This is a genomic window from Nonomuraea terrae (assembly GCF_044465245.1).
In the GTDB taxonomy this organism is placed as follows: domain Bacteria; phylum Actinomycetota; class Actinomycetes; order Streptosporangiales; family Streptosporangiaceae; genus Nonomuraea; species Nonomuraea terrae.
This window is the reverse complement of the sequence record NZ_JBITLL010000005.1, coordinates 281,424-337,586: the sequence shown is the minus strand read 5'-3', so window position 1 is coordinate 337,586 and position 56,163 is coordinate 281,424. Positions and strand designations below refer to the sequence as shown.

Below are 56,163 nucleotides of genomic sequence, written 5' to 3'. Positions count from 1 at the left end.
ACACCTGGTGGGCGGCCGCCCTGGGCATCTGCGGCCCCGACCCGGCCGACCCCGGCCACTGGGACGCGGTCGAAGCGGCCGTCGACATCGGAGCGGAGTGCATGCGCCTGGCCAACGACATCAGGACGTTCGAGCGGGAGAAGCACGAAGGCAAGCCCAACGCGGTGCTCATCCTGGAGCGCTCCGGGATGAGCACCGCGGCGGCCGTCGAACGCGTCTCCGCGCACATCGCCGAGCTCAACGCCGCCTTCGCCGCCGAGCTCGCCGGCCTGCCGCCCGAGCTGGCCGGCGTCGCCGAGGGACAACACAGGAGCGTGTCGTTCAACGGCGCCTGGTACATGGCCAGGGATACCCATGCCTACACCGTCCGGGAGCTGGCCGGCGACGTAGAGCGGCACACCGGGGGTTAGGCGGGGCCGGCCACCCGTGCCCGGGTGGCGAGGTACGTCGAAGCGAGCACCGCCGCCCTGGTGATCGCCAACGGCGCGTACAGGTCCTTGTCCATCCAGAGAGGCGGCGGGGAAGCGTCCGTCGGGCACGTCAGGTAGCTCAGGCCGCGGTCCGCGGCGGCCGTCCGCCGGAGGTCGGCCCGCCCTTCGGTCAGGAGCAGGATCTGCATCGCGTACGCGGTCTCCTCCGCGGTGCCCTCCCAGCGGCCCCACGAGCCGTCCGGCCGCTGGGTCGCCAGGACCCACTCGGCGGCGGCGCGCACGGCCTCGCGGGCCGGCTCCCCGCCGAACTCGTCCAGCGCGAGCGCGCAGCTCACCGTGGCGTAGTAGGGCGAGACGTGCCAGCGGTCGGTCCAGCTCCCGTCCGGCTGCTGCTGATCGGCGATCCAGCGCGAGAGCTCGGCGACGGCCTGCGCGTAGCGGGGCGCGGCGGCGGGCCGGCGGGCGGCGTACTGGCCGAAGGCGTCCAGGACATGGGCGTTGACGCTGACCGACGTCCCCTGCTCGCCGGGCCAGGTCGAGAAGTGCACCCCGGAACGGAACGACCACAGGCACTCCGGCTCGCACGGTGACCCCAGCAGCGCCAGCGTGTACAGCGCCACGGACGTGGTGTCGGCGTCCGGCGGGAGCCCGTACCCGGCGGGCGTGCCGTCGGGGGAGATGGCCGCCCTGATGTCGGCGAGCATCTCCGGCGGCACCGTGACGGGCACGCCGGCGCGTACCAGCAAGCTGAGCACCCAGCCGCGCTCGAACACGGTGATGGGCAGCCCGACGGGCACCGGCCCGCCGTGCAGCCGGACGACGGCCTCCAGGTGCGCGCGGGCCGGCTCGTCGGCCTCGCGCTCGCCCCGCTCACCCACCCAGGCCGCGGTCGCCGCGGGGGACGCGCCGATCGTCCCGATCGGCGTGGGCCGGATCCCCGGAGCGCCGGCCGCCTCCTCCCCGGCGATCTCCAGGGCGTGCAGCAGCTTCTCCGGGACCTCCGCCCCCGACTTGATCCACTGCTTGACGAGCTGAAGGGTGTCGTACGTCATCCCGGCCGGCAGCGGCAGAGGCTCGTAGCCCTCAAGCTCCTCGCCCCGCTGGTTGATGAGCGCGACCAGTGACGGCACGATGTGCTCGATCGCCGGCATGTCGGGCAGTTCAAGCGGGCCGCCGAGCCAGCCGCGCAGCACGCGCAGGCCGCGTTCGACCGCTTCCAGCAGGCGCCGGGGGTCCGTGCCGGCGTCGCCCCGGGTCGCCGCGGCCAGGATGGCCTCGCTGGCGCTCAGAGTCGGCACCAGGCCGTAGCCGTCGGGGGCGCCCCACGCGCCGTCCGGCCGCTGGGTGTCGATCAGGTAGTCGATGCGTTGCGGATGCCCGGTGAGCCACGGGGCGAGCGAGACGAGCCGTCCGGTCTCATAGACCGACGGCGACACCTGTCCCCAGGGCCGCAGCATGAGGCTTTTCAGCAGCAGGGCCGCGTCCGCCGCGATGTCGGTGCCGGTGCCGGTGCCGGTGTCGGTGTCGACGTGGCTCATGCCGCACGCTTCCGTTCGACGGGGAGCAGGCGCAGCATGAGTTTCTCCTTGGGCCGTACGGACGCGCCGGGCATGGGGGTGAGCCGCTGCGGGTTGGTCAGCTCGGGCCGGTACCTGCTCAGCACGTTGGCGATCACGAGCGGCGCCTCGACGTAGAACAGGTGCTGGCCGAGGCATACGTGCGGCCCGGCGCCGAAGGGGATGAACGAGTAGCGGTGCCGGCGGGCGACCTTCTCGTCCGCCCAGCGGTCCGGGAGGAAGTCCATCGGCCGGTCCCAGAACTTCGCCAGCCGGTGCGTCGTGTAAGGGCTCACGAGCACCTGCGAACCCGCCTTGATCGGGATGCCGCCGATCTCCGTGTCCTCCGTGGCCTGCCGCGGGATGATCCAGGCCGACGGGTAGAGGCGCAGCAGCTCCTGCAGCACCATGCGCAGGTACGGCAGCTGCGGGATGTGCTCGGGCCGCACGGGCTGGTCGCCCACCGCCTGGTCGATCTCCTCGCACAGCCGGGCGTTCACGTCGGGGTGGTCGTGCAGCACCGACCACAGCCAGGTCAGCGACATCGCGGTCGTCTCGGAGGCGGCGCCGTAGATGCTCACCAGGTCGTCGCGCACCTGCCGCACGTCCGCCTTGCCCTCCTGCTCCAGCCGGGCGCTCAGCAGTGCCGAGACGACCTCCTTGCTACGCGAGTTCTCGTGCTGAGCCTGCTGGATGAGGGGGTAGACGATTTCGTCGATCTTCTTCGCGGACCGCAGGAAGGCCCGGTCGCCGGGCACCTTGATCGAGTACGGGGCGAAGGGGAAGAGCAACCGGAAGCCGATCGACGTGGCACACGTGGCGAACTCCGGCGCCAGCCGTTCGGCGGTGTCACGGGAGATCCGGCCGCCGAACAACACCTTGATGACGGCTTGGTTGACGATCGTGGTCATCTGGTGCCCGCCGTCCACCGGCCGGCCGGTGGCCGCGAAGTCCTCCAGCTCGACGATGGACTCGGCGATGATGTCGGCCATGTCCTCGGCTAACGAGGCGACGTAGCGCGAGGTGAAAAGGGGCGCGAGAATTTTCCGGGCGGAAGCCCAGGCGTCGCCTTCGCCGAGAATGCTCTGACCGGTCACGCGGTGCAGCGGTCGCCAGAACATGCCCTCGCGGGCGTATTTCGTCCACTCCGTCTTGAGCACCTGCTCGACGTGGTCCGGGTGGGAGACCAGATAGGGACGGAAGGGGCCGAGATCGAGGCGGACGACCCGGCCGTCCGCCTCGGTTCCCATGCGGGCCAGCTCGGTGACCGGGTCCTTCACCAGCCGGGGGAAGGCCCGGTAGAAGGGGATGACGTGGGGGTGGGTCACATGGGTCACGGAGTCTCTCCCGTGGGGTGCGGCATGGCGTGGAGTCCCGATTCGAAATTAGCTAAGAGTTATGCATGTCAGCATTTGTCTGCTTTGCGGAGATTATCGTATGGACCTCTTGTATGATCAATATTGGGCTGGCCACATGTAGCCCTCTCGCTACCTTTTGGGGAATGCCGGGCGTCCGTTTTGACCCTTCTTCTCCCGGCAGTTGTCCCCATGTCGGCCCGCCGGTCGATCGCATCCATCGATGCCGCACCTCTGAGCGCTTGCAGCCGGGTGGTGCACCGGCTCGGGCGAGCCCCGCCTTCGGCTTCTGCCTCGCAATAACGGACATATCGTGACTGGTGTCAGAACCTAGGGTGGAGTATCACATGCTTCTGCATGTATCTTCAAGATCGATCGGAGGTGGGAGCGCCTGATGGACGGCAACATCCCTGGCGCGTTCCCGTCGGGTGTCGCGGTGGTGACCCGCTGTCGTCGGCTGCTCGAACCCGCTCTGCGTGACGCGATCTCGACGCTCCATCCCTGGGCGGCCAGAATGGCCGCGTTCTCCATGGGATGGTCCGACGTCGACGGTCGGCCACGGGAAGGCGGAGTCGGCAAGTCCCTGCGGCCCGCGATCGTCATGCTGAGCGCGGAGGCCGTCGGCGCCACCGCCGACTCGGCTCTGCCGGGGGCCGTGGCGGTGGAGCTCGTGCACGCCTTCTCGCTGGCGCACGACGACATCATCGACCGCGACGAGTTGCGCCGCCACCGCGCTGCCCTGTGGAAGGCGTACGGCGTCGGGCCCGCGCTACTGGCCGGCGACGCGCTGCTCGCCCTGGCCGTCGGGCAGCTCGCCGGGCGGCCCGCTGCCATGCCGTACCTGTCGGCCGCCCTGCTGGAGCTCGTCCAGGGGCAGACCGCCGACATGGCCTTCGAGCAGCGTCCCTGGCGCGGCCCCGACGAGGTCACGATCGACGAGTACGCCGAGATGGCAGCCGGCAAGACCGGAAGCCTGATCGGCGCCGCCGCGGCGATAGGCGTGGCGCTCGGCGGCGCCCCCGAGATCGCCGACCGCATGTGGCAGATGGGCCGCGACCTGGGCGTGGCCTTCCAGATCGTGGACGACGTGCTCGGCATCTGGGGCGACCCGCAGATCACCGGTAAGCCGGTCTACAGCGATCTGTGGCGCGAGAAGAAGACGCTTCCCGTGCTCGCCGCCCTCGCCTCGGACGGAACCGCCGCGCGCGAGCTGTCCGCCCTCCTCGCGGCAGGAGACATGGACGAGGACTCTGTACGGCACGCCGCCCGGCTGGTGGAGGAGGCCGGCGGGCGCGCTGGGGCCGAAGCGCTGGCCGCTCGCTACATGTCATCGGCGCTCGGCGTCATTGACGAGTGCCTGCCGGACGGGGGGCAGCTGCGCGAGCTGTGCACCTGGTTGGTGAACCGGGTCAGCTGACCTCCACGCCGGGTGGCGTCGAACCGTCCATGGGGGTGTGCCGATAATGACGACATGAGATCACTAGGCACCACGGACCTCACGGTCTTCCCGCTGGTGCTCGGTACGAACGTCTTCGGCTGGACGGCCGACGAGGAGACCTCCTTCGCCGTCCTGGACGCGTACGTCGAGGCCGGCGGCAACCTCATCGACACGGCGGACGTGTACCCGTCCTGGGCGACCGGCGAGTCCACCTCCGAGATCATCATCGGCGAGTGGCTGGCCTCCCGCGGCAACCGCGACTCCGTCATGATCGCCACCAAGGTCGGCATGCTCCAGGGCCTGGAGGGGCTGGCCCCGGCGACCATCCGCACGGCGGTGGAGAACTCACTACGGCGGCTGCGTACCGACTACATCGATCTCTACTGGGCGCATGTGGACGACCGGGACACGCCGCTGACGGAGTCGCTGGCCACGTTCGATGCGTTGGTCCGCGAAGGCAAGGTTCGTTACGTCGGGGCGTCCAACTACGCCGCCGGGCGGCTGACCGAGGCGCTCAAGGTCTCCGACGAGGAGGGGCTGGTTCGTTACGTCGCACTGCAGCAGCCGTACAACCTGATGGAGCGCCGCTACGAGGGCGAACTGCGCGACGTGGTGGCCCGGGAGGGGCTGGGCAGCACGCCGTACTTCGGGCTGGCCCGCGGCTTCCTGACCGGGAAGTACCGGCCAGGCGTGACCGTGGACAGCCCGCGGGCGAGCCTTGCCGGCGAATACCTGGACACCGAGCGTGGTCCGCGGACGTTGGAGGCCCTGGACCGGATCGCCAAGGAACGGCAGGTCGCACCGGCCGCGGTGGCGCTGGCCTGGCTCGCCGCCCAGCCGACGATCACGGCGCCACTCGCCGGCGCCCGCAACGTGGAGCAGTTGCGGCCACTCCTGACCGCCGCCACCCTGACCCTGACGGCCGAGGAACTCACCCTCCTCGACGAGGCTTCCCGCCCTTGACCCGGACGGCCCGTTTCGCTATGGCGGTTGTGGCCGCTCTTGACCGCTGCCGTTCTGGCCTTGGTGGCGGAGGAACTCGCCTTTCTCGATGAGGCTTCCCGCCCTTGACCCGGCGCCCTTTCGCTACGGCGGTTGTGGCCGGGGAGGACCTTCACCGAGCCTGGCCGTGACCGGCGACGAGATCGTCCTCCGAGACGAGGACACGCGGCTGCTCGTGAGCGGCGAGGAATCCGTTCCCAGGCGAGGCGTCTCGCGCCTCATCCTGACCGGCCGGCGAGGGGTCCGCTCTCCTTGACAAGGTCTCTCGGCGCCGGTTGGTCTCGCAGGTCACGGTGTGGCCTGCGAGACCAACCGGCACCACGTAGTGGCGTGGCTCAGGCCAGGGTGTGGCGGCGGCACCACTCCTCGACGCCGCCCGCATCACGCTCGACCGCCCGCGCCCAGTGCGGGTCGGTGGCGATCGCCTCGGCGACCGACGTGTGGGTCGGGAACACGGCCGTCAGGCCGGTGATCTTGAAGATGCGCATGACCCGGTCGGTGGTCAGGACGAGCTGCAGCGACCCCTCGACCGCACGCAACCGCTTGAGCCCGCCGACGAGCACCCCGAGCCCGGTCGAGTCGAGGAACTCGACCTCACCAAGGTCGGCGACGAGGTGCACGACGCCTTTGCCGGCGAGGTCGACGATCTGCTCGCGCAGCTTGGGAGCGGTGTAGACGTCCACCTCGCCGCCCACCTTGAGCACAGCACAGTTGCCGACGGGTCCGATCACTTCCAGGACGATCCCTTGCATCGCATGCCTCACCATGTCATCGGCTACGTTGACGGGGAATTCTGGAGCATTACAGTAGGGCCGAACACGGCGATCTGTCAATAGTATGCTTTCGGCGTCATCGTGGAGAATGACAGGAGTGGTCGGATGCGAGTGGAAGAAGCCATCGGTCGGCAGATCGCGCGCCTGCGCGCGGAGCGCCGGATGTCGCTGACCGAGCTGGGCGAGGCCCTCGGCCGCCATCTCGACAAGCCGTGGAGCCGCCAGGCCGTCCACCAGGCCGAACGCGGCCAGCGCTCGTTCACCGCCGCGGAGCTGACCGCCCTCGCCCTGGCCCTCGACACCTCGATCCCGGTGCTGTTCCGCGCCGAGGACGCCCGTATCGAGCTGCCCGCCGGCGCCGTCTCACCAGAGGACTACCGCGGCATCCTGCTGAACCGCGAGCCCGACATGCCACTGGACGGCGTAGAAGAATTGATCATCGCCCTGCACGACATCGGCGAAGTCCTCTCCCGCCCCACCCTGGCCCGCCTGGCCCGCATCGGCCGCGTAGCCGACCAGGTGGCCGGCCCCGAATCCTGACCCACCCCCGACCCGACCGGCACCTGAGCCTCAGGCCCCAGCCCACACGGGAACCGGCACCCGTGGTCCGGAGTCGTGCGGAGCCGGTGGCCGGAGCCGCCGGGCCAACCGGCAGGAGGTCTAGACGAATAATTCCTAAATCGGGTCAGTGGTCGTAGGCGATCACTGATCGGGTGATGGGCTGGCCGGTGTTGCGGTTGTGCCAGATGGCGGCGGTCAGCGCCAGGATGCGCTGGGCGATGCGGGCCCCGACCCCTGTCACGATGCGTGCGCCATGGAGTTCGAGGTCGAGCTGGCCTTTGAGGGTGTCGTTGATCGATGAGATGAGCTGGCGGATCGGTTTGAGCAGGTGCTCGCCGGGGTGGAATGTGCGGTTGCGGTAGGACGGGCGCAGCAGCCGCACGCCGCGTTCGGCCAGGAAGGCGTCCAGCTCGGCGGAGACGTATCCCTTGTCGGCGATGATGAGCAGGCCGGGCGTTCGGCGAGTAGGTGCGGGTCGTGTTCGCAGATGGCCATGAGCACCTGGCGTTCGTCGATGTTCGGGTGGTCAGGGCCCAGGTGATCGGTAAGCCTGCGGGGGGTGCAGATGAGGTGCAGGCGCAGGCCCCAGAAGTAGCGGGAGTGGGAACGGCAGTAGCCGTAGCCGGTCCAGCCGGCCAGCTCTGAACGCTGGACCGTGGGACGGGAGCGGCCTCGACCGGCGTGGAGTCCACCGCCCACAGCGGGTCATTCCGCAGGTCGGTGTCGCGCCAGGGTCCGGATGGCGTCCTTGAGCAGGGGCAGGGCCTGCGTAGGCGTTTGTTGTAGCCGGACTGTCCGGGCAGGTGAGGGAACGCGCCGGGCAGGTGCGTGGGTACGAAGCGGAGCCAGCGCGCCTCGGAACGTACGCCGAGCAGGACGTGGGCCACTGCCAGGGTCAGTGATTCGGCATCGCTGAGCTTGGGCGGGCGTCGAGGGCGAGGTGAGTCACCTAGCCAGTCGTCGATCGTCACGTACAGTGGTGAGAAGGGTGTTGAGGTCTTTCGTCACACATTGATCCTCGACACCCTTCGTGGTTTCCGCACTCCGTACCGCAGGGATTTAGGGCTTACTCGTCTAGGCCGCGTAGGAAGTGGGGATCGCGCTGCGCGAGGCCGAAGCCGCGCGGCAGTCATGATGGAGGCCTGAAGATTGACTTCGCCCGACACGGAAGTCGCTCACCACCGCACGCGCCCGCATGATCGCCGCTCTGGCCCTTCTGTTCAGCCCTGCCGAGGTCCCGCACCCCGAGTCACCTACCTGCATGATCGCCGCCTGACCCCTGGCCGAGATGGCCCTGGCGGCGAATTACTTCCCTCGCTCCGCGCCGGGAACGGTCCCGGCCGCCCCGACGCTGCCTCCGAGGCATACCGAGGACCTCCAGCCCTTCTTGCAGCCGCTTTTGATCGCGGGGATGCCTGACCTCGCGGGCGGAAGAGCGACGCGGCGGAGGGCTGTCGCGTCGTGGTCTGGCGATGAAGTCGCAGGTGGCGCTATGGTTCGAGCCGTGGTGATCGCTGACGCGCGCACGCGCATCCTGGACGCGGCGGAGGAGCTTTTCGCCGGCCGCGGCTTCGAGGCCACCCCGACCGCGGTCATCGCCAAGCTGGCGAAGGTCCGTAATGACCTGATCTCCGACTATTTCCCGCGCAAGACCGACCTCCTGGTGGCCCTGGTCAACGAACGCACGCATGTCGAGGAGGACCGCGAGGTCGATGCGGTGCCCGGTGACCCGCGCGGCACGCTGCGCCGGCTGGCGCACGGGCTGCCGCTGCGGGCCTCACCGGCGATGCGGCGCATCCTGTTCCGTGAGGCGGACACGCACGGCTCCGTGAAGGAACGACTCACGCGGCTCAACAGCGAGCTGGTCAGGAGGGCCCGTCTCGCGCTCGGTCTGGCCCTGCCCGGTGCGCGCGGCGACGCGGCCAGGCTGGAGGTGGCGGCGGCCACGTTCGCGGCCATCCTGCTCTACCAGGAGAACCTCTGCCAGCTAACCGGCCACCAGATCGATCCCGAGGCCGTCGCGGAACTCGTCGCCCACTCGCTCGTCTAGCAGTTCGTCGAGCGCCGTACGCAGGTGGTCGACCAGGCTCCACACGTCGTCCACCCGCTCGGGGCAGGCGACGAGCCCGAAGTCGATCATGCCGTCGTACGAGAAGCAGGTGATGCTCAGGCCGCCGCTCAGGTCGGTCAGCACCGACAGCGGGTAGTACGACAGCAGCCTGCCCCCGCACAGGTACAGCGGGAACTGCGGCCCGGGCACGTTGCTGATGATCAGGTTGATGGGCGGGAACGCCACTCCCGCCAGCCGGAAGATCGCCGGGGTCGCCAGGCTCGTGACGAGGGCGGGCAGCATGGAGCACAGCTCGCTCGGCCACGTCGCCGGAGAGAGGGCGAAGCGCCGTTTCGCCCTGGCCATGGCGTCACCGACCGCCTGCAGGCGCTCACCGGGATCGTCGACGTTGGTAGGCAGCGGGGCCACCATGGCCGAGATCTGGTTGCCGACCACGTCCTTGGCCGCGCCCGTACGCACCGCGACCGGGACCGCCACGACCAGCGGCGCCTCGGGCAGAGCGTCGCGCTCACGCAGCCACGAGCGCAGCGCCGAGGTGCACAGCGTCATGACGACGTCGTTCACGCTGATGCCGTTGGCCTTGGCGATCTTCTTGACGTCCTTCAGCGACAGGGACCCGAACGACAGGTGCCGCCGGCCGCTGATCGGCCCGTTGAACGGGGTGCGAGGCGCGGTGAGACGGGGCATCTCCGGACGGTCGAGGCGCTCGCCGGACACCATCCGGACCGCCTTGGCGATCAGCTTCGCGCCCGGCACGCCGCCGAACAGCGGGATGGCATCCAGGTCACCGGCCGCCCTGACGACAGACCGTACCGCCGTGACGGGGTGCGTCACCGTCCGCGCTGCCGCCCCGGCCAGCATTCCCAGCCATCCAGGCCCGCCATCACCGCCGCCGTCCCCACGCCTCTCCCGCCGCCGGTCCACGGGAACGACCTCCCCCTCGCCGCCCCGCCCCTCGCCGCCCAGCCCACCGTCCGCGCCCGACTCGACGGCGGCCACGCGACCCTCGGCAACACCACCAACGTCAGCACCACCATCGTCAGCACAGCACGTCCCCGCCCCCTCCGTCAGGGGAGGAGCGCCAACGTCGGCCATCCCGCCGCCCGCCGGAACGGGCACGGCGGTGTCACCAGCCGTGCGGGCGTCGGCCAGGACAGGCGCGGCGGTGTCATCGGCCGTGCGGGCGTCGGCCGGGACGGGCGCGGCGGTGTCATCGGCCGTGCGGGCGTCGGCCAGGACGGAACCGGTGGTGGCGTCGTTCAATGGGGCGTCGGTGGAGGTGTGGGTGGCGGCGGCGCCGCTCCTCCGAAAGGCGGTCGACACGGTCGCGCTGTCGATCGTCCGGGGATCGGCTGACCTGGCAGCGGCGGCGGTGCCGTTCGGTGGGACGTCGGTGCGGACCGGAAGGACAGAGATGTCGGCCGTGTGTGCGCCGGCTGGTAGGGACGCGGTGGTGGTGTGCGACGCCTCGGCGTCAACCGGGACAAATGAGGTTGTGTCCGTCCTGCTGGCGTCGGCCGGAACGGGTGCGGCGAAGCGAGTCGATGGAGCAGAGGCGGAAGCCCGCGGGCTTCGGGCGACGGACATGGTGGCCGTCGCCCGGGAGCCGGGAGAAGCGGCATCTGCTGGGGAGTCGTAGGAACTGACATCGGCCCCTGCAACGGTGGAAGAAACCCCCGCCTCCGAAACAAGGGACGGCGTGCTTGCCTGCGAAGCGGCGACAGAGACATCCGTCTGCGAAGCAGCGGGAGAGACGCCCGCCTGGGAAACGGGGGTGGCGGCGTCCGGTCGCCGGACCGGGGGAGGTGCCGGCGTTCGGGCGGAGGTGGAGACGGGCGTGGTGAGCGAGGTCGCGGAGGTGGTCGGCTGGGAGGCCGGGGGAGGGGTGGTGTCGCGGAGGGCGGTGGTGGTGCGGGACGAGGGACGCGTACGCGAGGTCGAGACGGCGCGGTCGCGAGAGCGGAGATGGCCGTCCGGCGTGAGGTCGAGCAGCGCGGCGAGGGTCTCCGCGCCCGAGACGCCGTCGATCGCGGCGTGATGCACCTTGGTGTAGACGGCGACCCGCCCGTTCTCCAGGCCGTTGATCAGGTGCATCTCCCACAGGGGATGCGCCCGGTCGAGCCGGCGGGCGTGGATCTCCGCCACGGCCTCGGCCAGCTGCCAGTCATCGCCGGGCAGCGGCAAGGTCGTCTCGAACAGGTGGTGGTCGATGTCGAAGTCGAGGTCGGACACCCAGTACGGGTGGTCCAGCCCGAGCGGCACCTCGGCCACCCGCAGGCTGAGTGCGGGAGACAGGTGCAGCCGGGCCAGCAGGAGGTCTGCGAGCGCGTCTCTGGTGACCGAGCCGTCCGCCGAGTCGAGGATCGCCAAACCGGCCACGTGGGCGGCGGTCGTCGCCGTCTCCACATGGAGGAACTGCGCGTCGAGTGCGGTCAGCTGGCGCATCGGCTCTCCTTTTCCCTGGGTATGAGAAGCATCACATCGAGGGATTTCGAGAAGGTTTCTGCGCGAGTCTTCCAGATGAATTCAGATGCATCGGACCTCCATTTAGAGAATCTCCAGTTCAGCCGGTGTCGGTGACATTTATCTATCCACTCACGACATCAACGGGATGCCGTACGACCGCGTCGAAGTGATAACCGAGCGGGTGGCGGGGGGTGACCAGCGGTTGTGTGGCGCCGGTCTCGTCGGTCGCCCTGGCCATCAGCACGTGAGGCCCGGTGTGGCGGGGTGACCAGGTGATGTGCCACGGCAACCAGGCCCTGACCAGGTGCGGCCCGTGGTGGTCGGCCTCGTGCCAGCTGGTCCCGCCGTCGAAGCTGACCTCGACCCGGACGATCCTGCCGCGCCCCGACCAGGAGCGCCCGCGCAGCACGTACGGGCCGGGGAGAGGCAGGCGCGCATTCCAGGGGAGTTCGAAAGCGCTCTTCACCGGCAGCGTGGTGACGTCCGGGTAGAAAACCGTGTTCCACGGGGTGAACAGCTTGGTCGTTGAAACTTCTATGTCGCCGAGCCATTTGATGGACGCTATTCCCACCCATCCCGGCACCACCAGGCGCACCGGAAAACCATGGTCGGGAGGAAGCGGGGCGTCGTTCATTTCATAGGCGACGAGCACATCCTCCATGGCCTTCTCGACGGGCAGTGGCCTGCGTACGTGGCCGTAGCCCTCGAACGGCGCGTCGAGCCCGGTGGGCAGGACGTCCACGGCCTCCGGAAGCACGCCGGCCTCCGCGAGGACGTCTCTCAGCGGCACGCCGCGCCACCGCGCCACCCCGATCGCGCCGAGACCCCATTGGGTACCGGGCGTGCCGTCGTGCTGTTGCGTCCGGTAGAACCGGCGGCCGTTGCCGGCACACTCGATCGCCGCGTCGTAGGTGCGTGAAGGCATGGCCCGCAGTTCGTCGTAACCGAACTCGCGTGGACTCCGAACGCCGTCACCATGGACCCGCAGTCGCCAGGTGGTGACGTCGATGACCGGGGTGGAGGTGTGGTTGCGCACGAAGAAGCGGTCGTTGGGGGTGTGGTAACCCATCCCCGACATGGCCTCCCACCGCATCTCGGTGCTGTTGCCGTGGATCTTGAACAGGTGGTCGGGAAGCGGCTTCACCATCGCCGCTCTGGCCTTCTGTTTCATGGGCGTCACCTCTCTGCCGATGCCTACTACACATTTCCTACCTGCAAACCATCCAATCTCGCCACATCGCCACGCCCCCCTTCCTTCACGACCCCGACATGGGCGCGGATCGGTACGGGTTGGGGAACGTTCCATTGAGCCACCCGAGGGCATACCCGACAGCGCACAGGAAACAACCGCCCCAGAAACCACCACTCAACCGGCCTTCCACCCGTTTTGCCCAAAGTTCAGTCCACCGGCCGGACCTCAGCCCCGCCCTCAGCTCGCCCGATCACTCGCCAACAGCTCTTGGCCACCCCCGCAACGGCCTGAGCAAGCCGCTTCTCTGGGCACTGCGGGCGAATCGCGGATCCGTGGACCAGGACGGCGTCGTTGACGCTGTGACGGAGCCGCCGGCACGCGGGTTCGGCGTCAACCCGCCGCCCTGTAGGACGGGCCTTCGGCGAAGGGAACGCCGAGAGGGCCGGCCGCCGGTGGTGACGCTGGTGGCGAGAAGGCGTGGCAGGCGGCGAACAGCATCCCCGGCAGCAGCGCCCCTGTACAGGCACGACGAGCGGGCCGAGCTCGACGGCCGAGCCTTGGTGAGCGTCTCCAGCGCGGCCTTAGACGTGCAGATGAATCCTCAGCCGTCCGACCGCCGGCCCCGCGTACTCGATGAGGGGTCTGAGCTGGGCACCTCACCGGCACTCTCGCGGTTGCCACCACAAGCGCAGCGATCAGGGCGGCGGTACGAGGGAGGGGAACGGCTCGCCGGCGTTGAGGCGGGAGATCAGGGATGCGAGGGCCGTACGGCCGCCGCTCGCGTGGAGCCAGCGGCTCACGGCGCAGGCGGACTTCGCGTAGGTGCCGGCGTCTTTGCTTGCCGCGGTGAGCCACTGATCGAGCGTGACGGGGAGTGAGCCGGTAGGGGCCGTGAGGCAGCGGTCTGCCGGATTCCCGGTGAGACGCCCGTCCGTTGCCGGCTTCGGGGCCAGGTAGCGGGCATCGTCGGAGACCACCACGGCCAAACCCTCGTCGAACCACTGCGGGATCTCGACCCCGGACTCCAGCCGGGTGTGCAACTCGACGTGGGACATCTCGTGAGAGGCGATCACCGGATCGATGCCCCTGGGTGACAACATCACCGAGCGGTTGAGCACCGCCACGCCGCGCTCCTTGCCGCCGCCGATGCGTTCGTAGCAGGCCTCGGTCACGCAGGCGAGCAGGGTGGGAGAGCTCACCCGGCCGCCGTAGAAGTCGGCGACTCGTTCGCGGGCCCCCTTCACCGCCTGTCTCACCTGCGCCCGCTGCTGGTCGGACATGCCGGCTTCGCCGTACACGCCTTCCTCCAGCTCTGTCAGGCCGTAGCAGCCGGGGCAGGTGGCAGCGGCGACGGAAGGGTAGGCCAAGGAGACTCCGGCGACGGCGGCGACGAGCAGTGCCGTCACAACGGCGAGAACGCGCGCCCATCGTCTGCGCGACTTCTTCCGCACGGGCTGCATCCTCGGACCTCCTCCGGTCGGACGGCGTGGCGGGAACACTCTTTCGTATTCTTCGCCGCTCCACATCCACCCACGGTCTGTCATCCCCAGGGTTGAGGCCGGTCCCGAGACCGCGTGCTCTCAAGGGTCTAGGTCGCGTCGCCTTGAGGGTCGACAAGGTCATCCAAAAGGTGAGCCGCCGTAAGGCCACCCTCGTCCGGCGGACCCCTCGACCGTGGAGGAACGGGGGACCAAAACCGTCAGATTGGCTCTGGTGGATGGGTGGCGCTGCTCGAAGGATGTGTCCCATGACGACGACACATGACATGGAGCCGGTTTCGATCCAGAAGGTCATCGCCTCCTTGCCCGGCCCCTTCCAGCAGCGCGACCTGGCCACGGCCAATGACACCGTGGTGCGGATCGCCATGCTCGACGGCGAATTCCCCTGGCATGAGCATGACGAGGATGAATTGTTCCTGTGCTGGGACGGGAGTTTCCGCATCGAGATGGACGGACGGACGCCGGTCACGCTCAACGCCGGTGAGTTGTTCGTCGTCCCCGCGGGCATCCGGCATCGGCCCGTGGCGGAGCACGCAGCACACGTCTTGATGATCGAACGCCCGGAGACCGAACAGTACGGAAGCCGGCCCATCGATGCACAGCCGAGCTGAAGAAAGGCTTGCCTCGTTGAACGGCCTCGATGCCGCGTCGGCGCAGGCAGGCGCGGTCGTCCCCGAGGCCACCGCCCTGCGCTCCCCGCTGCGGGCGGTGCCGGATTCGCCGCTGCCCACGGGATGATCGAGAGAACGGTCTGTCGATGAATGGGCGGAAGCGGGCGATGATGGTGTCTGTGCTGCCCGGTCTGATCGCCTCCGCTCCGGCCGACACGCCCGGCCGCTGGGTGGACATCGGCATCGACATCGTTCACCGGAACTGCGTCCTGTTCCGGGAGTGCCTCGACGCCGGCGCCGCGGGCGTGGTGGCCTTCCCGCAGGGGGCACCCGTCTCACCTGGACACGCGCAGGGAGCGGCTTCCCCGCGTGTCTGGTCAAGCCCTGTGTGCCCGCTACGTGCCGGCGGGGATGAGGGAACGTGCCCGGGTCGTGGTGGTAGGGGTGGTGAGGGGACGTGACCGGGTCGTGGTGGTGGGATCTGGTGATCGCCATCGTGGTGGCCGTGGTGGTGGCGTGGGCCGGGTTGTTGGGGGCGCTTCTTGTCGTGCGTCCGCGGGGTGGGCTGTTGCAGGAGTCGTTGCGGCTGTTGCCGGACATGCTGCGGCTCGTCCGGAGGCTGGCGGCCGACCGGAGCCTGCACCGTGGCGTACGGATCCGGCTGGTGTTGCTTCTCGCCTACCTCGTGTTCCCGATCGACCTCGTTCCGGACTTCATCCCCGTCCTCGGGTACGCCGACGACGCGATCATCGTCGCGGCCGTGCTCCGATCGGTGGTGCGGCGGGCCGGGCTGCCCGCGGTGGAACGCCACTGGCCGGGGAGCCCGGACGGCTTCGCGGCGCTCACCCGCCTCACCGGCCTCGACAAGCAGAAGAACCAACACAACGGCGAGCAGGACCACCGCCAAGAGGAGCCGGACCGCTGACCGTCACGGACATGCCAACTAACGTCTAATAAAAGCCCAAATATCCCCATTTGCGGCGTTAAGTACCCTTTTGTTGAGCATGGTGCAGCCGGACGCACGCAAAGCCTGAAAGGGAACCCATGGGAGGCGTAACCCGCATCCTCGCCGGCGTCGGCCTGGGAACGGCCGCCGCACTCGCCGTCACCACCTTCACCCCGGAAAGCACCCCCACCTCCATCTTCGCCCCCGCCAACGCACTCCTCACCCCAGCCTCGACCGCGCACGCCGACCGCGCCGACCTGCTGGGCGCCGCCGACGTCGCCCTCTGGACGCCCACCCCGACGCACGACCCGACCTGCCAGTACGTCGTCAACACCGACCACCCGGTGCCCCTGAGGTCGGGCCCGGGCGAGAGCTACCCGGCACGCGCCCGACTGGCCCCGTCGGACGAGCCGCTGACGGCCACCTGCGCCGCCCCCGGCCAAGGCGCCGAACACTGGGTACGCCTCAAGAGCGGCGACCACAAGGGCCTGTGGCTCTGGCGCGACCGGGTGCGGCCCTGGACCGGATGATCAGACGCGGCCCGCCTCACGCCCGAAGAAGGCCAGGAGCCGCTCCAGGGGCCAGGTGTTGATCACATCGTCGGTCGTCAGCCAGGCCCGCTGCGCGATCCCCACCCCGAACCGTTGGTGCGCCAGGTGGGGGATCGCGTGGGAGTCGCTGTCGATGGAGAACTTCACCCCGTGGTGCTTGGCCAGCCGTACGAGATCGGCGGGCAGGTCGGAGCGGTCCGGGAAGGAGTCGATCTCCATGGCGGTGCCGGTGCGGGCCGCCGCCCGGAAGACGGCGTCCCAGTCGGCGTCGACACCGTCCCGCTTGCCGATCTTGCGGGTCGTGGGGTGGCCGATGATGTCGACGTACGGGTTTTCGCAGGCGGCGATGAAGCGGCGGGTCATCTCGTCGCGTGACATGCCGAAGTGGGAGTGGACTGAGGCCACGCACACGTCGAACTCCCGCAGGATCTCGCCCGGCCAGTCGACCGACCCGTCGGGTGCGATGTTGAGCTCGGTGCCGTGCAGCAGCCGCATGTCAGGATATTTCTCCTGCAACCGAGCGACCAGGCCGCGCTGCTCCAGTGCCTTGTCCAGGGTCATGCGCTGCATCGCCAGGTCGGGCGCGTGGTCGGTGACCGCGTAGTAGGCGTAGCCGCGGGCGTGGGCGGCGGCCACCATGTCGTCGAGCGAGGCGATGCCGTCGGTCAGGTCGGTGTGGGTGTGCAGGTCGCCCTTGAGATCGGCCGGCTCCACCAGGACGGGCAGCTCGCCCTGCAGCGCCGCCTTGACCTCACCGCCGTCCTCGCGCAGCGGCGGTGGGACGTACTGCATGCCCAGGGCCGCGTAGATGTCCTCCTCGGACTCGGCGGCGATCACCCGGTCGCCCTCGAACAGCCCGTATTCGGACAACTTCCAGCCGCGCTTGACGGCCATCTCCCTGATGGCGACGTTGTGCTCCTTGGAGCCCGTGAAGTACTGCATCGCCGCGCCCCACGAACCGGCCGGCACCACTCGCAGGTCGACCTGGACGCCGGACGTGGTGCGGATCGACGTCTTCTTGTCGCCGGCGGCGATGACCTCCGCGACGTACGGCTGGGCGCGGAAGTCGTCCATGATCGACTCGGGCGCCACCGCGAGGATGTCGATGTCGCCGATCGTGTCCTTCATCCGTCGCAGCGAGCCCGCGTAGGCGATGCGCTCGGCCCGCAGCGAGGCCATCACCTGCTCGGCCAGCGCCGTAGCGATGCCGATGTGGACCCGACGCCCCGACTGCTCCAGCTGCTCGACGCCCTTGAGCAGGTTGGCCAGGGTCTTCGGGCCGAGGCCCTTGACGCCGTCGAGGCGGCCGGAGGTGATCGCCTCGGTCAGCGCGGCGGTGGAGTCGATGCCGAACTCCTCGTACAGCATGATCGCCGTCTTGGGCCCCAGCGAGGGCACCCGGGTCAGCCGGCGCACGCCCTCGGGGACGCGCCCCCGCAGGTCGTCGAGCTGCCGGAAGCTCCCGCGCCGCAGGAACTCCTCCATCTTCCTGGCGATCGCCTCGCCCACCCCGGGGACCGAGCGCACGTCGGCCACCGAGATGTCCTCCGGGAACCCGGCTATCGCCTTGGCCGCCTTCTGGTAGCTCCGCACCCGGAACGCGTCGCCGCCGCAGAGCGCGAACAGCTCCGCGTATTCCTGCAGCGCCGCCGCCGCCTCATCGTTCGCCCGCATGCCCCTACCTTAGGAGGCGGCCCCGACAATCCCGGACCGTCAGAAACGCACCTCGCGCGCCCGGTACGGCGCCGCCAGGAACGCCAGCTCCTCCGCCGACAGCGACACCGACACGGCGGCCACCGCGTCGTCCACGTGCCGGTCCTTCGTCGCCCCGACGATCGGCGCGGTGACAGTGGGCTGGTGCAGCAGCCAGGCCAGCGCGATCTGCGCGGCCGGCACGTCACGGTCGCGGGCCACCTGGGCCACCCGGTCGAGCACGGCCTTGTCGTTCTCGGGGTCGTACAGGGCGCCGATCCGCGCGTCGGTGCCCGTCCTGGCCGTCGTGGCGGACGAGCCCGCGCGGGCCAGCACGCCGCGGGCGAGCGGGCTCCACGGGATCACGCCCACGCCCTGGTCCGCGCAGAGCGGGAGCATCTCGCGCTCCTCCTCGCGATAGAGGAGGTTGTAGTGGTTCTGCATGGAGACGAACTTCGTCCACCCGTTGACCTCGGCGAGGTGCTGGGCCTTGGCGAACTGCCAGGCCCACATGCTGGACGCGCCGATGTAGCGGGCCTTGCCGGCCTTGACCACGTCGTGCAGCGCCTCCATCGTCTCCTCGATCGGCGTCTCGTCGTCCCACCGGTGGATCTGGTAGAGGTCGACGTAGTCGGTGCCGAGGCGCTGGAGCGAGGCGTCGATGGCGGCGTGGATGTGCTTGCGCGACAGGCCGCGGTCGTTGAGGCCCTTGCCCATCGGGAAGAAGACCTTCGTGGCCAGCACGTAGTCCTCCCGTCGCGGGAAGACGGCGCGCAGCAGGTTGCCGGTCACGACCTCGCTCTGGCCGTGGCTGTAGACGTCGGCGGTGTCGAAGAAGGTCACGCCCGCGTCGACCGCCCTGCGGACGATCGGCTCGGCCTGGTCCTGCGGCAGCGCCCACTCCTGCCGGGCGGGGTCGCCGTAGCTCATCATGCCGAGACACACCCGCGAGACCTTCAAACCTGTGCGACCAAGGCGCATGTAATCCATACAAGTCACCATATGACTCGAATATCGGGATAAGAGGGGTGGCCCTCAGGACTGCGGGTCGATCATCGTGACGCCCGGCACGGACCCGATCGCCGCCAGCGCCTTGCCGGCCTCGGCCAGCCCGATCGTGCGCGTGACGAGCTGGTCGGGGTGGAGAATCCCACCCCTGATCATCTCCAGCATCGGCGGGTACGCGTGCGCGGCCATGCCGTGACTGCCCAGCAGCCGCAGCTCCTGACCGATCACGCGGTCCATCGGCACCGGCGTCGCGCCCCCCGGCAGCAGCCCCACCTGTACGTGGCGGCCCTTGCGGCGCAGGCTCTCGACGGAGGCGGCGCACGTCTGCGCGCTGCCCAGCGCGTCGATCGACACGTGGGCGCCGCCCCTGGTCAACTCCCTGACCTGGGCGGCGGCGTCGCCGTCGCCGCCGTTGACGAAGTGGGTGGCTCCGGCCAGCTCGGCCAGGTGCAGGGCCTCGCCGCTGACGTCGATCGCCACCACCCGGGCCCCGGCCGCCGTCGCGATCATCACGGCCGACAGGCCGACGCCGCCGCACCCGTGCACGGCCACCCACTCGCCGGGACGCACCTCGCCCACCTGTGCCACGGCGCGGAACGCGGTGGCGAACCGGCAGCCGAGCCCCGCCGCCGTCGAGAACGCCATGTCCTCGGGGACGTCGATGAGGTTGACGTCGGCGTGGTCGATGGCGACGTACTCGGCGAAGGACCCCCAGTGGGTGAAGCCGGGCTGGGTCTGCCGCTCGCAGATCTGGTGGTCGCCGGTGGTGCAGGACGGGCACGTGCCGCACGCGCAGACGAACGGGACGGTCACCCGCGCCCCCGCGCGCCAGCCGCGCACGTCGGAGCCGACCGCCTCCACGACGCCCGCCAGCTCGTGGCCCGGCACGTGGGGCAGGACCGAGATGTCGGGATCGTGCCCCTGCCAGCCGTGCCAGTCGGACCGGCACAGCCCCGTCGCCTCGACTCTGATCACCGCCCCATGGGGCGCGGGGGACGGGTCGGGCAGCTCGCGTACGTCGAGCTCTCCACCGAAGATGTCAAAGGCAACCGCTCGCATCTCACGAGCTTAGAACCAGTCGCCGCAGGTCGCGCAAGGCCTGGGGCCGGCATCTCGGCGGGGCCCCGGTGCGCGGGCTCGGGCGGGTCCGCGAACGGATGAGGGCCACCCCACCGGCGCCTACCTGCGCGATGCCGGAGCACTTCCCTGGTGAGGTGTCAAATCTGGTGACGCGGACAGAGGGGGGTGATGGGACGAGACTTGGACAAGGAGCGCTTTACCGAAGAGGAGTACGTCCGCTTCGGTGAGCGTATGGAGGAGCAGCTCGCCGTGCTGCGCGAGCTGCTCGACACCCCCGGCTTCGGCCAGGGGCCCGCCACGGTCGGGGCGGAGCTGGAGCTGTTCCTGATCGACGGGGACGGCCGCCCCCTGCCGCGCAACAGCCAGGTCCAGGAGTCGCTCGACGACTCCCGCGTGGTGCTGGAGCTCGGCCGCTACAACATCGAGGTGAACCTCACCCCGACGCCGCTGGCCGGCACCCCGTTCGAGGTGCTGGCCGCGGAGGTCCAGGAGACGATGACCAAGGTGGACGAGGCCGTGGAGCACGGGGGAGCGGTGCCCATCGGCATCCTGCCCACCCTCGACACCGAGGACTTCACGCTGGGCGCGATGAGCGACCAGAACCGCTACCGGGCCATGAGCAGGGGCATCAGGCGGCTGCGGCTGGAGCCGTTCCTGGTGAAGATCGACGATCTGGAGCTGTCGGTCGAGGACGTGATCCTGGAGAGCGCCAACACCTCCTGGCAGGTGCACATCCGCACGCCGCCGGAGCGTTTCGCGCGGTTGTTCAACGCCGCCCAGCTGGCCATCGGGCCGGTGCTGGCGGTGTGCGGCAACTCGCCGTTCTTCGTGGGCAGGCAGTTGTGGGAGGAGACGCGGATCGCGCTGATGGAGGAGGCCGCCGACGACCGGGACGTGCAGCGGGGCGAGCGCAGGGACGGGCGTGTCACGTTCGGCTCCGACTGGGTGCGGGAGGGCGCGTACGAGTTGTTCGAGCGGTATGTGCGCGACTACGACCCGATCCTCCCGGACCTGACGGACGACGCCGGCCGCTACGACGTGCCCGAGCTGCGGCTGCACCAGGGCACGGTCTGGCAGTGGAACCGCCCCGTCTACGACCCCGCCGACGGCGGCCATCTGCGCATCGAGATGCGGGCGCTGCCCGCCGGGCCGTCGTGCGCGGACATGGCCGCGAACACCGCCTTCCTGCTGGGGCTGACGTTGTCGCAGGCGGAGCGCGACCTGACGGGCTACCGGTTCGCGCAGGCGTACCAGAACTTCTACCGCGCGGCCATGAGCGGGCTGGACGCCAAGTTGTCCTGGCCGGGCGACGAGGGCGAGTTCGAGGCCGCCGACCTGGTGCTGCGGCTGCTGCCCGAAGCGCGGCAGGGCCTGCTGGCCGCCGGGGTGAAGCCGCACGACGCCGACCGGGCACTCGGGGTGATCGAGCAGCGGACCCGGCTGCGGCGCACCGGATCGGTGTGGCAGCGGGAGGCGCTGGAGCGGTTCGGCGGCGACCGGCGGCGGATGGTCCGGCGCTACCGTGAGCTGGCGCTTTCCGGGCTGCCCGTGCATTTGTGGCCCTGAGTCGCCCCGGTCGCCGCCTTTCCGCCAGACTGGTGAAGAGACGGGAAAGGTGAGGAGATTATGGCGGCATCGGGGATGGTTTCCACGGAAACAGCGCCATTTGCCCTGGAACGTGCGACAGACGACCTGGCGGAAGGGGCGGCCAAACTGGCCGGCGAGCTCGGCAGCGTGCCGGTCGCGACGGTGCTGGAGGATGCCAACAGGACCGCGGGGACGAAGGCCGGCACCGCGGCGATCGGATCCATGAAACCCAAGCCCACCCATTGGTACGCCTTCGACGAGGGCGACCAGGACACCGCCGACTGGTACCCGCAGGGCCTGACCGGCAGCGACGACTCGGGGACGCTCGGCGTGCCGGTGTTCCTGGCGAGCTGGTACTACAAACCCGAGGCCGGCGAGCGGGGCATCAGGGTCACGTTCCTCAGCCCCGAGACGCTGAAGTACCGGCACGCCCTGCTGGTCCTGGCCCGGCCCGACGGCTCGTACGGGCCGATCGACATCCACGCCGGCGGCATCGCCTGCCACGGCGGCCTGCTCTACGTCGCCGACACCGTCAGGGGCCTGCGGGTCTTCGACCTGGCCAACGTGCTCGACCTGCGCACCGCCCAGGACGACCTCGGCGACGGCAAGCGGGCCGGCCGCCACGGCCGCAAGTTCCACGCCTTCGGCTACCGCTACGTGATCCCCCAGACGGACTTCTGGCGGGTGGTGAAGCCGGGGCCGCGGTTCTCGTTCGTCTCGATCGACCGCAGCACCACGACGCCGCAGCTCGTCACGGGCGAGTTCCGGGGCGACGACCCGGACGGCTGGGTGGCGCGCTGGGGTCTCGACCTGGCCGGCGGCGAGCCCGACGACGCCTTCGTCATGGGACACCCCAAGATCCAGGGCGCCACGTCGCGCGACGGCCGGTGGTACCTGAGCCAGGGCGGCGAGACCTCCTCCCACAACGGCAAGCTGCTGGTGTACGCGGACGGCGAGCTGGAGACCCGGCCGTTCCCGATCGGCCCGGAGGACCTGACGGTGCAGGACGGCGCGTTGTGGAGCCTCACCGAGTTCCGCAACAAGCGGGGGATCTTCGCCGTCCCGCTCTGAACCGGGCTGTGCCACACTCGCGGATATGGGCCGGTATCTCATCGAACCGTTCGACCGCGGAGACCGCAGCGACCGCTACGCCACCGAGCGTTACCAGGGCGCCGCCGGGCGCAACTGGTGGCGCTGCGACCCGGCACTGCGCCTGCTCATGCGCCGCCACCTCGGCGCCGGATACGCCTGGGCCGAGCCGCGCCTCGACCGGCTGGGCGAGTTGATGGGCGGCCTCGTCGCCGAGTGCGCCGAGGAGACCGACCGCAACCCGCCCCGGCTGGAGAAGTACGACAAGTGGGGCAGGGACCTCAGCCAGGTCGTCATGCCGCCCTCGTTCCACACCGCCCGGCAGGCGCTCATGGAGGACAACTTCACCTCACCGTCGTTCGCCGGCGAGGCGCGGGACCACGGGGCGGATCCTGCCGCGCTCGCCGCCGCGTGGACGTACCTGCTCGACCAGGCCGACATCGGCATGGGCTGCGCGCTCGGCACGGGCGGGGACATGGTGGTCTCCCTGGCCGAGAAGCACGCGCCCGAGGACGTACGCGAACGCGTCCGGGAGATCTTCGCGAACGGCTTCTACTCCGGCGAGGCCGCTCAGATGTTCACCGAACGGACCGGTGGCTCCGACCTGGCCGCGCTCGAGACCGAGGCGGCACCCGACGGCGACGCCTGGCGGGTGACGGGGTTCAAGTGGTTCGCCTCCAACGCGAACGGCTCGGCGTTCGTGGTGCTGGCCCGGCTGCCCGAGGGCGCGGTGGCGCCGTTCCTCGTGCTGTGGGAGCGGCGTGACGGCAGCCGCAACGGCGTGCGCATCCGCCGCCTCAAGGACAAGCTCGGCACCAGGTCCGTCGCCTCCGCCGAGGTCGAGTTCACCGGCGCCGAGGCGTTCCTGCTGGCGGGGGAGGGCTCCGGCTCGGGGCTCGGCACGATGATGAAGCTCACCAACGGCTCCCGGCTGGGCGTGGCCATGATGGGCCTCGGCGTGGCCAGGCGCGCGCTGGTCGAGGCGATCTGCTACGCCCGGGCGCGCGAGGCGTTCGGCCGGCCGCTGATCGAGCAGCCGCTGATGCGCCGCAAGCTGGCCGAGCTGATCGTGGAGGTGGAGGCCGCGCAGGCGATGGTGTTCGACGGGCACGTCGGCCCGCGGCTGCGCCTGGCGCCCGCGCTGATCAAGCTCCGCGCCGCCCGGCTCGGTGTGACCGCGGCCAGCGACGCGATCGAGGTGCACGGCGGCAACGGCTACATCGAGCAGTGGCCGGTGGCCCGGCTGCTGCGCGACGCCCAGGTCAACCCGATCTGGGAGGGCGGCGACCACATCCTCTGCCTCGACGTGCGCCGCGCCATGCTGCGCGAGAACGCCCACGAGCCCTTCCTCGACCGCCTGACGGCCGCCGCCGTCCAGGCGCCGCGGGGGGACGACGCCACCGCCGACCTCGTCCGCGGCCGTATCGACGACCTGCGCAAGGCCGTCACCGCCTGGACGTCGCTCGACCCCGCGGTGGCCGAGGCCCGCTTGTATCCGCTGGCCCAGCTCATGGCCGACGTGTACGCCGCCGCCCTGCTGCTGGAGCAGGCCGGCTGGGAGCAGCGCGAGCTCGGCTCCCGGCGCAAGGCCCTGGTCGCCCGGCTCTACGCCACCGCCCACCTGGCCGACCCCGGCCCGCTGCGCGGCCTCGACCGCCCCGCCGAGGACCTGGAGCGCTTCGACGAGCTGCTCGCCGGAGCGGTCACGCTCGAATCTGCCGGGTGATCGTCGGGTCGTCGATCGCGGTGTCGGCGGCCAGCAGGAACGCCTTGGACAGGATGACCGACAGCAGGCCGCCGTCCTCCTCGAAGGGCAGGAAGACCCGGTCGCGGGAGGGACCGGCGACGATGCAGAGGTAGGCGTCGTTGGGCTCCATGAGGATGTTGCCCGACCCCAGGTGGATCTTGTACGTGCGCAGGTCGCCGCGGACGACGAGGAACCGGTCGGTCAGCGTGCAGCGGCCCGCGACGGTCAGGCGGGGCAGCAGCCGGGCCAGCGCGTCGCGGCGCACCTCGGCCGACGGCGCCAGCGCTCCGAACGACGTCGTGCGCCAGTGGCCGTGCAGTCGGCCGGGGCCCCGGTCGAGCCACGCGGGATCGGTCGCGATCGACGTGACGGCCACGAACAGGTCGACGTCGCGCATCGCCTCGCTGAACACCAGCGGCGGCACCTCCGTCAGCCGCGCCGGCTCCCACCGGTCGCCGGTCAGCCGGTGGAAGCGCACCTCGCCGGTCAACGCGTAACCCTCGTCGGCGTAGCCGTGCGAGAACGACGCCCGCCACCGCCCGCCCGCCACGACGCGCCGCGCCTCCCCGTCGCCGCCGCCGTCCCACGGCCCGACGTACGCGGCCTGCCAGCCGCGCTGCTTGAACAGGGCGTAGAGCTTGTGGTATTCGACCATATGGTCGGCGAACCGGTTGGAGTGGGCCTCCGTCGCCTCCTCGGCCGGCGTCAGCAGGTAGATCTCCCTGAACGCCTGCTTGAACGGCTGGCGTAACTCCTTCTCCTGCACGGCCTCCCGCCAGGACGCGACCTCCTCCAGCGAGGCGCGGGCCGGATGCCACAACCGCACCGGCACGTCGGGCACGCCCAGCCCCAGCCGGCTGTGCCACTGCCCGGGGGAGGCCTCGAACTCCCAGATCAGCCGGTCGGCGATCGGCTGGCCGGCCAACTGGTGGTAGGGCGGCGCGACCTCGCCGGCGTAGCCTGCCTCCAGTGCCCTGGAGAGGGTCGCCTGCTGCTGCTTGACCTGTTTGACCAGCGCGCGCAGCCGCGCGACCTCCTCACCGTGCTCGCGCCTGACCGCCGCCGGGACCGTCTTCAGCTTCCTGTCGCCGTGCCACCACGACAGCTCGACCGCGCCGTCGGTCGAGATCACCGCGGTGTGCTCACCCAGCTGCCGCCGCACCCGCCCGTCGGGCAGCCGGAACGCCACCTCCAGCCGGTTGCCCAAGGCCGCCTCGACTCGCTTGAGCATGCGGTCGAGCTGCTTGGGCACCCCCGCGTGCCGGGTCTCCCGCCGGGCCGCGTGCAACGACGCGACGGCCTCCGGCGTGGGGTATTCCTCCGCCGCGTGGGCGATCGCGAACAGCACGCCCTGCGACGGCAGCGTCTTCGCCTGGGTCGGGGCCACCGCGACCTTGCGCACCAGCGAGTCGAGCAGCTCGGGCAGCCAGGGCTCGTCGTGCCGGAGCGCCACCCTGGCGGCCCGGCCGATGGTCGCCTTCTCGGCGTGGTCGAACGCCTTCTCGGCCCGGTAGGGAACCTCCCCGGCGTGGATCGCGGCCACGCGCGCCTCGGCGGCCTCCATGGTCGCCCGGGCGAACTCCACGTGACCGGGCAGGTGGCAGACCCTTTCCCGGGCGTCGGGCAGTGGCGCGAACCCCCTGGTGAACCGGTAGTCCGCGGGCACGACGGACTCCATGAACAGCGCCCGCTGGGTCGCGTTCCAGCCGAGCAGCAGCTCCACCTCGGCGGCGGCGAGCGGCCCGCCGCCCTCGGCGACCCGCTCGGCCACCTCGGCGTCGGGCCCGGCGGGCCCGACGAGCCCGGCCGCGGCCAACAGCGCGAACGGCTCGCCGATCCGATCCTGGCCCATGATGAACCGCACCAGCGCGCGGGCGGGATCCGCCAACTGATCCAGCGGCGCTCCCTCGGGGCACCGCACCAGCGCGCCGACCCCCAGGGACAGGCGCGGCTCCCGCCGCTTGTCCAGGTCCTCCACCAGCGCGTGGAACAGGTCGGCGCAGGCCGCCGGCGTGAACAGCGGCTGCCGCTCCAGGAGCTGGCTCCTGACCTCCCACCTCGCCAGAACGGCGGCTTCGTGGCCGGAGTCGACGCGGTGGGCGGCCGGCAGCAGCGCACCGAGGTCGTACGCGCTCAGACGGGAGGCGTCGAGCCGCTCAGGGAAACGCTCCACCGCGCCGGTCAACACTTCGAGCAGGCTCCGCGCCTGGGAGGACAGCTGCATGCGCGAGATCATGCCGGACGCCGCCGACAGAACCGCCGCGCCGCCGGCCGCGCCAGGCGGGCGAATGTACGCTCGGCACACTTGCCGAGGAGGCCGGATGAGCATACGCGTGGAGCGCGAGGGACCCGTCACGACCGTGGTGATCAGCAGGCCGGAGGCGCGCAACGCGATCGACCGCAAGACGGCCGAGGCGCTCGCCGACGCCTTCCGCGACTTCGAGGCGTCCGACGCCGCCGTGGCGGTGCTGTGGGGCGAGGGCGGCACGTTCTGCGCGGGAGCCGACCTCAAGGCGCTCGACAACCACGTCGGCGAGGAAGGCGACGGCCCGATGGGACCGACCCGGATGCGCCTGAGCAAACCGGTCATCGCCGCCGTCGCCGGGCACGCCGTCGCGGGCGGTCTGGAGCTGGCCCTCTGGTGCGACCTGCGGGTGGCCGAGGAGGGGGCGGTGTTCGGGGTCTTCTGCCGCAGGTGGGGCGTGCCGCTCATCGACGGCGGCACCGTAAGGCTGCCGCGGCTCGTCGGCACGTCGCGGGCGATGGACATGATCCTCACCGGCCGTCCCGTCGAAGGCCCCGAGGCGTACGCGTGGGGGCTGGCCAACCGGCTCGTCCCCACCGGCGCCGCGCGGCGGCACGCGGAGGAGCTGGCGCGCGAGATCGCCCGCTTCCCGCAGGCGTGCCTGCGCGGCGACCGCAGGTCGGCGATGGAGCAGGAAGGGCTGAGCGAGGCCGAGGCGATGCGGAACGAGCTGCGCCACGGCCTGCTGTCGCTGCCCGACGCCATGGACGGCGCCGCCCGCTTCACCCGAGGAGCCGGCCGCCACGGTCGCTTCGACCGGTAGCCCGCCGGCTGCCGGGGCTTGTCGGTCCCGCCACGTATCGTGACCGTATGCCTGACATCGAGGTCGCCGGCCGCGAGGTCCGCATCACCAGCCCCGACAAGGTCGTCTTCCCGCAGACCGGCCACACCAAGCTCGACCTGGTCCGCTTCTACCAGGCCGTCGGCGAGGCGGTGCTGCGGGGCGTCCACGGGCGGCCGATGGTGCTCAAGCGGTTCCCGCACGGCATCGACGACGAGCCGTTCTTCCAGAAGCGGGCCCCGGCCAAGCGGCCCGGCTGGATCGAGGTGGCCGAGCTCAAATACCGCTCGGGCCTCAGCGCGCAGGAGGTCGTCTGCACCGACCTGGCCCAGCTGCTGTGGGTGATCAACCTCAACTGCGTCGACCTCAACCCCCACCCCGTGCGCGCCGACGACCTCGGCCGGCCCGACGAGCTGCGCATCGACCTCGACCCGGTGCCGGGCGTCCCGTGGGCGGACGTGCTCGCCACGGCCCAGGTCGCCCGCGAGGTGCTCGCCGACCACGGCCTGGTCGCCTGGCCCAAGACGTCCGGCTCACGCGGTTTCCACGTCTACGCCCGCATCGAGCGGCGCTGGCCGTACGCGAAGGTGCGCAAGGCGGCCGAGACCGTGGCGCGCGAGGTCGAGCGGCGCGCGCCCGGCCTGGCCACCAGCCGGTGGTGGAAGGAGGAGCGCCACGGCGTCTTCGTCGACTTCAACCAGAACGCCTACGACCGCACCGTCGCCTCCGCCTACTCCGTGCGCGCCGTGCCCGACGCCCGCGTGTCCACCCCGCTGACCTGGGACGAAGTGCCCGGGTGCCGGCCCGAGGCGTTCACCGTCGAGACCGTGCCCGAGCGCCTGGCCGAGGCCGGCGACCCGTGGGAGGACATGGACCTCCACCCGGGCGGCCTCGACGGCCTGCTGGCGCTGGCCGAGGAGCTCGGCCCCGCCCCCAAGGCGCCCAAGGGCGCCGGGCGCAGGCAGCAGACCAAGCCGGTCATCGAGATCGCCAGGGCCGAGCACAAGGACGAGGCGATGGCCGGGTTCGAGCGGTGGAAGGCCCGCCATCCCGAGGTCGCCGCCCGCCTGGAGCCCGCCGACGTGCTGGTCGACGGCATGCGCGGGCGCAGCAGCCTGTGGTATCGCATCCGCGTCAACCTCCAGCACGTGCCGGAGGCGGAAAGGCCCGCGCAGGAGCCGCTCGAGGTCGACTACGACCCCTGGCGGGGCTGACTCACCGGCCGGAGATCAGGTCGGCCAGGTGCGCGTACGCCGAGGTCCTGGTGCCGTGCTCGTTCTCGCGCCGGTCCGCGGCCCGGTACAACGCGTAGATCAGCTGCACGCCCGTCCAGCGCAGCGGCTCGGGCTCCCACTGCCGCACCTGCCGTCCCACCCACGGCAGCCCGGTCAGCGGGGTGTCGCGGCGCAGCACGAGGTCGCGCAGCGTGCGCCCGGCCAGGTTCGTCGTGGTGACGCCGCTGCCCACGTAGCCGCCCGCCCAGCCGAGCCCGCTCGCGTGGTCGAGGTGCACGGTCGAGCACCAGTCGCGCGGCACTCCGAGCACCCCGCACCAGGCGTGCTGCACCCGCGCGTCGGCCGCCGCGGGGAAGAGCTTGACGAGCATCCGCCACAGCAGCGCCACCGTCTGCCGCTGCGTGGCCCCCCGCCGGTCCGTACGCGACCCGAACCGGTACGGCACCCCCCGGCCGCCGATCGCGATCCGGTCGTCGGCCGTCCGCTGCGCGTAGACGTACGCGTGCGCGTTGTCCTCCAGCAGTTCGTTGCCCTGCCAGCCGATGTGCTTCCACACCTCGGCGGGCAGCGGCTCGGTGACGATCATCGAGCTGTTCATCGGCAGCCACTGCCGGTGCTGCCCGGCCAGGCCCGCGGTGAAGCCCTCGGTGGCGCGGATGACGTAGTCGGCCAGGACGGCGCCGCGCGGGGTGACCGCCGTGGCCTTGCGGGTGCCCTCGCGCGGCAGGATCGCGGTCACGGTGGTGTCCTCGAAGATGTCGACGCCCATCCCGGCCACCACCCGCGCCAGCCCGACGGCCAGCTTGGCCGGCTGGATGCGGGCGCCGTGCGGTGAGTACGACGCCTCCAGCGCCCCGGCCACCTGCAGGCGTTCGTGCTGCTCGTCGCGGTCGAGCAGGCGCATGTCGTCCTCGCCGTACCCCCAGGAGCGCAGGTCGGCCACGCCCGCGCGCAGCCGGCGCCGCTGGGCGGGGTTCGTCGCGACGTGCAGCAGGCCACCCTTGTGGATGTCGGCGTCGATGCCCTCGGCCTGGGCCACCGCGATGACCTCGTCCACCGAACGGAACATCGCGTGCTGCAGGTCGATCATGGCCTGCCGGCCGCGCGCCTTGGCGTGCCGCCTGCGCGACCCGGCGAACTCGGCGGACAGCCAGCCCCCGTTGCGCCCCGACGCGCCGTACCCGGCGAACTCCTTCTCCAGGATGGCGACGCGCAGCCCGGGGTCGGCCTGCTTGAGGTAGTACGCGGTCCACAGGCCGGTGTAGCCGCCGCCGACGATGGCGACGTCGTAGTCACGCGGCCCGGGCAGGGACGGCCGCCGCGCGGGCAGGCCGATCTGGCGGTACCAGAAGGAGACGTCGCCGTTGGCGAAGTCGGAGGTCAGCGGGATGCCTTTGTTCACCGAACACATTGTCTAGTAGCGCCTGGGGCTCCAACAAGTGGACGAAGTGTAACAAAACGGGACACCGGCCTAGCTTCGTGTCGGACGCTCGTACCCTTCGTCGCCGCCGTATACGTGCAGGTCAGGATCGTTCTCCGGCTGCGTCGCGGGACTGGTCGGCGAGGCGGTGTGCTCGGAGGCGAAGTCGTCGTCGAGCGCGGGGGCGGGGCGCGGGAGCAGGTAGTCGTACCAGGTGATCCCGCCCTTGGGCATGGCGTCGGTGAGCAGGGCGCCCTCGCGCTGGGCGGCGTACAGCCGGCCGGGGTAGCGGACGGACGGACACGGGCGGCGCAGGCCCTCGGCCCGCAGCCAGGTCGTGACCAGCTCGCCGGTGTCGATCACCTGCGGTCCGCCGAAGTCGATCGCCGTGCCGGTCGGGCCGGCGGCGCACAGCTCGGCCACGCGCGCGGCGACCTCTCCGGTGTGCACCGGTTGCCAGCGCAGCGAGCGGTCCACCGGCAGCACCGGCAACGAGCGGAAGCCGCGCAGCCTGCGGTGCAGCCACTGGTGGAACGGGGTCGACCGCAGGACCGTCCAGCCCAGGCCGCTCGCGGCGACCACGCCCTCGGCCTCCAGCTTGTGCTTCAGGTAGCCGTGGGGCGCCCGGTCGGCGCCGACGACCGAGGTCAGCAGCAGGTGCGGCACCCCCGCCTCGCGGGCCAGGATCGCCAGCGTGCGGGTGCCCGGGATGTCCACGGCGCCGCGTCCCTTGCGGCCGCTCGTGGCCAGGTGGGCGATGGCGTCCACCTCCCGTACGGCGTCCGCTACGCCGTCGCCCGAGATGAGGTCGCCCCACCTCCAGTCGACGTTGCCGCTGCTGGCGCGTCGCGAACGGCTCAGCGCCCGCACCTCGTGACCCGCCCGCAGCAGCGCCGGGACCAGAGCCGAGCCCAGCGTGCCGGTGGCTCCCGTGACCAAAATGCGCATGAAGGCCCCCTACCCGTCAATTTCCGGAAATGTCAACGAATCTCGGCCTAGCGTCTGAGCGCCGCTCTCAGGGGTAGGGCGGCACGCATGGCTCGCATCGCATCGGAATCCCTGATCGAACGGCTTGCGGCGTGGGGGGTCGACACCGTCTTCGGCCTGCCGGGCGACGGCATCAACGGCATCATGGAGGGCCTGCGGCGCCACCGTGACCGGGTGCGTTTCGTCCTGGTCCACCACGAGGAGGCCGCCGCCTTCATGGCCACCGGCTACGCCAAGGCCACCGGCCGCGTCGGCGTCTGCCTGGCCACCTCGGGCCCCGGCGGCATCCACCTGCTCAACGGCCTCTACGACGCCAAGCTCGACCACGTGCCCGTGCTGGCCATCACCGGCATGCAGGAGACGTCCGTGCTGGGCACCGGCTACCAGCAGGAGGTCCACCTGGACAAGCTGTTCGCCGACGTGGCCGAGTACAACATGATGATCAGCAACCCGGGACAGCTGCCTTCCCTGGTGGACCTGGCGATCAGGACGTCGTACGCCCGGCGCGGGGTCTCCCACCTGACGTTGCCGAACGACATCCAGGTGGCCGAGGCGGGAGCCGACCCGTACGAGCACGTGGCCCCGGCCCGGGTGCCGCAGACGTCGCCGGTGTTCCTGCAGCCGTCCGGCATCCCGCGGCCCGAGGACCTGGAGTGGGCGGCCGAGGTGCTCAACAAGGCCGAGCGGCCGGCCATGCTGGTCGGGCAGGGCGCGCTGCACGCCCGTGACGAGGTGCTGGCGGTGGCTGAGGCGCTCGGGGCGCCTGTGGTCAAGACGCTGCCCGGCAAGGCGGTCATCCCGGACGACTCGCCGTACACGACCGGCGGGATCGGGCTGCTCGGCACGCGGCCGAGCGAGGAATTGATGGACGAGACCGACGTGCTGTTCATGGTGGGCACGAACTTCCCGTACTCGAAGTTCCTCCCGGATCCGGACAAGACGCGGGTGGTGCAGTTCGAGGCGGACCCGACGAGGGCCGGGGTTCGCGTGCCGACCGACGTGCCGGTGGTGTGCGACGCCAGGGAGGGGCTGCGGGCGCTGCTGCCGCTGCTGAAGCGACGCAACGGAAACGCCCATCTGGCGAAATATCAGAAGATGATGGCCAAGTGGCGGGCCGACATGGACTCCCTGGAGAACCCCGACCGCGACCCCATCGCCCCCCAGTACGCCGCGTCCGTCCTCGACGACCTCGCCGCCGACGACGCCATCCTGACCTGCGACAGCGGCACCATCGCCACCTGGGCCGCGCGCCACTGGACGATCCGCGGCGACCGCCGCTTCTACCTGTCGGGAACGCTCGCCTCGATGGCCAACGGCCTGCCGTACGCCATCGCCATCCAGCACGCCTTCCCGGGCCGCCAGGTCATCGCCTACGTCGGCGACGGCGGCTTCTCGATGCTCATGGCCGAGTTCCTCACCGCCGTCCAGCAGCGGCTGCCGGTCAAGGTGGTGATCAACAACAACAACTCGCTCGGCCAGATCCTGTGGGAGCAGATGGTGCTCGGCTACCCCGAGCACGGCGTCCGGTACGCCGAGCCCGAGGCCGACTTCTCGGCCTGGGCGCGGTCGTGCGGGGGATTCGGGGCGAAGGTCACCAAGGCCGGCGACGTGACCACGGCGATCCGCGAGGCCCTGGCCCACGACGGCCCCGCGCTGGTGGACATCGACGTCAACCCGAACGAGCCGCCCATGCCCGGCAAGGTCTCCTACGACCAGGCCAAGAGTTTCGCCCAGGCGTTCCTGAAGGGCCAGCCGCACCAGGCCGCCATCGCGACCACGCTGTTCAAGGACCGTATCCAGAAGCTGGGGGACTGACGTACGCCGCCGCGATGCCCGCGGCGGCGCTGAGCAGCGGCTCCACCAGGCGCGGCAGCTCGCGGGCACGCCGCGAGGAGACCACGATGCCGAGCGCCGCCACCGCCCGCCCGCCGGCCAGGACCGGCGCCGCCGCCGAGCACGACCCGAGCGTCATCTCCTCGTACGTCAGCGCGTATCCCTGCGCCCGCACCGCCGCCAGCTCCCTGGCCAGCCGCCCGGGCTCGGTGATCGTGTGCGGGGTGGGGCGTTCGAGCTTGCGGGCCAGATACGACGTGACGAACCACTCCGGCTCGTACGCCAGCAGCGCCTTGCCCACGCCCGTCGGATGCATCGGCAGCCGCGCGCCGATCCGCGACACGATCGGCACCGCCCGCCTGCCGTACACCTTGTCGACGTAGAGCACCTCCAGGCCGTCCCTGACCGCGAGGTGCACGTTCTCGCCCGTGGAGGCGAACAGCTCCTGCAGCCACGGGTGGCCGAACTCCCGCAGCCGGTTGGGCGCGAGCTGCCCCAGCTCCCACAGTCGCAGCCCGACCCGCAGCCGCCCGTCGGGGCCGCGGCTGAGCGCCTGCCACCGCTCCAGCTCGCCGACCAGCCGGTGCGCCGTGCTCAGCGGCACCCCGCTGCGCCGGGCCAGCTCGGTCAGCGTCAGCCGGGGGTGCGCCGCGTCGAACGCCCCCAGCAGCGCCAGCACCTTGGACGTCACCGACCGCCCCGGCTCCCGCGATCCGCCCGCCATGAGCCCATCCTTCCATTCAGTGGAAGCGCCGTCTCGGCGAGATCCCGCTCGAAGCAGGATGCTTCCTTCATGCGAACTCAGGTTGCGATCATCGGGGCGGGTCCCGCGGGCCTGCTCCTCTCCCATCTGCTCCACCTGCGCGGCATCTCCTCCGTGGTGCTGGAGAAACGCAGCCGCGACTACGTCGAGCGGCGCGTGCGCGCCGGCGTGCTGGAGCAGGGCACGGTGGACACGCTGATCGAGGCCGGCGTCGGTGAGCGCATGCTGCGCGAAGGGCTGCCGCACCACGGCATCGAGCTGCGGTACGGCGGCGCGGGCCACCGCATCCCGTTCGAGAAGCTCGTCCCGGGCAGGTCCATCACCGTGTACGGCCAGCAGGAGGTGGTCAAGGACCTGATCGCCGCCAGGCTGGCGGCGGGCGGCGACATCCGCTTCGAGGTCGAGGACGTGGCCCTGCACTCGCTGGAGTCCGAGCCGTACGTGACGTTCGGCGGCGAGCGGCTCGACTGCGACGTGATCGCCGGCTGCGACGGGTTCCACGGCGTGTCCAGACCGGCGATCCCCGAGGGCGTGCTGACCGTCTTCGAGAAGGACTATCCGTTTGCCTGGCTCGGCATCCTGGCCGAGGTCGCGCCGTCCTCCGAGGAGCTGATCTACACCAGGACCGAGCGCGGCTTCGCCCTGCACAGCATGCGCTCGCCCACGGTCAGCCGCTTCTACCTGCAGGTCCCGGCCGACGCCCAGCTGGAGGAGTGGCCGGACGAGCGCATCTGGGGCGAGCTGAAGGCCCGGCTGGAGAGCGTACCCGGCTTCACCCTGGCCACCGGCGATATCGTGGAGCGCGGCATCACGCCCATGCGGGCCTTCGTGGCCGAGCCGATGCAGTACGGCCGGCTCCACCTGGCCGGTGACGCCGCCCACATCGTGCCGCCGACCGGCGCCAAGGGGCTCAACCTGGCCGTCGCCGACGTGCGGGTGCTCACCGACGCGCTCGCCGCCTACTTCGAGGACGGCTCGACGGAGCCGCTCGACGGCTACTCGCGGGCCTGCCTCAAGCGGGTGTGGCGGGCGCAGCACTTCTCGTGGTGGATGACGACGCTGCTGCACACGTTCGACGAGGACGACGCGTACGCCCGCCGGCTCCAGCTGTCCTACCTGGACTACGTCACCTCCTCGGAAGCGGCCGCCACCACCCTCGCCGAGAACTACGTCGGGTTGCCCTACTGATCCGGAAAAGGCTGCTGACCTTGGGCGATGCTTTAGAGTTGTTTGGTGCTCTTTGAGGAGGGATGGGCGACTTCGCCCCTGCGCTGGCTGATGAACGCCCTGGGCGACGCCCAGCTCCAGCGGATGGTCGGTGACCCGGGTCTGGTGGCCGCGGTGGACCAGCACGCGGCCTGGCTCCGTGACGCGATCCCGCTCGACCGCGAGACCCTGGGCGACTATCTGCTGGGTTTCCTGGACGAGCTGCGGCACCTCGGCTGGTCCTTCACCGGAGAGTCCGACGCGCCGTCGCTACGCCTGACCGCCGTCTGCTACCTGACCCGCGAGCTCGGCCTCCTCGACGACGGCCTAACCGCCTGACGAACCCCCCCCGCGAACCCCAGCGGTCCCGCCCCGTGCCGGGCGCGCGGAACGTGGGGACATGGCGGCACGCAGTGCTTGGCGCGGTGCTGGACACGACGGCGCCCCGGCCGGTCCCGCCTGGTGTGCGGGCCGTGGGCCGGGGCGCCGGTCCTTCCTGTCGTGCCCTCGGAGTCAGCCCGGAGGCATGTCCGAACGGTGGGAGCCGCCGGTCGTCGGACCGGGCGTGCCGGTGGTGGGGCCGGACGTACCCGCGGTGGGAGTCGTCCGGATGGGAGTCGTCTCCTCCGCCGCCATCGCGCGGGCGTCCTCACGCCCCCGCTGGTACGCCTCCGCGTGTGCCCGCGCCTGCGGAGCCTCCTGCTCCATCCGCCCCAGCCAGCGTTCCCAGCGCTGCTGCATCGGGCGGATGAGCCCGCCCCCGACGCCGATCGCCGCGATCGCGCCGACGGTGGCGAGCACCGTGACGAGCACCGGCGTCGTGACCGTCGTGGCCACGCCGATCTGGTTCAGCGCGGCGATGATGCCGAGCGCCCAGATGAACACCGAGGCCGCGGCAGCCAGCCAGCGCCCGTACGACAGGCCGCCGAGCATGCCGCTCACGATGTCGTGCACGGCCTTGGCCACGGCGCCGGCCACCACGATGATCACGATGGCGACGATGGCCCTGGGCAGCCAGGCCACCACGCCCGTGAGCAGCGCGGAGATCGGGTTGGGTCCGAAGACGCTGAACGCTATCTGCAGGGTGACCAGCAGAATGGCGTAGTAAACGATCTTGGCGAGCAGGTCGCTGGCGTCGTACTTGCTCCGTTCCAGCATCCGCCGCACGCCACTGCGCTCCACGGCCCGGTCGAAGCCGACCCGTTCGAGCACCTTGTCGACGAGCTTGGCCAGCAGTTTGGCCACGATCCACCCGATGACGAGAATCACCAGGAACGCGACCAGTCTTGGAACGAACGTTGCTATTTGCCGGAGTACGTCCGTTAGTGCTTGGCCGATGTTGATGTCCACGGTTTCCTCCTCCGAGGAGCCAATGCCTCGGCGCTACCCGTACCGAAACCGTGTATGCACAGAGAGCCACCAAAACTTCTCACAAGGCGACATTTCGCCGGAAGTCATCATTAGGTAGGTAGCAAGCGGAAAGTCACCCGGTTAGGGTGATCGTCGTGCAGCGCAGCCGCCTGTACGCCCTCCTCGTCGACACCCCGGCGGCCGGGGCCGGGGAAAGCGTCGGCCTTTGCGCTCGGCGCGACCGCCCACTCGCTACCCGGTTACGAGCAGTTCATCTCCCTGCACGGGGCCGTCCCCGGCCTCGCCGTGGCCGTGCAGGCGGTCGGTGACGACGCCCCGCGCTTCCACGTGGACATCGAGACCGACGACGTCGAGGTCGAGACCCGCCGCCTGCTCGCGCTGGGCGCGCGCGAGGTGACGCGCCGGCAGGAGTGCCGCATTCTGCGCGCACCCGGCGGTCACCTGATGTGCGTGCTCCCCGTCGAGAAGCGACCGCGAGCTCTTCGAGGCGGAGTCCACAACCTGGCCCTGACGCCGGGCCCCTGTCAGGCACGCCGCTGCCGTGCCTCCACCCGGTCCCGCTCAGCCGTGCCGCCGGCCGCGACCGGCATTCCAGCCACCGCTGCGCGGTGATCGAGAACGGCGCCGACGATCGACAAGGTCGTCCAGCAGCTTGAGGAGCTGGTCCGACCAGGGGTTGCAGGAACAGGCGCTCCACCGCTTCCAGCGGCTCCCGGGGGACCGCTTCCGCCCGGCCGGCACGCGGAAGGCGAGGAGCATGGGGCTACCCGCGCGCCGCCAGTCCGTACATCGCCGTGGAGAGCAGGCGCTCCATCAGGTCTGACGGCCCTCCTGGCTGCTGCGCCGCCCAGGCCAGGCCGATGGCGAGCGCGATCACCTCGTAGACCGTGAGGTCGGGGCGCACCTGCCCGGCCTCCTGGGCGCGCCCCAGCAGCCGTGCACCGGAGGCTCGCATGGCGGCGCAGGACACGTGCAGCTCGGAGCTCTCGTCGGTCAGTGCCGCCATGATCGATTGCGGTAGTCCCTGATAGGTGCGCGTGCTGGCGGCCAGGTCGTTCAGCCACGTCAGCAGCGCGTCGTGCGGCGTGTGCGACGGCGAGGCGAGTAGCTGCTCGGCCCGCTCGCGCAACGTGTCGAAGTTGCTGTCGAGGATGGCCTCAAGGAGAGCCTCACGCGTGGGGAAGTGCCGGTAGAGCGTGCCGATCCCGACTCCCGCTCGCCGGGCGACCTCGCGCAACGACGCGTCTCGCCCGCGCCGGCGCCCACCTGGTCGTCGGGGACATGGACGACCGGGACAGCATCGACGCCGCCATCCGCGGCGCGTACGGCGTGTTCAGCGTCCAGCCCGCCTTCATCGCACCCGACTACGCCGAGAACGAGCTGCGACGCGGTCTGAACGTCGTCGACGCCGCGATGGCCGCAGGCGTCCGGCACCTCGTCTACGCGTCCGTGGCCAATGCCGACCGGGCCACCGGCATTCCCCACTGGGAGATCAAAGGGAAGATCGAGCAGTACATCCGAGCGCACGACGTACCCGCCACGGTGCTGCGCCCGGTGACGTTCATGGAGAACTTCGCCGACCCGACGTACGGCGTCCGCGGTGCGGCCTCCCTCATCCGGACGTTCCCAGCCGACGTGACGGTCCAGCTCATCGCCCTCGAGGACATCGGCGCGTTCGCCGCGTCAGCCTTCGCCGCCCCCGACCGGTTCCTCGGCCGGACGCTGGAACTGGCCGGCGACGAGCTGACGCCGCACCGGATCGCCGCGGCGATCGGCCGGGCGACCGGACATGACGTGGCCCTACCAGCTCCCCCTCCCGGCGGACCCGGAGGGACGACGTCGTTCTGTGACTGGCAGGCCGACATCCCCGCGCTGCGGAAGCTGCACCCGGGTCTGCTGGATTTCGGCAGCTGGCTCTCAAGAGAAGGAAAGCCACTGCTGGAGAAGCACTTCCGGCGCCACGGCCACCGCTGACGAGCCGGCCCGCCGGACTGGGCGTGCGGCCGAACCGCCCTACGAGAAAGAGAGTCACCGACATGCGCGCGATCGTCACCGCTCACCCAGGTTCGGACGACGAGGTAGAAACGGTGGACCTGCCCGATCCGCGGCCCGCGGCGGGGCAGATCCGGATCAGGATGGCCGGAGCCGCGATCAACGCGGCCGATCTTCACATCATCGACGACGCCGGCGGTGCGGCCAGAGGAGGCGGCCCCGCGCCGCGCGCCGGCCTGGGGCTGGACGTGGCGGGCGTCGTCGACATGGTGGGTCCCGGCGTCCACGACCTCGCCGTCGGCACGCCGGTCGCGGCACTCCACCTCCCGCACGCTCCGCACGCCACCGCGGGAACGGCCGCCGAGTACGTGATCGTCCCAGCCGCCGATGCGGCGCCGGTCCCGGACGGGGTCGACCTACTGGACGCGGCCACCGTTCCACTCAACTCACTGACCGCCGCGCAGCTCCTTGCCCTGCTCGGCCCGTACAGCGGCAGGCGACTGCTGGTCACCGGCGCCGCCGGCGGGGTCGGTGGTCACGCGGTGGCACTCGCCGCCCGCGCCGGCTGGAGAGTCACCGGGCTCGCCCGCGCGACGGATGAGGGCTTTTTGACCAGGGCCGGAGCAGCGGACGCGATCACAACCCTCGACAGGGCGATCGGCTTCGACGCGGTGCTGGACACCGCCCTGCTGAAGGAGGCGGCGCTGCGGCCGGTCCGCGATCACGGCGGCTACGTGGGCGTCTTCCCCGGCCTCGAACCCGCGTCCGTACGCGGCATCACCGTCACCTCGGCGGGGTGGTCCCCGACGGCACCCTCCTACGGGAGATGCTGGCGCTGACCGCGCAGGGAATCCTGGAACCGCGGCGGGCGGGAACAGTGCCGCTGGACAAGGCCGCGTTCGCGTACCGCGCTTTCCGCGCCGGCGGACACCGCGGCCGATGGGTACTCACGAGCTGACGCCGGCCACTGCGGTCGATCGGCAACCGGACGAGCATCACGTAGCGCGTGGTCCGCTCGACCAGGGTGCCGATGGCCGAGTTGCCGTTACGACGACCACAAGAAGAGAAGCTTCGAGCACGGAGCCTTCCAGCCCTTCGCCTTCTTCGTAGAGCTTGCCGGGACGCTCATCCTCGTCACGCGGCGCCCAGAGGCGGCAGCGGAATACGTGGCGGGAGAGGTGAGGCACGCTTCGTCTCGACGGGGGAGTGGCCCCGGAGCCGTCGTCGCCGCCCACGATCAAGCCCTCACCGGATCACCGGTGAGGGCTGCTGGCGTTTTCGGGTGGGGAGTTTCGGATATCGGTCATATTCGCTCTACGGCCATCGCTTTCGCCATGTCGAGGGTCAGGCCCTCTTGCGCAGGATGGTGAGGATGGAGAGGCCGACGACGGCCAGACCGCAGAAGGCCACTCCACCCGTCTTGAAGGCGTCCAGCGGATTGGCGCCCATCACGCCGATCGCGAGTCCACAGACCACGCCCGCGATCGCCGCGACGCATAGCGTCACCAGGACGTAGACCACGTCATTCACTGTTGCTCCCTCCCCGCGAAGATCTACGGATTGATAGGGGAGCAATGTAAGCGACCAGAAGTCTCAGGCGCCACGGCAACCGCCCTGGCGTCGTTTCATAACTTCCTAAAATCTCTTCTTGGGGTCTGCGTGACCATCCCGGCCCGTCGCCTAAGAAGCCGCAAAATCCCAGCCGCTCGAAGAACCTTCGTGTACACGACGCCCTTGGCCGGAACGACAAGAAGCCCCAGCCGGTCGGCGTACGCCAAGGCTGGGGCTCTGTCTGGTGGTGGACGATACTGGGATTGAACCAGTGACCTCTTCCGTGTCAGGGAAGCGCTCTCCCGCTGAGCTAATCGTCCGTATTGAGTTGTCACTCAGAGCGGAAGACGGGATTCGAACCCGCGACCCTCACCTTGGCAAGGTGATGCTCTACCCCTGAGCCACTTCCGCATGGCGCTGTCGTTACTTTACCGGATCCCGGAGGGTCCGATGGTCGCCGAGGTGGAGACGGGATTTGAACCCGTGTAGACGGCTTTGCAGGCCGCTGCCTCGCCTCTCGGCCACTCCACCAGGAGTCGTGCTCCGAGCGGAAGACGGGATTCGAACCCGCGACCCTCACCTTGGCAAGGTGATGCTCTACCCCTGAGCCACTTCCGCGTGACGCCTCGGCCGCTCGCGCGCCGGGCCACGGGAAAACCATATCGTCTCCCGGGAGTGCCCGTGCGCACGGAGCGTCCGGCGGCGGCCAAATTCAGCGGATCAATCGCACATCCTTCGCCATGACGAACATCACCCGGTGGCCCAGCTGGATCTGGTGGTAGCGCGTGGTGCCTGTGGTGGTGACGTGTCGGGCGGGGTTGAACGCGTTCGCGGCGTAGTAGGAGCCGGTGACGGTGTCGCCCACGGTGTACCGCTGCCCGGGCGCGATCCGGTACTTCAGCGGCGCCAGCCGCTGGTAGGCGGCGCTGGTGTACGCCGATCGCTCCGGATACGCGCGCCCGTACACCTTCACGTCCGCCGACAGCGGCGTGACCACCGGGCCCCTGGCCGGGACGGCGGTCGGCCTGCCCGCCGGGTTGTGGAACCACGCCTTCTGGCCGAGGTACCAGATGGCCGTCCAGTCGCCCCGCCGCTCGGCGACCGCGAAGCGCTGGCCGGTGGAGGCGCGGGCGCTGTGGTCGTACACGCTGTACGTGCTCGGTCTTCCCCCGCGCTTGCCGATGTCGAGCACCAGGGGAGCCCGGTGGCTGGGCGACTTGTGCAGCCACACCGTGGAGGCCCCGTGCGGGGGGCAGCGCTTCGACGCGTCGCCGCTCACGCAGCCGGTGAAACGCGGCCGGTGGGAGTTGTACGACGGCCGGATGAGGACGGAGTCGCCGCCCCTGGCCGCCCGGAACGGCTTGTCCATGAGGTCGAAGTAGTGAGCCCAGTCCCAGTACGGCCCCGGGTCCTCGTGCATGCCGGCGACGGTGCCCGGCGTCGTGCCGGGCACGTTGTCGTGGCCGAGGATGTGGGCCCGGTCGAGCGGGATGTCGTGCTTGGCGGCCAGGTGCTTCACCAGCCTGGCCGACGACCGGTACATCGCCTCGGTGTACCAGGTGCCGCCCTTGGCCAGATAGCCCTCGTGCTCGATGCCGATCGAGCGGGTGTTGACATCCCAGTTGCCCGCGTGCCAGGCGATGTCCTTCGTCGGCACGTGCTGGGCGACATGTCCGTCACGGGAGCGGATCGTGTAGTGCCAGCTCACGTACTTCGGGTTGCGCACCATCGACGGGATGCCCTGGTAGGTGCCCTCGGTGTCGTGGATGACGATGTAGTCGATCCTGCGCTCGCGGGTCAGGCGGTCGTGGTTGCCGTAGTCACGATCGCCCTTCTTGCCCCACTGCTTGTACGCGGCCGGCATCCACTCGCAGCGCAGCGACGATGGGCACTCCGCCCTCCCGCCCGCCGCCTTGGTCCCCGCGGCCGACCGCGGGGCGTCGGCGCCGGGCGCCCAGCCGCGGTCGGTGTTCTCCTCCCCGGCCCACCAGTCCTCCTCGGCGGATTCACCGCCGGGCAGGTCCGGCACGGGGTCGAGCCGGACGAGGTGGCCGTCGTCGGTACGGCGCTCCACCCCCTCCCGCATGACGGAGAAGACCTCGTCGGCGAAGGCCCGGGAGGCGTCCGGGTCGTCGGTGCCCGCGTACTTCGCCACGGCGTCGTACCAGTCCGACGGGTCGGAGCTGGGGCGCCGCTGGTAGGAGGCGAGCAGGGCGGCGCCGGCGCGGATGTTCGCGGACGGGTCCTCGCGCAGGCGGGTGGGCGCCACGCCGATCAGCCGGCCCGCCTCGGGCAGCGTCGTGCGGTGCGCCGGCGTCGCGGTGCGCAGCGCGGAGGAGGCCGGCGGGCCGCCGGGTGCGATCGCCATCGGGCGGGCCTCGTCGCCGCGCGGGTCGCCGAGGGCGTCGCCGATCCCGTCAGTCGCCTCGGCGGGGAACGCGTCCACCAGGTGCATCGGGCCGTAGCCGCCGGCCGTGCTGGGCCGCCCGCCGTTGGCGTCCCACCGCGACTCCAGGTACGCGACGCCGAGCAGCACGCTTTCCGGCACGCCGTACTCGCGGGCCGCGGCGGCGAAGTCGGCCTGCCGCCCTTCGGCGCGCGCGGCGCCCGCGGGGGACCGCGCGCCGGAGTCCCGCCGTTCGACGTCGGCGGGTGCGGTGAGTACGCCGGCCGCCAGGACGGCGGCGAGCCAGAGCTGCATGAACATCTCCCCCAGGAACGTCACGATATGACTACGCTCCGTAACCGTTCCCCGGAAACCGATGTGTCAGACGGGGCGGATGTTACAGATGCGACTCGGGGCTACTGGGTGCTTTGCCCTGATTTGTAGGGGTATGTAGCAGAGTGACGCTCGTAACCCCGTCAGGCGTCGTTCAGCGTTAATCCTGCCCGATTTCGGGCAGAATGTTGCTGTGTCTCATTCCAGAGCCGTAGGGTCCTCGTCTGTGTCAGCGGCCCGGCATCCGTACGAAGATCTCATCGACCACCTCACGAGCACGACGCCGCTCGGCCAGGGGGAGGCGGCCCGTGTGGTGGCAGACGTGCTGGCGTACTTCTCCGAGACCACCGAAGAGTTCGTCCGCCGCCGTCACGGGGAGTTGAAGCGGCACGGCTTCACCAACGACGAGATCTTCCCGAGGATCGCCGCCGAATTAGGCGCTCGCCGGGTGGCCGCCCCCAAGCTGTCGCTCAGACAACTACGCCGGATCATCTACGGATAGAGGAGACCTTGATGTGCGGAATCGTGGCCTATGTCGGCCCCAAGGACGCCGCGCCCATCCTGCTGGAGGGACTGCAGCGGCTCGAATACCGGGGCTACGACTCGGCCGGTGTCGTGGTGTCCAACAAGGGCCTGAAGCTGCGCAAGGTCAAGGGCAGGGTGGCCGACCTGGCCAAGGTGGTCCCGGCCCGGTTCAAGGGCAACCTCGGCATCGGCCACACCCGATGGGCCACGCACGGCGTCCCGAGTGACGTCAACGCCCACCCTCACCTGTCCGCCGACGAGCGCATCGCGGTGGTGCACAACGGCATCATCGAGAACGCCGCCGAGCTGCGCGCCAAGCTGGAGGCCGACGGCGTGGTGTTCGCCTCCGAGACCGACACCGAGGTGCTCGCCCACCTGATCGCGCACGCGGCCGACGAGAACGACACGCTGGAGGAGGCGGTCAGGAAGACCCTCAAGAGCGTCGTGGGCACGTACGGCATCGCCGTCATCGACTCCGAGCGGCCCGGCGAGGTGGTCGTGGCGCGCAACGGCAGCCCGATCGTGGTCGGCATCGGCGAGAAGGAGATGTTCGCCGCCTCCGACGTGGCCGCGCTCGTCCGCTACACCCGCCAGGTCGTGCACCTGGAGGACGGCGAGCTGGCCGTGCTCAAGGCCGACGGCTTCCACACCTTCGCCAGCGACGCCCGCGAGACGGCCAAGGAGCCGCTGACCGTCGACTGGGACGCCGGCCACTACGACACCGGCGGCTACGAGCACTACCTGCTCAAGGAGATCTCCGAGCAGCCCGAGACGGTCACCCGCACCATGAGCGGCCGGCTCGACGAGCGTTTCCACGTCGCCCACCTCGGCGGGCTCAACATGGACGCCCGCGAGACCCGCTCGTTCCGCCGGGTGAAGATCATCGGCTGCGGGTCGGCGTACTACTCGGGGCAGATCGGCGCGCAGCTCATCGAGGAGCTGGCGCGCATCCCGTCCGACGCCGAGCCGGCCAGCGAGTTCCGCTACCGCAACCCGGTCGTCGACCCCGACACGCTCTACGTCGCCATCAGCCAGTCGGGGGAGACCTACGACACGCTCGCCGCCGTGCAGGAGCTCAAGCGCAAGGGCGGCCGGGTCATCGGCATCGTCAACGCGGTCGGCAGCGCCATCGCCCGCGAGGTCGACGGCGGCATCTACCTGCACGCCGGCCCCGAGGTCTCGGTGGCCTCGACCAAGGCGTTCACCTCGACGGCGGTGGCGTTCGCGCTGCTCGCGCTGCACCTCGGACGGGTGCGTGACCTCTCGCCCGCCGACGGGCGGCGCATCGTGGAGGGCCTGCGCCGGCTGCCCGGGCAGATCGGGGAGATCCTCGCCCAGAGCGACAAGATCGCCGAACTGGCCAAGAAGTACGCCGGTCACCCGAGCATGATGTTCGTCGGCCGCGTGCGCGGCTACCCGGTCGCCCGCGAGGGCGCGCAGAAGCTCAAGGAGATCTCGTACGTCCACGCCGAGGCGTACCCGGCGAGCGAGCTCAAGCACGGCCCGCTCGCGCTGATCGGCCCGGACATGCCGACGGTCGCCATCGTCCCCGATGACGAGCTGCTCGACAAGAACCTCACGACGCTCGGCGAGATCCGCGCCAGGGGCGGCCAGGTGCTCATGGTCGGTCACCGCGAGCCCTCCGCCAAGCTGGCCGACGACGTGATCGTGATCCCGAGGAACGAGATCGAGCTCGACCCGATCCTGCTGGCGATCCCGCTGCAGCTCTTCGCGTACTACGCTGCTGTGGCGCTGGGCCGCGACGTGGACAAGCCGCGCAACCTAGCCAAGAGCGTGACAGTTGAGTAATTAACTCTATTTCAGCAACAATCATCCCAGGGTAGTGTTATTCCGCTGCTGACGACATAAATTCGATATGTGCGGCAGCAGTTCGATCAGCAGCGGCCTCATCCCGCCCGCATGTACGACTACATGCTCGGCGGGAAGGACAACTACGCGGTCGATCGCCAGGCCATCGATCAGCTCGCCGAGCTGATCCCGGAGGCGGTCCCGCTGGCCCGCGCGAACCGGGCCTTCCTTCAGCGTGCCGTACGCTACGTCGCCCGCGCCGGAGTCCGGCAGTTCCTCGACCTCGGCAGCGGGCTGCCGACCCAGGGCAGCGCGCACGAGGTCGTGCCCGAGGCGCGGGTGGTCTACGTCGACAACGATCCGGTGGTCGCCGAGCACGCGCAGAGCCTGCTCCGGCCGGGGCCTGGCCGGACCGGCCTGGCCAGGTTCGTCCAGGCCGACCTGCTCGATCCCGAGGACGTGCTGACCAGGGCCCGGGAGTTCCTCGACCTGGACGAGCCGGTCGGCGTGCTGCTGGTGTCGATCCTGCACTTCCTGCCCGACTCCGCCGACCCGCTGGGGGCGGTGGCGGTGCTGCGGGAGCGGATGGCGCCGGGCGGGTTCCTGGTGATCTCCCATGCGACGACACGGGTCACGACGCAGGTCACGACACGAGTCACGACACGGGCCACGACGCGGGCCACGACTGCGGCGCGCCCGCAGGAGCGCGAGCGGCCCCGGGCCTCCGGGGGGCGCGGGGCCGACCGGACACCGGCCGAGATCCGCGCGTTCTTCGGCGACTTCCCGCTGGAGCCGCCGGGGCTCGTCCAGGCCACCGACTGGCGCCCGGACCGGCCCAAACTGGTCGGCGACTGGTCGCTGCCGTCCTCGCTCATGGCCGGTGTCGGGAAGAAAGCCAAGTAAACCCGAATATCACGAAAAATCGCCAATAATAGCGATTCTGAGTGTTGACCACGAGCCGCGTGTACAGCCATGTGTAATGGGTTAATAACCATGGGTAATGGACGGTTCGGGACAGACGCGCATGCCCCGCAGGCGGTTCATCGCCTGGGGGCTCGGCGCGATCGCGGCCGCCGCCGGGTGCGGGGCGGAGCGCGTCTCCGGCGGCGCGGAGGTCCTGCGTACGCGGTTCTCGGTCAACCCCGGCGGGCAGCAGTGGGCGCGTGTCGCGCGGACGTTCGGCGGCGTGGCCCGCTCGGCCGGGTTCCAGACCGGCGCCGGCACCCCGATCACTGTGGTCGGGCTGCCCGCGCTGTCGGCCGCCGAGCTCAACGACGGCCAGGGCGTGGCCGGTGTCACCACCCCGCTGGCCAGGCTCAGCGGCGAGGTCGAGGTCGTGGTCGTGCCCGCCGCCTCCCCTCTGAAGGACTTCGGCGACTTCGGCGCGCAGCTGCTCGCCCGGCCCGCCCAGACGCCGGTGACCGGCGGGCCGCAGGGTGAGCCCGACCACCTGCTCTTCGGGCTGATCGCCAAGGGCCTCGGCGCCGACACCCGCCAGGTCGACTACACCGGTTACCCCAGCGGCAACGAGGCCGCCACCGCGCTGCTGGCGGGCAAGGCCGTGGCCGCCGCCGGGCCGTTGTCGGAGTGGCGGTTCAACATCGGCAGGGGCCGGGTGCGGGCGCTGGCCGTGTCGTCCGCCCAGCGGCTGCCCGGCCTCGACGCGCCGACCCTGCTGGAGTCGGGCGTGCGGGTCGACTTCACCAACTGGGTGGCCGCGTTCGGGCCCGACGGCATGGGTGAGGAGAGCCGCGAGTGGGCGCTGCGCATGTGCGACGACGTGCTGGGCGCGCCCGGCTGGGAGGCCGCCTGCCGGGCGGCCGGCTGGCTGTCGCTGCCGCTCGTCGGCGACGACTTCGAGCGCTGGCTCGGCTCCGAGGTCGCCCGGACGCGGGCCGTGATGCACGGTCTGGGGCTGATCAACTCCACCCGAGCCACAACATGCTGGGGTAGTTGCGGGAACGGCCACTAGATGTAGGATCCTCGTCGTCGCTGGTTCGCCTCCCCCTGAGGCGGAGCAAAAGGGAACCCGGTGTGATTCCGGGGCTGCCCCGCAGCGGTGAGCGGGAACGACCGCCGTCATGTGCACTGGAGCGGATCCGGGAAGCGACGGCCAGTAGGCGCCATGGAGCACGCCCGCGAGCCCGAAGACCTGCCGGCGACTCCGGGCCGCGTGCCCGGAGGCAATGTTCAGGGCCTCGAGGGTGGGCTGAGGGCGTGACGCGGCCGGGTGCTCCGGTGTCGCGGTGCTCTGGCGTGCCCTCACGGGGATGACTTCGCGAGGAGAAAGAGCACGTGACTCAGATCGTTGGGGTTGACCGCCGCCTGGCCATCGAGGAGGCCGCCGCCCGGGTGATCGCCGACCCGGCCAACTCCCGGCTCGCCGCCCGGCTGCTGGCCGAGGAGATCGCCGAGGAGACCGCGGCGCACGGCGTGCGGTCGTTCTCCGAGTCGATCGCCGCCACCCACGCGGCCGGGCTGATCCAGGACGGGCTGGCGGAGTTCGTGGCCGCGCACGCGGCCGAGCTGGACGGGCTGATCTCGCGGGAGGCGGACGACCGGTTCGAGTACTTCGGGCTCCGCACCGTCCACGACCGCTACCTGCTACGCCATCCGAAGACCCGGCGGGTGCTGGAGCGGCCGCAGCACTTCTTCCTGCGGGTGGCCTGCGGGCTGTCGGAGACCGTCGCCGAGGCCGCCGAGCTGTACGCGCTGATGTCGACGCTGTCGTACCTGCCCAGCTCGCCGACGCTGTTCAACTCGGGGGCGCGCCGCCCGCAGCTGTCGTCCTGCTTCCTGCTCGACTCGCCGCGCGACGAGCTGGAGGCCATCTACGACCGGTACGGCCAGGTCGCCCGTCTGTCCAAGTACGCCGGCGGCATCGGCGTCTCCTGGACCCGGGTGCGCTCGCGCGGCTCTCTGATCCGGGGCACGAACGGCCTGTCCAACGGCATCGTCCCCTGGCTGCGCACGCTCGACTCGTCCGTGGCGGCGGTCAACCAGGGCGGCCGGCGCAAGGGCGCGGCCTGCGTCTACCTGGAGACCTGGCACGCCGACATCGAGGAGTTCCTCGAACTGCGCGACAACACCGGCGAGGACGCCCGCCGCACCCACAACCTCAACCTGGCCAACTGGGTGCCCGACGAGTTCATGCGCCGCGTCGAGGCCGACGAGACCTGGTCGCTCTTCGACCCGAAGGACGTGCCCGACCTGACCGACCTGTACGGCGAGGCGTTCACCGCCGCCTATCGCGCGTACGAGGCCGAGGGCCGGTTCGCCCGCCAGATCCCCGCGCGGACCCTGTACGGCCGGATGATGCGCACGCTCGCCCAGACCGGCAACGGCTGGATGACCTTCAAGGACGCCGCCAACCGCACCTCCAACCAGACCGCCCGCCCCGAGAACGTCATCCACCTGTCGAACCTCTGCACCGAGATCCTCGAGGTCACCAGCGACGCCGAGACGGCCGTGTGCAACCTCGGCTCGGTCAACCTGGCCGCCCACCTCGCCGGCGGCGACCTCGACTGGGAGCGGCTGCGCCGGACCGTCCGCACCGCCGTGCGTTTCCTCGACCGCACCATCGACCTCGGCTTCTACCCGACGCCCGAGGCGGAGGCGGCCAACAAGCGGTGGCGGCCGATGGGGCTCGGCGTGATGGGCCTGGCGGACGTGTTCTTCACGCTGCGGCTGCCCTTCGACTCTCCGCGGGCGCGGGAGCTGTCCACCAGGATCGCCGAGGAGATCGCGCTCGCCGCGTACGACACCTCGGCGGACCTGGCGGCCGAGCGCGGCCGGCACCCGTCGTACGACGAGACCAGGGCGGCAGGGGGAGTGCTGCACCCCGACCACTACGGGGTGAGCTCGCCGCGCTGGGAGGCGCTCCGGGAGAAGATCGCCGTGACGGGGCTGCGGAACTCGCTGTTGATCGCCATCGCGCCGACCGCCACGATCGCCTCCATCGCCGGTTGCTACGAGTGCATCGAGCCGCAGGTGTCCAACGTGTTCAAGCGCGAGACGCTGTCGGGCGAGTTCCTGCAGGTCAACCGCTATCTGGTGGCCGACCTGCAGGCGCGCGGGCTGTGGACGCAGGAGATGCGCGACGCGATCAAGCGGGCCGACGGCTCGGTGCAGACGGTGCCCGGCATCCCCGACGACCTCAAGCTGCTGTACCGCACGGCCTGGGAGCTGCCGCAGAAGGCGCTCATCGACCTGGCCGCGGCGCGGCAGCCGTACGTCGACCAGGGGCAGTCGCTCAACCTCTTCATGGCCAGCCCGACCATCGGCAAGCTCTCCTCGATGTACGCCTACGCCTGGAAGAGCGGCCTGAAGACGACGTACTACCTGCGCTCACGCCCGGCGACCCGGATCTCCCAGACGACGGTCGCCCAGCCCACGCCGGCCCAGCCCGTCGCGGACGTGATCGCCTGCTCCCTTGAGAACCCCGAGACCTGCGAAGCGTGCCAGTGAAGGAGATCTTGTGATGTTGCTCGACCCCGGGATGGATCTGACGCTCCGCCCGATGCGCTACCCCGACTTCTACGAGCGTTTCCGCGCGGCCATCCGCAACACGTGGACGGTCGAGGAGGTGGACCTGCACACCGACCTCGCCGACCTGGCGAAGATGACGCCGCAGGAGCGGCATTTGATCAACCGGCTGGTGGCGTTCTTCGCGACCGGCGACTCCATCGTGGCCAACAACCTGGTGCTCAACCTCTACCAGCACGTCAACGCCCCCGAGGCGCGCCTGTACCTGAGCAGGCAGCTGTTCGAGGAGGCCGTGCACGTGCAGTTCTACCTGACGCTGCTCGACACCTACCTGCCGGATCCGGACGAGCGGGTCAAGGCGTTCGCCGCGATCGAGCACATCCCGTCGATCCGCGACAAGGCGGAGTTCTGCTTCAAGTGGATCGACTCGATCGACGGCCTGCGGCGGCTGGAGACCGCGGACGAGCGCCGGCAGTTCCTGCTCAACCTCATCTGCTTCGCCGCCTGCATCGAGGGCCTGTTCTTCTACGGCGCCTTCGCGTACGTCTACTGGTTCCGCTCCCGGGGGCTGCTCGGCGGGCTGGCCACCGGGACGAACTGGGTGTTCCGGGATGAGTCCATGCACATGGAGTTCGCGTTCAGCGTCGTGGACACGGTCAGGGCCGAGGAGCCGGAGCTGTTCGACGATCAGCTGGGCGAGCAGGTCGCCGAGATGCTGGAGGAGGCCGTCGCCGCCGAGCTGGCCTTCGCCGCGGACCTGTGCGGCGACGGCATGCCGGGCATGGGCGTCGCGCAGATGCGCCAGTACCTCGAGTACGTCGCCGACCAGCGGCTGGCCAGGCTCGGCCTGCCCCGGCGGTACGGCTCGGCGAACCCGTTCGCGTTCATGGAGCTGCAGGACGTGCAGGAACTGGCGAACTTCTTCGAGCGGCGGGTTTCGGCTTACCAGGTGGCAGTAGAGGGCAATGTGACCTTTGACGAGACGTTCTAAGACATTGGGGGCATGAACGTGCAGTCTCCAGCGGACTGGCCGATTCTCCTGATCGCGGTGGTCGGCTCGATCCTCCTGGTGGAAGTGATCCGGCGGGTGCTGAGCAAGGCGGGGCGCAAGTGGGAGCTGGCCCGGCATCTCGTGGAGCACTGCACGTGGCCCGCGTTCACCGTGGCCGCGGTGGCGGCGACGAACGTGGCCTTCCGGCCGGGGATGTTCGGGGAGGCCCCGGGCGAGCTCGGGGCGGGGGCCACCGTCGACCGTTTTCTCGGTCTGGGCACGATCGGCGCCGTCACCTGGCTGATCGTGCAGGCCACGTACGCGCTGACGGACGTCGTGCTCGACCGGCTGGTGCGGGTCGAGGGCGAGCGCAACCGGCGGGCGCGGCGCATCAGGACACAACTCGGGCTGGTGCGCCGCATCGCCGCGGCCGTCATCATCGTCATCGCGCTCGGCGCGATGCTCTTCTCGTTCCCGCAGGTGCGCGCTCTCGGAGCGGGGCTGCTGGCCTCGGCGGGCATCGCGGGCGCGGTCGTCGGCATCGCCGCCCAGCCGACCCTCGGCAACATGCTCGCCGGGCTCCAGCTCGCCTTCAGCGACGCGCTGCGCCTGGACGACGTGGTCGTCGTCGAGGAGGAGTGGGGGCGCATCGAGGAGCTCACCCTCACGTACGTGGTGCTGCGGCTGTGGGACGAGCGCCGGCTCGTGCTGCCGGTGTCGTACTTCACCCAGAACCCGTTCGAGAACTGGACGCGGCACGGCAGCCGGGTGCTGGCCGTGGTGTACCTGCGGGTGGACTGGTCGGTGCCGGTGGGGAAACTGCGCGAGGCCCTGTACGAGTTCCTGCAGGGCAACCCGCTGTGGGACCAGAAGGACTGGACGCTCCAGGTCACCGACGTGCTGCCGAACGGCCTGGTGGAGCTGCGGGCGCTGATGAGCGCCGCCGACTCGCCGTCGGCGTGGGACCTCAAATGCGATGTGCGCGAGTTCCTCGTCGACTTCGTCCGCGACAACTATCCGGACGCACTTCCCCGTTTCCGCGTCGAATCTCCGGTTAGCAGGGCCGGCGTGAAATGGGGCCTGGATCCGTCGTCATAAATGTGTGGCACGCGCCCGGATCATCGGTTTACCGTGGACAACGTCGAACGGCGACAAAGACAGGGAAGGGGGAGCGCGACGTGAACGACCTGCGACCGGCCCTTCCCAGGCCGCGCCGGAGGCTTTCCGGATAATCCTTCACGGAATTCCGCAGAAAGCCGCCCGCAGAAATCCGGGGCGGCTTTCTTGTTGTACCGAGTGTGGGGCAGTTTGGTCAGCCCGCCTGCCTTGGGAGCAGGAGCACCGCAGGTTCGAATCCTGCCACTCGGACGACGGCCCTGAAAGGAAAGGGCCGCGGGCACGGCCTGGCCGGTGGGAATGGCGCCCCCCGGCCGGACCACGCCCTCGCCCCGGGCCGGCCCACGCCAGCCCGAGCCCGGGGCCCACCCAGCCGCTCTGGCCCAACTGGCAGAGGCGCCGTCTTCAGGAGGCGGAGGTTCGGGGTTCGAATCCCCGGAGCGGCACTTGAGTCAGGAGGCGGTGACGTCGTCCGCGGCGAGCAGCGCGGCCAGGCCCAGGAAGATCACGCCGCTGCCCAGGTCGACCTTGCGCATGGTCGCGGCCGGGATGCCGGTGGCGCCGATGCCGTTGCCGACGGCGATGTAGCCGAGGCCCACGACGAGCTCGACGGCCAGGTACGCCGCCCCCAACGCGGCGATCTGGACGCCGGCGTCCGCCTGCGACCCGCCGGTGAACTGGGGGAGCAGGGCGGCGAAGAGCAGCAGGGCCTTGGGGTTGCTCAGCGCCACGAGAAACTCGTTGAGCATCAGCGGCCGCAGCTCCTTCCTGGCCGGCGCCGTGGAAGCGGCCGGGGCGGCGGGCGGCCGCCGCGCGCGCCGCAGGCAGGAGATCCCGATCCAGGCCAGGTAGACGACGCCCACCCACTTGACCGCCGTCAGCCAGGCGGCCGACGTCGCCAGCACCGCGCCGAGCCCCGCCACGACCAGGCCGATGATGATGACGAAGGCGACCAGCCGCGCGAAGATCCCGGCCAGCGCGTACGTCATTCCGTGCCGTACGGCGTTGTTCAGGCCGAGGAGCTGGTTGGCTCCCGGGATGAGCGACACCAGAAAAGCGGCGGGGATGAAACCGGCCCAATTGATCATTTGTTGTACACCTGACCTGCAGACCACCGGGTATCCCTGAGAGTGGGCATCCCAGGAGCTATCAGACAATACGCCGGTCGCGGAACCACCCCATCGGCCGGGTACGTCACCCGAACAGACGCCGGTTGGCCAGCGTCCAGGCCAGCCGGCGCTCCAGCTCGCCGAGGTAACCCTCGGCGACCCAGCGGGCCTGCGGCCGGCGCCCCTGCGCGGCCAGCCGGCGTACCTGGGCGATCGTGTCCCGCTGCACGGCGGCCACCTCGTCCGCCAGGCCCGAGACGGCGGGCAGGCCGTAGGCGGCGGCGAACAGCTCCATCCGGCGCCGCCGGTCGGGCGGCTCGGGGTAACCCAGCCAGCGCAGGCACTCGGAGTCGTCGCGGAACGGCGCGGTGTACTCCAGCGCGTACGCGACGTCGAACATGCGCGAGCCCGGCCGGGCGTTGTCCCAGTCGAGAATCCCCGCGGGCACGCCGTCGCGCCAGACGACGTTCCACGGGCCGAAGTCGCCGTGGCAGACCAGCTCCCCGTCGCCGAGCCCGCACCGGCCGGTGATCCAGGCGAGGTCGCCCGGCGGGCGGAAGCCGGCGACCGCGTCATGGTAGTCGCGCAGCAGCCGGGCGAAGGCGGCCAGGCCCTCGTCGGAGACCACTTGGGCCCAGCCGGCCGGGCCCGCCGCCCCCTCCACGTACGTGAGGACCTCCCGGCCCTGCTCGTCGATCCCGAGCACGCGCGGCGCGTACCGGAAACCGGCGTCCGCCAGGTGCCGGAGCAGCGCGTGGACGGCGGGCGTCCACGGCTGCACCGGCCTGCGCACGGTGTCGCCGACCCGCACGACCCTTCGGTCGGGGGTGTCCTGCAGCACCTCCTCCGCCACGGATCGAGCGTAGGGGGACAGACCGGCCGCGAGCAGCCCTATATTCGGGGGAACGTCGTCGTTGGCGGTCGCAACAGCCCTGCGCTACGGTGTGGCGCGGTGTGCCGGGAAGTCTGGTCGGCGGCGTCCCCGGCCCTGCCCCACCCCACCCGGAGGCCTCCGTGACCAGTGACGATGCCCGATGACACGGCATCGACCGGCCCTGCCGGGCCGCATCGGGCATCCCGCGGTGGTCATCGCCACCGGGTTCGGCACCGCCGTGCTGATCGGCACGCTGCTGCTGGCCACCCCGATGGCGACCACCGCGGGCGACTCCTCACACTGGCTGACCGCCCTGTTCACCGCCACCTCGGCCGTCTGCGTGACCGGCCTGGTCGTGGTCGACACCGAGGCGCACTGGTCGGTGTTCGGCGAGGTGGTCATCGCGCTGCTCATCCAGGCGGGCGGCCTCGGCATCATGACGCTCGCCACCCTGGCCATGGTCGTCCTGTCCGGCCGGCTCGGGCTGCGCGCCCGCCTGTCCGCGCAACTGGAGACCAAGTCCGTGGTGGCCGCCGACCTGCGCCAGGTGCTGCGCCGGGTGGTGCTGTTCAGCCTGGTGTGCGAGGCGGCCGTGGCCGCCGTGCTCACCGGCCGCTTCCTCCTCGGGTACGGCGAGCCGTTCGGCCGCGCGGCCTACCTGGGGATCTTCCACGCGGTGTCCGCGTTCAACAACGCCGGGTTCGCGCTGTGGCCCGACAACCTGATGCGCTTCGTCGCCGACCCGTGGATCAGCCTCACCGTCGCGCTGGCCGTGGTCGTCGGCGGTCTCGGCTTCCCCGTCGTCTTCGAGCTGCTGCGCGCGTGGCGGCGGCCCCGGCGCTGGTCGCTGCTGACCCGGATCACGATGGGCCTGACCGTCGTGCTGCTCACCGGCGGCACGCTCGCGTTCCTGGCGACCGAGTGGCACAACCCCGCCACGATGGGCCCGCTGGACGACTCCGGCAAACTGCTGTCGGCCTTCTTCGCCGCCGTCATGCCGCGTTCCGGCGGCTTCAACACCCTCGACATCGCCCAGATGAACCCGTCGTCGTGGCTGGTCACCGACGTGCTGATGTTCATCGGCGGCGGCAGCGCCGGCACCGCGGGCGGCATCAAGGTCACCACGTTCGGGTTCCTGCTGTTCATCGTCTGGTCGGAGCTGCGCGGCGAGAGCCACGTCAACATCGGCCACCGCCGGCTGCCCTCCGCCACCCAGCGTCAGGCGCTGTCGATCAGCCTGCTCGGCATCGTCCTGGTCACGGTGTCGACCTGGATCATGCTGATCATCACGCCGCACAGCCTGGACCAGGTGATGTTCGAGGTGATCTCGGCCTTCGCCACCAACGGCATGTCCACCGGCATCACCGCCGACACCACGCTGGCCGGTCACGTGCTGCTGAGCCTGCTGATGTTCATCGGCCGCATCGGGCCGCTGACGCTCGGCTCGGCGCTCGCCCTGAAACAACGCACCCGCCGCTACGAGCTGCCCGAGGAGCGCGTCATCGTGGGCTGACGCCGCCCGTGGACAGCACGACCGAAAGGATCATCACCACCCCGGCCGCCAGGGCGCAGGCCATCGTCACGGGGAACGGCGGCAGCACGAACACGCCGGCGGCGCACGCCACGCCGATCCCTGCCGTGGCCGGACCGCCCAGCCGCTGGGCCCGACCCCCGCCGTGCCGCGGCGCCTCCTCGTACAGGCGGGGCAGGGCGAGACCGAGCCCGGTCGTCAGCAGGCCGACCGCGACGCCCACGGTCCGCTCCAAGGGGAACGCGTGACCGGCGGCGTCCGCCAGCACGCCGGTGTGGACGGCGGTGAGCACCGGCGGCAGGAGCACGAACAGCACGTTCACCGCCCGCCGCCGCGCGGCCGCCGATGCCATGAGCATCGGCGGCAGCAGGGGGCGCAGGCGCTCGCCGGCCGCGGTGGCGCCCGCCATGCCCACGCCGATGACCACGCCGATGACCACGAGGGTCGCCGGCATCGCCGCCGCCATGACGGCCTTCGGCACGTGGGCGCCGGGCCGGTCGGCGGTGGGCCGCCTCGTCGTGACGACGTCCGGCAGCGCGTCCCAGAGCCGCCAGGCGACGGCGGTCATCACGACGAGCGCGAGCGCGGAGACGACGACGCCCGCCCACGGAACGCGTTTCATGGTGTCCTCCCGGAGGCCGCGGGTGCCGCGAGCGTAGCTCCGCGCGGTCCGGCCGGACATCCACCGCGGGGCACATGACCGGGGTCATCGTCGCGGACATGACCTCCGGCACGCTGTGCCGCGCGGAGGCGATCGTTATGCTCCCCATATGGGACAGGCGGGCGCGATCCGTGACATCAGCGGCTGGATCGGGTTCTCCGGCGACCGTCCGCCCATGGTGTTCACCGTCTTCTTCTGGGGCTCGGCCGTCATCTGCGCCGTGGTGTTCGCGGGCGGCCTCGCG

Annotated in this window: 49 protein-coding genes, 6 tRNA genes, 1 pseudogene and 1 riboswitch (2 of these 57 running past the window's edge); of the genes and pseudogenes, 31 read left to right on the top strand and 25 right to left on the bottom strand. The window is 70.7% G+C overall.

All coding sequences use genetic code 11. The features are described 5' to 3' along the window. Positions 1-410: the 3' end of a terpene synthase family protein gene (locus ACIBP6_RS25370; protein WP_397055930.1), read on the top strand. 652 nt of this gene lie to the left of the window's left edge; only the last 410 of its 1,062 coding nucleotides appear in the window; its start codon lies off the left edge, out of view; the stop codon is at positions 408-410. Here ACIBP6_RS25370 and ACIBP6_RS25365 read toward each other — a convergent pair. After that, positions 407-1,969, bottom strand: a complete 1,563-nt coding sequence (locus ACIBP6_RS25365; RefSeq protein ID WP_397055928.1) for a prenyltransferase/squalene oxidase repeat-containing protein — start codon at positions 1,967-1,969, stop codon at positions 407-409. The genes ACIBP6_RS25370 and ACIBP6_RS25365 overlap by 4 nt on opposite strands. Further along, positions 1,966-3,324 carry a cytochrome P450 gene (locus tag ACIBP6_RS25360; protein WP_397055926.1) on the bottom strand — a complete coding sequence of 453 codons (1,359 nt, stop codon included), beginning with the start codon at positions 3,322-3,324 and terminating at the stop codon, positions 1,966-1,968. Before ACIBP6_RS25360 ends, ACIBP6_RS25365 begins: the two co-directional genes overlap by 4 nt. 412 nt (positions 3,325-3,736) lie before the next feature. Between ACIBP6_RS25360 and ACIBP6_RS25355 the strand changes: the two genes are divergently transcribed. Beyond that, positions 3,737-4,759: a polyprenyl synthetase family protein gene (locus ACIBP6_RS25355; RefSeq protein ID WP_397055924.1), complete on the top strand. Its 1,023-nt coding sequence runs from the start codon at positions 3,737-3,739 to the stop codon at positions 4,757-4,759. 54 nt (positions 4,760-4,813) lie between these two features. After that, complete coding sequence (locus ACIBP6_RS25350; protein WP_397055922.1) at positions 4,814-5,743, top strand: aldo/keto reductase; 930 nt, start codon at positions 4,814-4,816, stop codon at positions 5,741-5,743. A 374-nt stretch (positions 5,744-6,117) separates the two neighbouring features. On the opposite strand, the gene ACIBP6_RS25345 is transcribed toward ACIBP6_RS25350, so the two are convergent. Then, positions 6,118-6,534, bottom strand: a complete 417-nt coding sequence (locus ACIBP6_RS25345) for an STAS domain-containing protein (RefSeq protein ID WP_449595052.1) — start codon at positions 6,532-6,534, stop codon at positions 6,118-6,120. Positions 6,535-6,660: 126 nt separating this feature from the next. On the opposite strand from ACIBP6_RS25345, the gene ACIBP6_RS25340 reads away from it, so the two are divergent. Then, positions 6,661-7,095 carry a helix-turn-helix domain-containing protein gene (locus ACIBP6_RS25340; protein WP_397055920.1) on the top strand — a complete coding sequence of 145 codons (435 nt, stop codon included), beginning with the start codon at positions 6,661-6,663 and terminating at the stop codon, positions 7,093-7,095. A 145-nt stretch (positions 7,096-7,240) separates the two neighbouring features. Here the strand turns inward: ACIBP6_RS25340 and ACIBP6_RS25335 are convergent. Continuing rightward, positions 7,241-8,124 (bottom strand): annotated as a pseudogene (locus ACIBP6_RS25335) (IS982 family transposase). A 496-nt stretch (positions 8,125-8,620) separates the two neighbouring features. On the opposite strand from ACIBP6_RS25335, the gene ACIBP6_RS25330 reads away from it, so the two are divergent. Further along, positions 8,621-9,166 carry a TetR/AcrR family transcriptional regulator gene (locus ACIBP6_RS25330; RefSeq protein WP_397055918.1) on the top strand — a complete coding sequence of 182 codons (546 nt, stop codon included), beginning with the start codon at positions 8,621-8,623 and terminating at the stop codon, positions 9,164-9,166. Here the strand turns inward: ACIBP6_RS25330 and ACIBP6_RS25325 are convergent. From ACIBP6_RS25325 to ACIBP6_RS25315, 3 genes are all read right to left on the bottom strand, one after another. Beyond that, positions 9,104-11,632, bottom strand: coding sequence for a wax ester/triacylglycerol synthase domain-containing protein (locus ACIBP6_RS25325; protein WP_397055916.1), 2,529 nt, complete (start codon positions 11,630-11,632; stop codon positions 9,104-9,106). The two genes, ACIBP6_RS25330 and ACIBP6_RS25325, sit on opposite strands and share 63 nt — an antisense overlap. A gap of 142 nt (positions 11,633-11,774) precedes the next feature. Next, positions 11,775-12,824: a sulfite oxidase gene (locus ACIBP6_RS25320; RefSeq protein ID WP_397055914.1), complete on the bottom strand. Its 1,050-nt coding sequence runs from the start codon at positions 12,822-12,824 to the stop codon at positions 11,775-11,777. 716 nt (positions 12,825-13,540) lie between these two features. Next, positions 13,541-14,305, bottom strand: a complete 765-nt coding sequence (locus tag ACIBP6_RS25315; protein ID WP_397055912.1) for a hypothetical protein — start codon at positions 14,303-14,305, stop codon at positions 13,541-13,543. 287 nt (positions 14,306-14,592) lie between these two features. Between ACIBP6_RS25315 and ACIBP6_RS25310 the strand changes: the two genes are divergently transcribed. The 3 genes from ACIBP6_RS25310 (at position 14,593) to ACIBP6_RS25300 (ending at position 16,431) form a co-directional block, all read left to right on the top strand. Continuing rightward, complete coding sequence (locus tag ACIBP6_RS25310) at positions 14,593-14,955, top strand: cupin domain-containing protein (protein ID WP_397055910.1); 363 nt, start codon at positions 14,593-14,595, stop codon at positions 14,953-14,955. A gap of 457 nt (positions 14,956-15,412) precedes the next feature. Beyond that, complete coding sequence (locus ACIBP6_RS25305) at positions 15,413-15,880, top strand: YkvA family protein (protein ID WP_397055908.1); 468 nt, start codon at positions 15,413-15,415, stop codon at positions 15,878-15,880. A 119-nt stretch (positions 15,881-15,999) separates the two neighbouring features. After that, positions 16,000-16,431: a hypothetical protein gene (locus ACIBP6_RS25300; RefSeq protein WP_397055906.1), complete on the top strand. Its 432-nt coding sequence runs from the start codon at positions 16,000-16,002 to the stop codon at positions 16,429-16,431. Here the strand turns inward: ACIBP6_RS25300 and polX are convergent, their stop codons facing one another. From polX to ACIBP6_RS25285, 3 genes are read right to left on the bottom strand one after another with little or no spacing between them, the layout of a single operon-like run. Beyond that, positions 16,432-18,126 carry a DNA polymerase/3'-5' exonuclease PolX gene (gene polX / locus ACIBP6_RS25295; RefSeq protein WP_397055905.1) on the bottom strand — a complete coding sequence of 565 codons (1,695 nt, stop codon included), beginning with the start codon at positions 18,124-18,126 and terminating at the stop codon, positions 16,432-16,434. A gap of 39 nt (positions 18,127-18,165) precedes the next feature. Continuing rightward, the gene (locus ACIBP6_RS25290) at positions 18,166-19,134 is read right to left on the bottom strand and encodes an aldo/keto reductase (protein ID WP_397055904.1); all 969 of its coding nucleotides are present in this window, start codon (positions 19,132-19,134) and stop codon (positions 18,166-18,168) included. 45 nt (positions 19,135-19,179) lie between these two features. Next, positions 19,180-20,211, bottom strand: a complete 1,032-nt coding sequence (locus tag ACIBP6_RS25285; protein WP_397055902.1) for a zinc-dependent alcohol dehydrogenase family protein — start codon at positions 20,209-20,211, stop codon at positions 19,180-19,182. A gap of 189 nt (positions 20,212-20,400) precedes the next feature. On the opposite strand from ACIBP6_RS25285, the gene ACIBP6_RS25280 reads away from it, so the two are divergent. The 3 genes from ACIBP6_RS25280 to ACIBP6_RS25270 are packed head-to-tail and all read left to right on the top strand — an operon-like array spanning position 20,401 to position 24,634. Beyond that, complete coding sequence (locus ACIBP6_RS25280) at positions 20,401-21,798, top strand: glutamate--cysteine ligase (RefSeq protein ID WP_397055900.1); 1,398 nt, start codon at positions 20,401-20,403, stop codon at positions 21,796-21,798. 60 nt (positions 21,799-21,858) lie between these two features. After that, positions 21,859-22,890 carry a hypothetical protein gene (locus ACIBP6_RS25275; protein ID WP_397055898.1) on the top strand — a complete coding sequence of 344 codons (1,032 nt, stop codon included), beginning with the start codon at positions 21,859-21,861 and terminating at the stop codon, positions 22,888-22,890. Between the two features lie 25 nt (positions 22,891-22,915). Continuing rightward, positions 22,916-24,634, top strand: a complete 1,719-nt coding sequence (locus ACIBP6_RS25270) for an acyl-CoA dehydrogenase family protein (protein ID WP_397055897.1) — start codon at positions 22,916-22,918, stop codon at positions 24,632-24,634. Here the strand turns inward: ACIBP6_RS25270 and ACIBP6_RS25265 are convergent. After that, positions 24,612-26,879, bottom strand: a complete 2,268-nt coding sequence (locus tag ACIBP6_RS25265; RefSeq protein ID WP_397055895.1) for a DUF4132 domain-containing protein — start codon at positions 26,877-26,879, stop codon at positions 24,612-24,614. The genes ACIBP6_RS25270 and ACIBP6_RS25265 overlap by 23 nt on opposite strands. A 97-nt stretch (positions 26,880-26,976) precedes the next feature. On the opposite strand from ACIBP6_RS25265, the gene ACIBP6_RS25260 reads away from it, so the two are divergent. Together ACIBP6_RS25260 and ligD are read left to right on the top strand one after the other, a co-directional pair. Continuing rightward, entirely contained in the window at positions 26,977-27,723 is a 747-nt protein-coding gene (locus ACIBP6_RS25260; RefSeq protein WP_397055893.1) for a crotonase/enoyl-CoA hydratase family protein, read from the top strand. 47 nt (positions 27,724-27,770) lie between these two features. Then, complete coding sequence (ligD, locus tag ACIBP6_RS25255; RefSeq protein WP_397055892.1) at positions 27,771-28,955, top strand: non-homologous end-joining DNA ligase; 1,185 nt, start codon at positions 27,771-27,773, stop codon at positions 28,953-28,955. 1 nt (position 28,956) lies between these two features. Here ligD and ACIBP6_RS25250 read toward each other — a convergent pair whose 3' ends face one another. Together ACIBP6_RS25250 and ACIBP6_RS25245 are read right to left on the bottom strand one after the other, a co-directional pair. After that, the gene (locus ACIBP6_RS25250; protein WP_397055890.1) at positions 28,957-30,387 is read right to left on the bottom strand and encodes an NAD(P)/FAD-dependent oxidoreductase; all 1,431 of its coding nucleotides are present in this window, start codon (positions 30,385-30,387) and stop codon (positions 28,957-28,959) included. Between the two features lie 60 nt (positions 30,388-30,447). Further along, positions 30,448-31,344 carry an SDR family oxidoreductase gene (locus tag ACIBP6_RS25245; RefSeq protein WP_397055888.1) on the bottom strand — a complete coding sequence of 299 codons (897 nt, stop codon included), beginning with the start codon at positions 31,342-31,344 and terminating at the stop codon, positions 30,448-30,450. An 87-nt stretch (positions 31,345-31,431) separates the two neighbouring features. Here ACIBP6_RS25245 and ACIBP6_RS25240 point away from each other — a divergent pair, with 87 nt between their 5' ends. Continuing rightward, a complete protein-coding gene (locus tag ACIBP6_RS25240) occupies positions 31,432-33,198 on the top strand; it encodes a thiamine pyrophosphate-dependent enzyme (protein WP_397055886.1) in 1,767 nt (588 codons plus the stop codon). Here ACIBP6_RS25240 and ACIBP6_RS25235 read toward each other — a convergent pair. After that, positions 33,167-33,940, bottom strand: a complete 774-nt coding sequence (locus tag ACIBP6_RS25235; RefSeq protein ID WP_397055884.1) for an IclR family transcriptional regulator — start codon at positions 33,938-33,940, stop codon at positions 33,167-33,169. The genes ACIBP6_RS25240 and ACIBP6_RS25235 overlap by 32 nt on opposite strands. A gap of 69 nt (positions 33,941-34,009) precedes the next feature. Here ACIBP6_RS25235 and pobA point away from each other — a divergent pair, with 69 nt between their 5' ends. Further along, on the top strand, positions 34,010-35,167 hold the full coding sequence (pobA, locus tag ACIBP6_RS25230; protein ID WP_397055882.1) for a 4-hydroxybenzoate 3-monooxygenase: 1,158 nt from the start codon (positions 34,010-34,012) through the stop codon (positions 35,165-35,167). A gap of 45 nt (positions 35,168-35,212) precedes the next feature. Continuing rightward, positions 35,213-35,524, top strand: a complete 312-nt coding sequence (locus ACIBP6_RS25225; protein ID WP_397055880.1) for a DUF6401 family natural product biosynthesis protein — start codon at positions 35,213-35,215, stop codon at positions 35,522-35,524. 174 nt (positions 35,525-35,698) lie between these two features. Here ACIBP6_RS25225 and ACIBP6_RS25220 read toward each other — a convergent pair whose 3' ends face one another. After that, entirely contained in the window at positions 35,699-36,529 is an 831-nt protein-coding gene (locus ACIBP6_RS25220) for a mechanosensitive ion channel family protein (RefSeq protein ID WP_397057075.1), read from the bottom strand. 312 nt (positions 36,530-36,841) lie between these two features. Here ACIBP6_RS25220 and ACIBP6_RS25215 point away from each other — a divergent pair, with 312 nt between their 5' ends. Then, on the top strand, positions 36,842-37,168 hold the full coding sequence (locus tag ACIBP6_RS25215; RefSeq protein ID WP_397055878.1) for a VOC family protein: 327 nt from the start codon (positions 36,842-36,844) through the stop codon (positions 37,166-37,168). Between the two features lie 151 nt (positions 37,169-37,319). On the opposite strand, the gene ACIBP6_RS25210 is transcribed toward ACIBP6_RS25215, so the two are convergent. Beyond that, entirely contained in the window at positions 37,320-37,793 is a 474-nt protein-coding gene (locus ACIBP6_RS25210; RefSeq protein ID WP_397055876.1) for a TetR/AcrR family transcriptional regulator, read from the bottom strand. A 44-nt stretch (positions 37,794-37,837) separates the two neighbouring features. Between ACIBP6_RS25210 and ACIBP6_RS25205 the strand changes: the two genes are divergently transcribed. From ACIBP6_RS25205 to ACIBP6_RS25195, 3 genes are all read left to right on the top strand, one after another. Then, positions 37,838-38,530: an NmrA family NAD(P)-binding protein gene (locus ACIBP6_RS25205; protein ID WP_397055874.1), complete on the top strand. Its 693-nt coding sequence runs from the start codon at positions 37,838-37,840 to the stop codon at positions 38,528-38,530. A gap of 62 nt (positions 38,531-38,592) precedes the next feature. Next, positions 38,593-39,387: an alcohol dehydrogenase catalytic domain-containing protein gene (locus ACIBP6_RS25200; protein WP_397055872.1), complete on the top strand. Its 795-nt coding sequence runs from the start codon at positions 38,593-38,595 to the stop codon at positions 39,385-39,387. After that, complete coding sequence (locus tag ACIBP6_RS25195; RefSeq protein ID WP_397055870.1) at positions 39,375-39,506, top strand: hypothetical protein; 132 nt, start codon at positions 39,375-39,377, stop codon at positions 39,504-39,506. The genes ACIBP6_RS25200 and ACIBP6_RS25195 overlap by 13 nt, the downstream gene beginning before the upstream one ends. A 386-nt stretch (positions 39,507-39,892) precedes the next feature. Here the strand turns inward: ACIBP6_RS25195 and ACIBP6_RS25190 are convergent, their stop codons facing one another. The 6 genes from ACIBP6_RS25190 to ACIBP6_RS25165 all read right to left on the bottom strand — a co-directional run bounded on the left by ACIBP6_RS25190 (position 39,893) and on the right by ACIBP6_RS25165 (position 42,824). Then, a complete protein-coding gene (locus ACIBP6_RS25190) occupies positions 39,893-40,078 on the bottom strand; it encodes a hypothetical protein (RefSeq protein WP_132613864.1) in 186 nt (61 codons plus the stop codon). A 266-nt stretch (positions 40,079-40,344) separates the two neighbouring features. Further along, positions 40,345-40,419, bottom strand: a tRNA-Val gene (locus ACIBP6_RS25185). A gap of 19 nt (positions 40,420-40,438) precedes the next feature. Next, a tRNA-Gly gene (locus ACIBP6_RS25180) sits at positions 40,439-40,510 on the bottom strand. Positions 40,511-40,559: 49 nt separating this feature from the next. Further along, a tRNA-Cys gene (locus tag ACIBP6_RS25175) sits at positions 40,560-40,630 on the bottom strand. A gap of 15 nt (positions 40,631-40,645) precedes the next feature. Continuing rightward, positions 40,646-40,717 (bottom strand) — tRNA-Gly (locus ACIBP6_RS25170). A gap of 94 nt (positions 40,718-40,811) precedes the next feature. Further along, entirely contained in the window at positions 40,812-42,824 is a 2,013-nt protein-coding gene (locus ACIBP6_RS25165; RefSeq protein WP_397055868.1) for an N-acetylmuramoyl-L-alanine amidase, read from the bottom strand. Between the two features lie 220 nt (positions 42,825-43,044). Here ACIBP6_RS25165 and ACIBP6_RS25160 point away from each other — a divergent pair, with 220 nt between their 5' ends. From ACIBP6_RS25160 to ACIBP6_RS25120, 9 genes are all read left to right on the top strand, one after another. After that, the gene (locus ACIBP6_RS25160) at positions 43,045-43,320 is read left to right on the top strand and encodes a hypothetical protein (protein ID WP_397055866.1); all 276 of its coding nucleotides are present in this window, start codon (positions 43,045-43,047) and stop codon (positions 43,318-43,320) included. An 11-nt stretch (positions 43,321-43,331) separates the two neighbouring features. Continuing rightward, positions 43,332-45,152, top strand: coding sequence for a glutamine--fructose-6-phosphate transaminase (isomerizing) (glmS, locus tag ACIBP6_RS25155; RefSeq protein WP_397055864.1), 1,821 nt, complete (start codon positions 43,332-43,334; stop codon positions 45,150-45,152). A gap of 69 nt (positions 45,153-45,221) precedes the next feature. Continuing rightward, entirely contained in the window at positions 45,222-46,055 is an 834-nt protein-coding gene (locus ACIBP6_RS25150) for an SAM-dependent methyltransferase (RefSeq protein WP_397055862.1), read from the top strand. A gap of 97 nt (positions 46,056-46,152) precedes the next feature. Beyond that, the gene (locus ACIBP6_RS25145) at positions 46,153-47,124 is read left to right on the top strand and encodes a tripartite tricarboxylate transporter substrate-binding protein (RefSeq protein ID WP_397055860.1); all 972 of its coding nucleotides are present in this window, start codon (positions 46,153-46,155) and stop codon (positions 47,122-47,124) included. 4 nt (positions 47,125-47,128) lie between these two features. Next, a riboswitch (cobalamin riboswitch) is annotated at positions 47,129-47,326 on the top strand. 121 nt (positions 47,327-47,447) lie between these two features. Further along, positions 47,448-49,619 (top strand): ribonucleoside-diphosphate reductase subunit alpha, encoded by a 2,172-nt coding sequence (locus tag ACIBP6_RS25140; protein WP_397055858.1) that lies wholly within the window; start codon positions 47,448-47,450, stop codon positions 49,617-49,619. 13 nt (positions 49,620-49,632) lie between these two features. After that, a complete protein-coding gene (locus ACIBP6_RS25135; protein ID WP_397055856.1) occupies positions 49,633-50,628 on the top strand; it encodes a ribonucleotide-diphosphate reductase subunit beta in 996 nt (331 codons plus the stop codon). Between the two features lie 12 nt (positions 50,629-50,640). After that, the gene (locus tag ACIBP6_RS25130; RefSeq protein WP_397055854.1) at positions 50,641-51,726 is read left to right on the top strand and encodes a mechanosensitive ion channel family protein; all 1,086 of its coding nucleotides are present in this window, start codon (positions 50,641-50,643) and stop codon (positions 51,724-51,726) included. 194 nt (positions 51,727-51,920) lie between these two features. Further along, a tRNA-Pro gene (locus ACIBP6_RS25125) sits at positions 51,921-51,996 on the top strand. Between the two features lie 120 nt (positions 51,997-52,116). Beyond that, positions 52,117-52,190 (top strand) — tRNA-Leu (locus ACIBP6_RS25120). A 6-nt stretch (positions 52,191-52,196) separates the two neighbouring features. Here ACIBP6_RS25120 and ACIBP6_RS25115 read toward each other — a convergent pair. Further along, positions 52,197-52,832 (bottom strand): LysE family translocator, encoded by a 636-nt coding sequence (locus ACIBP6_RS25115; protein WP_397055852.1) that lies wholly within the window; start codon positions 52,830-52,832, stop codon positions 52,197-52,199. Between the two features lie 106 nt (positions 52,833-52,938). Next, positions 52,939-53,706 (bottom strand): aminoglycoside phosphotransferase family protein, encoded by a 768-nt coding sequence (locus tag ACIBP6_RS25110; RefSeq protein WP_397055850.1) that lies wholly within the window; start codon positions 53,704-53,706, stop codon positions 52,939-52,941. A gap of 181 nt (positions 53,707-53,887) precedes the next feature. On the opposite strand from ACIBP6_RS25110, the gene ACIBP6_RS25105 reads away from it, so the two are divergent. Next, on the top strand, positions 53,888-55,240 hold the full coding sequence (locus tag ACIBP6_RS25105; RefSeq protein ID WP_397055848.1) for a TrkH family potassium uptake protein: 1,353 nt from the start codon (positions 53,888-53,890) through the stop codon (positions 55,238-55,240). Here ACIBP6_RS25105 and ACIBP6_RS25100 read toward each other — a convergent pair. Further along, on the bottom strand, positions 55,227-55,880 hold the full coding sequence (locus ACIBP6_RS25100; protein WP_397055846.1) for a hypothetical protein: 654 nt from the start codon (positions 55,878-55,880) through the stop codon (positions 55,227-55,229). The two genes, ACIBP6_RS25105 and ACIBP6_RS25100, sit on opposite strands and share 14 nt — an antisense overlap. Before the next feature lie 148 nt (positions 55,881-56,028). On the opposite strand from ACIBP6_RS25100, the gene ACIBP6_RS25095 reads away from it, so the two are divergent. Beyond that, positions 56,029-56,163, top strand: the beginning of a protein-coding gene (locus ACIBP6_RS25095; protein ID WP_397055844.1) for a sensor histidine kinase. It continues 1,089 nt past the right edge of the window; 135 of the gene's 1,224 nt are visible here — the first part of the coding sequence; the start codon lies at positions 56,029-56,031; its stop codon lies off the right edge, out of view.

Bases quoted from the DNA above. Each gene is read 5' to 3' on its own strand.
- ACIBP6_RS25100 (WP_397055846.1), bottom strand. From the start codon at position 55,880: ATGAAACGCGTTCCGTGGGCGGGCGTCGTCGTCTCCGCGCTCGCGCTC.
- ACIBP6_RS25235 (WP_397055884.1), bottom strand. From the start codon at position 33,940: ATGGCGGGCGGATCGCGGGAGCCGGGGCGGTCGGTGACGTCCAAGGTG.
- ACIBP6_RS25245 (WP_397055888.1), bottom strand. From the start codon at position 31,344: ATGCGCATTTTGGTCACGGGAGCCACCGGCACGCTGGGCTCGGCTCTG.
- ACIBP6_RS25275 (WP_397055898.1), top strand. From the start codon at position 21,859: ATGGCGGCATCGGGGATGGTTTCCACGGAAACAGCGCCATTTGCCCTG.
- ACIBP6_RS25115 (WP_397055852.1), bottom strand. From the start codon at position 52,832: ATGATCAATTGGGCCGGTTTCATCCCCGCCGCTTTTCTGGTGTCGCTC.
- ACIBP6_RS25350 (WP_397055922.1), top strand. From the start codon at position 4,814: ATGAGATCACTAGGCACCACGGACCTCACGGTCTTCCCGCTGGTGCTC.
- pobA (WP_397055882.1), top strand. From the start codon at position 34,010: ATGCGAACTCAGGTTGCGATCATCGGGGCGGGTCCCGCGGGCCTGCTC.
- ACIBP6_RS25195 (WP_397055870.1), top strand. From the start codon at position 39,375: ATGCTGGCGCTGACCGCGCAGGGAATCCTGGAACCGCGGCGGGCGGGA.
- ACIBP6_RS25340 (WP_397055920.1), top strand. From the start codon at position 6,661: ATGCGAGTGGAAGAAGCCATCGGTCGGCAGATCGCGCGCCTGCGCGCG.
- ACIBP6_RS25355 (WP_397055924.1), top strand. From the start codon at position 3,737: ATGGACGGCAACATCCCTGGCGCGTTCCCGTCGGGTGTCGCGGTGGTG.
- ACIBP6_RS25200 (WP_397055872.1), top strand. From the start codon at position 38,593: ATGCGCGCGATCGTCACCGCTCACCCAGGTTCGGACGACGAGGTAGAA.
- ACIBP6_RS25315 (WP_397055912.1), bottom strand. From the start codon at position 14,305: ATGCAGCCCGTGCGGAAGAAGTCGCGCAGACGATGGGCGCGCGTTCTC.
- ACIBP6_RS25135 (WP_397055856.1), top strand. From the start codon at position 49,633: ATGTTGCTCGACCCCGGGATGGATCTGACGCTCCGCCCGATGCGCTAC.
- ACIBP6_RS25130 (WP_397055854.1), top strand. From the start codon at position 50,641: ATGAACGTGCAGTCTCCAGCGGACTGGCCGATTCTCCTGATCGCGGTG.
- ACIBP6_RS25260 (WP_397055893.1), top strand. From the start codon at position 26,977: ATGAGCATACGCGTGGAGCGCGAGGGACCCGTCACGACCGTGGTGATC.
- ACIBP6_RS25205 (WP_397055874.1), top strand. From the start codon at position 37,838: ATGGACGACCGGGACAGCATCGACGCCGCCATCCGCGGCGCGTACGGC.
- ACIBP6_RS25105 (WP_397055848.1), top strand. From the start codon at position 53,888: ATGACACGGCATCGACCGGCCCTGCCGGGCCGCATCGGGCATCCCGCG.
- ACIBP6_RS25240 (WP_397055886.1), top strand. From the start codon at position 31,432: ATGGCTCGCATCGCATCGGAATCCCTGATCGAACGGCTTGCGGCGTGG.
- ACIBP6_RS25325 (WP_397055916.1), bottom strand. From the start codon at position 11,632: ATGCGCCAGCTGACCGCACTCGACGCGCAGTTCCTCCATGTGGAGACG.
- ACIBP6_RS25145 (WP_397055860.1), top strand. From the start codon at position 46,153: ATGGACGGTTCGGGACAGACGCGCATGCCCCGCAGGCGGTTCATCGCC.
- ACIBP6_RS25270 (WP_397055897.1), top strand. From the start codon at position 22,916: ATGGGCCGGTATCTCATCGAACCGTTCGACCGCGGAGACCGCAGCGAC.
- ACIBP6_RS25365 (WP_397055928.1), bottom strand. From the start codon at position 1,969: ATGAGCCACGTCGACACCGACACCGGCACCGGCACCGGCACCGACATC.
- ligD (WP_397055892.1), top strand. From the start codon at position 27,771: ATGCCTGACATCGAGGTCGCCGGCCGCGAGGTCCGCATCACCAGCCCC.
- glmS (WP_397055864.1), top strand. From the start codon at position 43,332: ATGTGCGGAATCGTGGCCTATGTCGGCCCCAAGGACGCCGCGCCCATC.
- ACIBP6_RS25300 (WP_397055906.1), top strand. From the start codon at position 16,000: ATGGGAGGCGTAACCCGCATCCTCGCCGGCGTCGGCCTGGGAACGGCC.
- ACIBP6_RS25285 (WP_397055902.1), bottom strand. From the start codon at position 20,211: ATGCGAGCGGTTGCCTTTGACATCTTCGGTGGAGAGCTCGACGTACGC.
- ACIBP6_RS25250 (WP_397055890.1), bottom strand. From the start codon at position 30,387: ATGTGTTCGGTGAACAAAGGCATCCCGCTGACCTCCGACTTCGCCAAC.
- ACIBP6_RS25280 (WP_397055900.1), top strand. From the start codon at position 20,401: ATGGGACGAGACTTGGACAAGGAGCGCTTTACCGAAGAGGAGTACGTC.
- ACIBP6_RS25320 (WP_397055914.1), bottom strand. From the start codon at position 12,824: ATGAAACAGAAGGCCAGAGCGGCGATGGTGAAGCCGCTTCCCGACCAC.
- ACIBP6_RS25310 (WP_397055910.1), top strand. From the start codon at position 14,593: ATGACGACGACACATGACATGGAGCCGGTTTCGATCCAGAAGGTCATC.
- polX (WP_397055905.1), bottom strand. From the start codon at position 18,126: ATGCGGGCGAACGATGAGGCGGCGGCGGCGCTGCAGGAATACGCGGAG.
- ACIBP6_RS25265 (WP_397055895.1), bottom strand. From the start codon at position 26,879: ATGCAGCTGTCCTCCCAGGCGCGGAGCCTGCTCGAAGTGTTGACCGGC.
- ACIBP6_RS25290 (WP_397055904.1), bottom strand. From the start codon at position 19,134: ATGGATTACATGCGCCTTGGTCGCACAGGTTTGAAGGTCTCGCGGGTG.
- ACIBP6_RS25345 (WP_449595052.1), bottom strand. From the start codon at position 6,534: ATGCAAGGGATCGTCCTGGAAGTGATCGGACCCGTCGGCAACTGTGCT.